This window comes from Cupriavidus sp. 01T418 (assembly GCF_056398885.1).
This window is the reverse complement of the sequence record NZ_JBFTQG010000044.1, coordinates 1-55,386: the sequence shown is the minus strand read 5'-3', so window position 1 is coordinate 55,386 and position 55,386 is coordinate 1. Positions and strand designations below refer to the sequence as shown.

Genomic DNA, 55,386 nt, shown 5'->3' with positions numbered 1-55,386 from the left:
CTTCGGTTCGCCGTTCTTGCTTTTCGGGCGGCCCCGCGCGGGCGCAGTGTCTGTCCCGGCGGGGAGTTCGTCAGGATAGGGCGGTAGCGCAGGCTGCTTCGGCACTTCGACGCAAACATCGCAAAACAACACCCGTGCCGCGCCCAGCCCTAACTTCCCAAACCGCGCTTGCACTTTCCAGACCGCTGAGATATAGTGTAAGGCTACCCGTTTGTCTATGGGTAGTGGGCTGGCCAATTTGGCCGCGCGCAGTCTTCTTCAGCGCAGGCCCCGCACTGCAAACACTGTTTTCGTGTATTTAATCAGCCCCGGCCAATCGCAGCTGGGAATGGAGCAAACCATGAGCCTTGGCCTTGTAGGTCGCAAGGTTGGCATGACCCGTATTTTCACGGACGACGGCGATTCAATTCCCGTTACCGTGGTCGAGGTCGGCGACAACCGCGTGACACAAATCAAGACGGACGAGACCGACGGTTATACCTCGGTTCAAGTCACTTTCGGCGCACGCCGCGCTAGCCGCATCACCAAGCCCCTGGCAGGTCACCTTGCCAAAGCTGGTGTTGAAGCTGGTGAAATCATCCGCGAATTCCGTATCGATGCCGCTAAGGCTGGCGAACTGCAAGCTGGCGGTACGCTGTCGGTCGACCTGTTCGAAGTCGGTCAGAAGATCGACGTCCAGGGCGTGACCATCGGTAAGGGCTACGCCGGTACCATCAAGCGTCACCATTTCGCATCGGGTCGTGCCACCCACGGTAACTCGCGTTCGCACAACGTGCCGGGTTCCATCGGTATGGCGCAAGATCCGGGCCGTGTGTTCCCCGGCAAGCGCATGACCGGCCATCTGGGTGACGTCACCCGCACCGTCCAGAACCTGGAAATCGCCAAGATCGACGCAGAGCGCAAGCTGCTGCTGGTCAAGGGCGCCATTCCCGGCTCCAAGGGCGGCAAGGTTATCGTTACCCCGGCCGTCAAGGCCAAAGCCAAAGCTTAAGGAGCGAATCAATGGAACTCAAGCTCCTCCAGGACAATGGCCAGATCGGCGCGGGCGTTGACGCTTCGCCCGAAGTCTTCGGCCGTGACTACAACGAAGCCCTCGTTCACCAGATCGTCGTCGCTTACCAGGCCAACGCTCGCAGCGGTAACCGTAAGCAGAAGGATCGTGAAGAGGTCAAGCACACGACCAAGAAGCCTTGGCGCCAGAAGGGTACGGGTCGCGCCCGTGCCGGTATGTCTTCCTCGCCGCTGTGGCGCGGGGGCGGCCGCATCTTCCCGAATTCGCCGGAAGAGAACTTCACCCAGAAGGTCAACAAGAAGATGTTCCGTGCCGGTATGCGCTCGATTTACTCGCAGCTCGCACGTGAAGGTCGTATCAACGTGGTGGACGGTTTCACCGTCGATGCGCCCAAGACCAAGCTCTTGGCCGACAAGTTCAAGGCCATGGGCCTGGATTCGGTGCTGATCATCACCGACAGCCTCGACGAAAACCTCTACCTGGCTTCGCGCAATCTGCCGCACGTGGCAGTTGTCGAGCCGCGCCAGGCTGACCCGCTGTCGCTCGTGCACTACAAGAAGGTGCTGGTGACCAAGGCAGCCGTCGCGCAGATCGAGGAGTTGCTGAAATGACGCAAGTAGCCAAGAACGATCATCGTTTGATGCAGGTGCTGCTCGCGCCGGTGGTTTCCGAAAAGGCAACCCTGGTCGCCGACAAGAACGAACAGGTCGTGTTCGAAGTCGCTCGCGATGCCAACAAGGCAGACGTGAAGGCGGCAGTCGAACTGCTGTTCAAGGTCGAGGTGCAGTCCGTTCAGATCCTGAACCAGAAGGGCAAGCAAAAGCGCTTTGGCCGTTTCATGGGGCGTCGCAACCACGTGAAGAAGGCTTACGTTTCGCTCAAGCCGGGTCAGGAAATCAATTTTGAAGCGGAGGCCAAGTAATCATGGCACTCGTCAAGACTAAGCCGACGTCGCCGGGCCGTCGCTCCATGGTGAAGGTGGTTAACGCCAACCTGCACAAGGGCGCGCCCCACGCTCCGCTGCTGGAAAAGCAATTCCAGAAGTCGGGCCGCAACAACAATGGTCATATCACCACCCGCCACAAGGGCGGTGGTCATAAGCACCACTACCGTATGGTCGACTTCAAGCGCAACGACAAGGACGGCATCCCCGCCAAGGTCGAGCGCCTGGAATACGATCCGAACCGCAGCGCCAATATCGCGCTGGTGCTGTTCGCCGACGGCGAGCGCCGCTACATCATCGCCACCAAGGGCATGGTAGTTGGCCAGTCGCTGATGAACGGCTCGGAAGCTGCGATCAAGTCGGGTAACAACCTGCCGATCCGCAACATTCCGGTTGGTACCACCATCCACTGCGTGGAAATGCTGCCGGGCAAGGGCGCTCAGATCGCGCGCGCTGCCGGCGGTTCCGCTGTGCTGCTGGCTCGTGAAGGCATCTACGCTCAGGTTCGCCTGCGCTCCGGTGAAGTGCGTCGCGTTCACATCGAATGCCGCGCCACCATCGGTGAAGTCGGTAACGAAGAGCATAGCCTGCGCGTCATCGGCAAGGCCGGTGCAAATCGTTGGCGCGGTATCCGCCCGACGGTTCGCGGCGTTGTGATGAACCCGGTGGACCACCCGCACGGTGGTGGTGAAGGCAAGACCGCTGCAGGTCGTGATCCCGTTTCGCCGTGGGGTACCCCGGCCAAGGGTTACCGTACCCGCAGCAACAAGCGCACTGCCAGCATGATCGTGCAGCGCCGCCACAAGCGTTAATCGGTAGGTAGGAGCCTAGACATGACACGTTCCGCAAAAAAGGGTCCGTTCTGTGACGCCCACCTGCTGAAAAAGGTGGAAGCGGCCACAGCCGGCAAGGACAAGAAGCCCATCAAGACTTGGTCGCGTCGCTCGACCATTCTGCCGGACTTCATCGGCCTGACGATCGCCGTACACAACGGCCGTCAACACGTGCCGGTGTATGTTTCGGAAAACATGGTTGGCCACAAGCTCGGTGAATTTGCGCTCACGCGTACGTTCAAGGGCCACGCGGCCGACAAGAAAGCGAAGAGGTAAGGTGCCATCATGGAAGTGAAAGCGATTCATCGCGGTGCCCGCATCTCCGCCCAGAAAACGCGCCTGGTCGCTGACCAGATCCGCGGTCTGCCGATCGAGCGCGCGCTGAACGTCCTGACGTTCAGCCCGAAAAAGGCGGCCGTCATCGTGAAGAAGGTGGTCGAATCGGCCATCGCCAACGCCGAGCACAACGAAGGCGCCGACATCGACGAACTGAAGGTCAAGACCATCTTCGTCGACAAGGCAACCTCGCTCAAGCGTTTCACGGCACGAGCAAAGGGCCGCGGCAACCGTATCGAGAAACAAACTTGTCACATCACTGTGACGCTGGGCAACTAAGGAGTCACGATGGGACAGAAGATTCATCCGACTGGCTTCCGTCTGGCCGTCAGCCGTAACTGGGCTTCGCGTTGGTACGCCAACAACACGAAGTTCGCCGGCATGCTGAAGGAAGACATCGAAGTTCGCGAGTTTCTGAAGAAGAGGCTCAAGAACGCTTCGGTAGGCCGCGTCGTGATCGAGCGCCCCGCCCGCAATGCACGTATCACCATTTATAGCTCGCGTCCGGGCGTGGTGATCGGCAAGAAGGGTGAGGATATCGAACTGCTCAAGGCCGAGCTGCAACGCCGCATGGGTGTGCCCGTGCACGTGAACATCGAGGAAATCCGCAAGCCGGAAACCGATGCGCAGCTGATCGCCGACTCGATCACCCAGCAGCTCGAGCGCCGTATCATGTTCCGCCGCGCCATGAAGCGCGCGATGCAGAACGCGATGCGCCTCGGTGCCCAGGGCATCAAGATCATGAGCGCCGGTCGCCTGAACGGCATCGAAATCGCTCGTACCGAGTGGTATCGCGAAGGCCGTGTGCCCCTGCACACCCTGCGCGCTGACATCGACTACGGCTTCTCCGAAGCAGAAACCACCTACGGCATCATTGGTGTCAAGGTGTGGGTCTACAAGGGTGATCACCTCGGCCGCAACGATGCGCCGGTGGTGGAAGAGCCGCAAGACGAGCGTCGTCGTCGCCCGGGTGGTCGTCCCGATGGTCGCCGCCGTGAAGGCGAAGGCGGCCGTCCGGGTGGCAACCGCCGCGGTGGCGCGGGTGCCGGTGCAGGTCGCCGCGCTCCTGGCGCAGATGCGAAGAGTGGAGAATAACGATGCTGCAACCTAAGCGCAGAAAATACCGCAAGGAGCAGAAAGGCCGCAACACGGGTAAGGCTACCCGTGGCAACGCCGTGTCTTTCGGCGAATTCGGCCTGAAGGCGATGGGCCGTGGTCGTCTGACGGCTCGTCAGATCGAGTCGGCACGTCGTGCGATGACCCGTCACATCAAGCGTGGCGGCCGCATCTGGATCCGGATTTTCCCGGACAAGCCGATCTCGAAGAAGCCCGCCGAAGTCCGTATGGGTAACGGCAAGGGTAATCCGGAATACTACGTGGCAGAAATCCAGCCGGGCAAGATGCTGTACGAAATGGATGGCGTGACGGAAGAGCTGGCTCGTGAGGCGTTCCGCCTCGCGGCCGCCAAGCTGCCGATCGCTACCAATTTCGTGGTGCGCCAGGTCGGGACGTAAGGAGAGCAGGGATGAAAGCATCCGAACTTCGCGGCAAAGATGCCGCCGGGCTGAACCAGGAGCTCTCCGAGCTGCTGAAGGCCCAATTTAGCCTGCGCATGCAAAAGGCCACCCAACAGCTGCAGAACACCAGCCAGCTGAAGAAGGTGCGCAAGGACATCGCGCGGGTGCAAACCGTGCTGAACGAGAAGGCGACCACGAAATGACTGAAACTGCACAAACGGAATCGTCGCTTCGCCGCACTCTGGTCGGCCGGGTAGTTAGCGACAAGATGGACAAGACCGTCACGGTCCTGATCGAAAACCGCGTCAAGCATCCTCTGTACGGCAAGTACGTGCTGCGTTCCAAGAAGTACCACGCACACGACGAAGCCAACCAGTACAAGGAAGGCGACAAGGTCGAGATCCAGGAATCGCGTCCGCTGTCGCGGACCAAGTCCTGGGTGGTTTCCCGTCTGGTCGAAGCTGCGCGCGTCATCTAAAAAACCACACGGTTTTAGGTTGGCTTGCGAGTCCAGGGTTATGTGCTATAATCCTGGACTTCCGCTTTGTTGCATTCGCCTTAGTTGTATCACCCGGGCGAGTCGATGAAGCGAACCTGGCCGAGCGGCTCCTGATTAACCATGTTCAGGCCGCCTGGTAACTACCGACTTCAAAGTTGATCAACCCAAACGGTTGCTGGCGCAAAGCCAGGGGCTGACGGGACCAAGACTGACCGGCGGGCGTTGCCCGGTGGATTAAGTTGGGAAGATAACACCATGATTCAGACAGAAAGCCGGCTCGAAGTAGCCGATAACACTGGTGCGCGCGAAGTGCTGTGCATCAAAGTGCTGGGTGGGTCCAAGCGCCGCTATGCGAGCGTAGGCGACATCATCAAGGTGACCGTCAAGGACGCAGCGCCGCGCGGTCGCGTGAAGAAGGGCGATATTTACAATGCCGTCGTCGTGCGTACCGCCAAGGGCGTGCGTCGCGCAGATGGTTCGCTCGTCAAGTTCGACAGCAATGCCGCTGTCCTGCTGAACACCAAGCTCGAGCCGATCGGCACCCGTATTTTCGGGCCGGTGACTCGTGAACTCCGTACCGAGCGCTTCATGAAGATCGTGTCGCTCGCGCCGGAAGTGCTGTAAGGAGCCGCCATGAACAAGATTCGTAAAGGCGACGAAGTCATCGTCCTGACCGGCAAAGACAAGGGCAAGCGCGGCACCGTGCAAGCCATGCTCGGCGACAAGGTCGTGGTGGAAGGCGTCAACGTTGCCAAGAAGCACGCACGTCCGAACCCGATGCTGGGCACCACCGGTGGCGTCATCGACAAGGTCATGCCGTTGCATATTTCTAACGTTGCGCTCGTGGATGCCAATGGCAAGCCGTCGCGCGTCGGTATCAAGGTGGAAGACGGCAAGCGCGTGCGCGTGCTGAAGACCACCGGTGCCGTCGTGGCAGCTTGATTCTGGGCACAGATAGGAGTTGAGCATGACTGCACGTCTGCAAGAGTTTTACAAAGAACAGGTAGTACCGAAGCTGATCGAACAGTTTGGCTTCAAGTCGGTCATGGAAGTGCCGCGTATCACCAAGATCACCCTGAACATGGGCCTTGGCGAAGCCATCAATGACAAGAAGGTCATTGAGCTGGCCGTGGGCGACCTGACCAAGATCGCCGGTCAAAAGCCGGTGGTGACCAAGGCCAAGAAGGCAATCGCCGGCTTCAAGATCCGCCAGGGCTATCCCATCGGCGCGATGGTGACGCTGCGCGGCGAACGCATGTTCGAATTCCTGGATCGTCTGGTGACCGTGGCCCTGCCGCGTGTTCGTGACTTCCGTGGCGTTTCGGGCCGCTCGTTCGATGGTCGTGGCAACTACAACATCGGTGTGAAAGAGCAGATCATTTTCCCCGAAATCGAGTACGACAAGATCGACGCACTGCGTGGTCTGAACATCAGCATCACGACGACGGCGAAGAATGACGAGGAAGCAAAGGCGCTCCTCGCAGCATTCAAGTTCCCGTTCCGTAATTAAGGGGTAACCGTGGCTAAATTGGCTCTGATTGAACGTGAGAAGAAGCGCGCTAGGCTCGTGGCAAAGTATGCCGACAAGCGTGCGTCCCTCAAGGCCATTATCGACGACCAGGAAAAGTCGGAAGAAGAGCGTTATACCGCGCGTCTCGAGCTGCAACAGCTCCCGCGTAACGCTAACCCGACTCGCCAGCGTAACCGCTGCGCGATCACCGGTCGTCCCCGCGGTACCTTCCGCAAGTTTGGCCTGGCGCGTAATAAGATCCGTGAAATCGCCTTCCGTGGCGAAATCCCGGGTCTGACGAAAGCCAGCTGGTAATTACGCACAGGCTACAGGAGAAACAGTATGAGCATGAGCGATCCTATCGCCGATATGCTGACGCGCATCCGCAACGCCCAAGGCGTGCAGAAAGCGTCGGTTGTCATGCCGTCGTCGAAGCTGAAAGTGGCAATCGCCAAAGTCCTGAAGGACGAAGGCTATATCGACGACTACGCCGTGAAGGAAGAAGGCGGCAAGGCACAACTGAGCATCGGTCTGAAGTACTACGCCGGCCGTCCGGTCATCGAGCGCATTGAGCGCGTCTCGAAGCCTGGCCTGCGCGTGTACAAGGGCCGCAGCGACATTCCCCAAGTGATGAACGGCCTCGGTGTCGCAATCATCTCGACCCCCCAGGGTCTGATGACCGATCGCAAGGCACGTGCCACTGGCGTGGGCGGCGAAGTTCTTTGCTACGTCGCGTAAGGAGTAACCATGTCCCGTGTAGGTAAGGCTCCCATCGCGCTGCCCAAAGGCGCTGAAGTGAATCTGGCAGCTGGCGTGCTCTCCATCAAGGGCCCGCTCGGCACGCTGACGCAGCCGATCCACAGCCTGGTCAAGGTCAATGTCGAAAACGACACGCTGACCTTCGTCCCCGCTGATGAATCGCGCGAAGCAAACGCACTGCAGGGCACCATGCGCGCCCTGGTGGCCAATATGGTCAAGGGTGTGACCACCGGTTTCGAGCGCAAGCTTAACCTGGTCGGCGTGGGCTATCGTGCCCAGCTGCAAGGTACTGCGCTGAAGCTCCAGCTTGGTTTCTCGCACGACGTGATCCATGCGATGCCGGAAGGCGTGACGGCGACAACGCCCACGCAGACCGAGATCATCATCAAGGGTGCGGACAAGCAGAAAGTCGGTCAGGTTGCTGCGGAAGTCCGCGCGTACCGTCCGCCTGAGCCCTATAAGGGCAAGGGTGTTCGTTACGCCGACGAGCGCGTCATCCTGAAGGAAACCAAGAAGAAGTAAGGGGTGCAATCATGAACAAGAAAGACGCTCGTTTGCGCCGTGCACGTCAGACCCGCGCCAAAATCGCGGAGTTGAAGATCAACCGTCTGACCGTGTTCCGTACGAATTCGCATATTTACGCCCAGGTCTACTCGCCGTGCGGCACGCAAGTGCTGGCATCGGCTTCGACCGCCGAGGCAGAAGTGCGCAAGGAACTGACTGGCAGCGGTGCTACCGCCGCCGCCGCGACCCTGATTGGCAAGCGCATCGCCGAAAAGGCGAAGGCTGCCGGCGTGGAAACCGTTGCGTTCGATCGCGGCGGCTTCCGCTTCCATGGTCGCGTGAAGGCACTGGCTGACGCAGCTCGCGAAGCCGGCCTTAAGTTCTAAGCGCACATAGAGAGATACGTCATGGCAAAAATGCAAGCAAAAGTCCAGCAGGACGAACGCGACGACGGCCTCCGCGAGAAGATGATCTCGGTCAACCGCGTCACCAAGGTGGTGAAGGGCGGCCGGATTCTCGGTTTCGCTGCGCTGACCGTGGTTGGTGACGGCGATGGCCGCATCGGCATGGGCAAGGGCAAGGCCAAGGAAGTGCCGGTCGCAGTTCAGAAGGCAATGGACGAAGCCCGTCGCAAGATGGTCAAGGTCTCGCTGAAGAACGGCACGCTGCAACACGAAGTCGTGGGCAAGCACGGCGCCGCCAAGGTGCTGATGATGCCGGCGAAGGAAGGTACCGGCGTGATCGCCGGCGGCCCGATGCGCGCGATTTTCGAGGTGATGGGCGTGACCAACGTCGTCACCAAGTCGCACGGCTCGACCAATCCGTACAACATGGTTCGCGCCACGCTGGACGGTCTTCAAAAGATGAGCACGCCCGGCGAGATCGCCGCCAAGCGCGGCAAGTCGGTTGAAGACATCCTCGGTTAAGGAGTCGGACGAAATGTCGCAACAAACCGTAAAAGTGCAACTCGTGCGCAGCCTGATCGGCACGCGTGAGGATCATCGCGCCACCGTCCGTGGCCTGGGCCTGCGCCGTATCAATTCGGTGTCGGAGCTGCAGGACACGCCCGCCGTGCGCGGCATGATCAACAAGGTCTCGTACCTGGTCAAGGTTCTGGCCTGAGTCCCGGGACACGGAGAGCAAGATGCAACTCAACAACCTGAAACCGGCCGACGGTTCGAAGCACGCCAAGCGTCGCGTCGGCCGCGGTATCGGCTCCGGCCTGGGCAAGACTGCCGGCCGTGGTCACAAGGGTCAGAAGTCGCGTTCGGGCGGCTTCCACAAGGTCGGCTTCGAAGGCGGTCAGATGCCGCTGTATCGTCGCCTGCCGAAGCGTGGCTTCACGTCGCTGACGAAAGTCTTCAACGCCGAAGTCAGCCTGCGTGATATCGAGCGCCTGGAAGCCACCGAGGTGGACCTGCTGGTTCTGAAGCAAGCTGGCCTGGTGGCCGAGCTGGTCAAGAGCGCCAAGGTCATCAAGGCTGGTGAGCTGACCCGCAAGGTTACGATCAAGGGTCTGGGCGCCACCGCTGGTGCCAAGGCTGCGATCGAAGCCGCCGGCGGTCAGATCGCGGCGTAATTTAGCAGCAGATTTCGCAGCATAGGCGAGTCACAGTCGGAGCATCGTTTGGCCACGGCGAAACCCAATGCAAGCACGCAAGCCAAGAACACGGCGAAGTACGGCGACCTGAAGCGCCGGCTGATGTTCCTGGTGCTGGCCTTGATCGTGTACCGCATCGGAGCGCATATTCCGGTGCCGGGAATCGATCCTGAACAGCTTGCGAAGCTTTTCCAGAGTCAGTCGGGTGGCATCCTCGGGATGTTCAACCTGTTCTCGGGCGGTGCGCTGTCGCGCTTTACCGTCTTCGCGCTCGGCATCATGCCGTACATCTCGGCGTCGATCATCATGCAATTGCTGACGATCGTGCTTCCGCAGCTGGAGTCGCTGAAGAAGGAAGGGCAGGCGGGTCAACGCAAGATCACGCAGTACACGCGCTACGGCACGGTGGTCCTGGCCACCTTCCAGGCGCTGTCGATTGCAGTCGCGCTGGAATCCCAGCCGGGTCTGGTGATCGATCCGGGCCTGATGTTCCGGGCTACGGCGGTGATCACGCTGGTGACCGGTACGATGTTCCTGATGTGGCTGGGTGAGCAGATCACCGAGCGGGGTCTGGGCAACGGTATCTCGATCATCATCTTCGGCGGTATCGCGGCGGGCTTGCCCAACGCGATCGGCGGGCTCTTCGAACTGGTTCGCACCGGTTCCATGAGCATCATTGCATCGATCCTGATCGTTGCAATCATCGCCGGTGTGACCTTCGCCGTGGTGTTTGTCGAGCGTGGCCAGCGCAAGATCCTGGTGAACTATGCCAAGCGTCAGGTCGGCAACAAGGTGTATGGCGGGCAATCGTCGCACCTGCCGCTGAAGCTGAACATGGCAGGGGTGATTCCGCCGATCTTCGCATCGTCGATCATCCTGTTCCCGGCGACCATCGCGGGTTGGTTCACCTCTGACTCGACGAGCGCCGCCGGCCGGTTCATCAAGGACCTGGCTGCGACACTGTCGCCGGGACAGCCGGTCTACATCCTGCTGTACGCTGCTGCGATTATATTTTTCTGCTTCTTCTATACGGCTCTTGTGTACAACAGCCGGGAAGTGGCGGACAACCTGAAGAAAAGCGGTGCCTTCATTCCGGGCATACGTCCGGGCGAGCAGACGACGCGCTACATCGACAAGATTCTTGTCCGTCTGACGCTGGCTGGTGCGATCTACATCACACTGGTCTGCCTGTTGCCGGAATTCCTGGTACTGCGCTGGAACGTTCCGTTCTATTTTGGCGGAACCTCGTTGCTGATCATCGTGGTCGTCACGATGGACTTCATGGCCCAGGTCCAGTCCTATGTCATGTCGCAGCAATATGAGTCCCTGCTGAAGAAGGCGAATTTCAAGGGTAATCTGACCTTGCGCTGAAGCCGGGTCGGTACAGGCTAGGTATGGCAAAAGACGACGTCATCCAGATGCAGGGGGAGGTCCTGGAAAACCTCCCCAACGCGACGTTCCGCGTCGAGCTGGACAACGGCCATGTAGTGCTGGGCCATATCTCCGGCAAGATGCGAATGAACTACATCCGGATTCTTCCGGGTGATCGGGTGACGGTTGAACTGACCCCATATGATCTGTCACGCGCGCGCATCGTCTTTCGGACGAAGTGAAGCGAACAGGAATTGAAGGAAGAGGAAAATCATGAAAGTGCTGGCTTCTGTTAAGCGCATTTGCCGCAACTGCAAAGTTATCAAGCGCAACGGTGTCGTGCGCGTGATCTGCTCGTCGGATCCCCGCCACAAGCAACGCCAAGGCTAATCGGAAAGAGGATTGACGAATGGCACGTATCGCAGGGGTTAACATCCCGAACCACAAGCATACCGAGATCGGCCTGACGGCTATTTACGGTATCGGCCGCTCGCGCGCCCGCAAGATTTGCGTGGCCACCGGCGTTCCCTTTGACAAGAAGGTCAAGGACCTGACCGACGGCGACCTGGAAAAGCTTCGTGACGAAGTAGCCAAGGCCACGGTTGAGGGTGACCTGCGTCGTGAAACCACGATGAACATCAAGCGTCTCATGGACCTTGGTTGCTATCGTGGCGTCCGTCACCGCAGGGGTCTCCCGATGCGCGGTCAGCGCACCCGCACCAACGCCCGTACTCGCAAGGGTCCGCGTAAGGCCGGCGTGGCTCTGAAGAAGTAAAGCCGAAGGCAGAGGAAGAAACTAATGGCAAAAGGTCCGAATAACGCCGCCCAGCGCGCGCGTAAGAAGGTCAAGAAGAACGTTGCCGACGGCATTGCGCACGTCCACGCTTCGTTCAACAACACCATCATCACGATCACCGACCGTCAGGGCAATGCCCTGGCATGGGCAACCTCGGGTGGCCAGGGCTTCAAGGGTTCGCGCAAGTCGACGCCCTTCGCAGCCCAGGTTGCTGCGGAGAACGCCGGCCGCGTGGCGCAAGACCAGGGTATCAAGAACCTGGACGTGCGCATCAAGGGCCCCGGCCCTGGCCGTGAATCGGCTGTGCGTGCCCTGAACGCGCTCGGCATCAAGATCTCGATCATCGAAGATGTGACGCCGGTGCCGCACAACGGCTGCCGTCCGCCGAAGCGCCGTCGGATCTAAGTGCTGGTGTCATACCCGGGATTCGAGCGGGGTCTTCCCCGCCCGTAGCCTGGTGTGGTAGCATCGCACGTTGACCTGCTGCATCTGTTTGCAGCAGGTTTTCGTTTTGCGTTTTTGCGATTGATTTACCCGTCGCCTGGCGCAGTAGTTAGCTTAGTCATGCTTTTGCGCGTGCCCGCAGGGGAACGCGCTGGATAAGCCCACCGTCCACCACTCGCGCCCACTCATGCGTCCCGCAACCAGGACCCAGACCAGGGCGGAGAAGGCGGACTCGCGGCGCGTCGAACAAGGCGCCGCGATCGATCAGGAAGGAAGATAAAGTGGCACGTTATATCGGCCCGAAGGCCAAACTCTCTCGCCGTGAAGGTACTGACCTGTTCCTGAAGAGCGCGCGCCGCTCGCTTGCAGACAAGTGCAAGCTGGACAGCAAGCCGGGCCAGCACGGCCGCACCTCGGGTGCACGCACCTCCGACTACGGCAACCAACTGCGTGAAAAGCAGAAGGTCAAGCGTATCTATGGCGTGCTCGAGCGCCAGTTCCGCCGCTACTTCGCTGAAGCCGACCGCCGCAAGGGCAACACCGGCGAGAAGCTGCTGCAGCTGCTGGAATCGCGCCTGGACAACGTCGTGTACCGCATGGGCTTCGGCTCGACGCGCGCTGAAGCGCGCCAGCTGGTATCGCACAAGGCGATCCTGCTGAACGGTCAAGCCCTGAACGTGCCGTCGGCTCAGGTCAAGGCTGGTGACGTCATCACCATCCGCGAGCAGTCCAAGAAGCAAGTCCGTATCGCCGAGGCGCTGTCGCTGGCTGAGCAATCGGGTTTCCCGGCTTGGGTTGCCGTGGACGCGAAGAAGTTCGAAGGCACGTTCAAGCAAGTGCCGGATCGCGCCGACATCTCGGGTGACATCAACGAAAGCCTGATCGTCGAATTGTATTCGCGTTAATCACACGAATTCTGACCGACACCATCGAACGGCCAGGGGCTTGCGCTTCCCGCCAAGCTTCACTTTCAGCCCGACGCGCTGCCGCGCGCCGGGCTTATTGCCCATCGTGCGATGGGATTTTCAGGTTCCATACGTCAGCCTTATCGGTGTAACGAGCCGAGGGTATTGAAAAGGACAACCTAATGCAAACAGCACTACTCAAGCCTAAAATTATTGCCGTGGAGCCGCTCGGCGACCATCACGCCAAGGTCGTGATGGAGCCGTTCGAGCGTGGCTATGGCCATACGCTCGGTAACGCCCTGCGTCGCGTGCTGCTGTCGTCGATGGTCGGTTATGCCCCGACCGAAGTCACGATCGCTGGGGTGGTCCATGAGTACTCCACCATCGATGGCGTGCAGGAAGATGTAGTCAACCTGCTGCTGAATCTGAAGGGTGTGGTCTTCAAGCTGCACAACCGCGACGAAGTCACGGTGTCGCTGCGCAAGGAAGGCGAAGGCGTTGTGACGGCGGCCGATATCGAGCTGCCGCACGATGTCGAGATCATCAACCCCGGCCACGTGATCGCTCACCTGTCGGCCGGCGGCAAGATGGACATGCAGATCAAGGTCGAACAGGGCCGTGGTTATGTTCCGGGCAACGTGCGCAAATTCGGCGACGAGGCGGGCAAGGTCATTGGCCGCATCGTGCTGGACGCTTCGTTCTCGCCGGTGCGTCGCGTTTCGTACGCAGTCGAATCGGCGCGTGTGGAACAGCGTACCGACCTCGACAAGCTGGTGATGAACATCGAAACCGACGGCGTGATTTCGCCCGAGGAAGCGATTCGTCAATCGGCGCGCATCCTGGTCGACCAGTTGTCGGTGTTCGCGGCGCTGGAAGGCACCGAGTCGTCGGCGGAAGCCGCTTCGAGCCGTACGCCGCAGATCGATCCGATCCTGCTGCGCCCGGTCGACGACCTGGAGCTGACGGTGCGTTCGGCCAACTGCCTGAAGGCCGAAAACATCTACTACATCGGCGACCTGATCCAGCGTACCGAGAACGAGCTGCTGAAGACCCCGAACCTGGGTCGCAAGTCGCTCAACGAAATCAAGGAAGTGCTGGCTTCGCGCGGCCTGACCCTCGGCATGAAGCTCGAGAACTGGCCGCCCGCAGGGCTGGAGAAGTAATTTGCCTGGCGCGGCGGCGGGTTGATCCCGTCACCGCGCCGGTAATCCTGGCAACCGGCATGTGCCGGCTGCTCAATAGACTACCGGCCCGCGCCGCACCGGGAAGCATCCCGGCCAAGCGATAGAAGAGCTGGTCAAACATTGCAATCAAGGAATCATCATGCGTCACCGTCATGGTTTGCGGAAACTGAACCGCACCTCGTCGCACCGTCTCGCGATGCTGCGCAACATGTCCAACTCGCTGTTCCAGCACGAGCTGATCAAGACCACCCTGCCCAAGGCCAAGGAATTGCGCAAGGTTGTCGAGCCGCTCATCACGCTGGCCAAGAAGGACACCGTTGCCAACCGCCGCCTGGCCTTCGCCCGCCTGCGCGACCGCGACATGGTCACCAAGCTGTTCAACGAACTCGGCCCGCGTTACAACGCGCGTCCGGGTGGCTACACCCGTATCCTGAAGTTCGGTTTCCGTCAGGGCGACAATGCGCCGATGGCGCTGGTCGAACTGGTTGACCGCCCGGAGATCACCGAAGCGCCGGCTGAAGAAGCAGGCGAATAAGGTCGATCCCGTCCCGGCCGCTTGCGACCATCGGTCGCGGCGAGCCGCGCGGACACCGCTTACAATCGAGCCAGGCTATATGCCTGGCTCTTTTGTTTTCCGGGGCCGGGGCGGCATTTGGTATCGGAGGAAGACACGATGAGCGAAGCAATACTGGTGATGACGTCGCTGCCCGACGCCGAATCCGCAGCGCGCGTGGCGCGTGCCGTTCTGGAGTCGCGGCTGGCGGCTTGCGTGAACCGGCTGGCGCCGTGCGAGTCGGAGTACTGGTGGCAAGGAGAGATCGAGCACGCACACGAGTGGCCGCTGGTGATCAAGTCCACCCAGGACCGCTATGCGGCGCTGGAGGCAGCGATACGCCTCGCGCACCCGTACGAGGTTCCGGAGATTGTCGCCGTGCCATTGGCCGCCGGCTTCGCGCCCTATCTGGCCTGGGTGGCGCAGGAGACGCGCTCGGCAACCGATGAGGGCGACAGCGCGTAAGGATCGGGTTCGCCGCGGCGACTTACACCCAGGCTGGCGATTGGCGCCACGACCGGGGCTCGGCGCCGCGACACAGGCGCAATGCGGATACGAAGAATGACATTTCAAAGGCAGGATATGGGTTTCGGTATGGGCGCGGACGCCCCCGTCAGCGGCGCAAAGGTCAGGGTAGCGGTGCGGCATGGTGCCGCAGTGCGGCTGATGCTGGCGCTGCTTGCCGTGCTATGGCTGGGCATGGCCGGCTTCGCCCAGGCCGCGGACGATGACTTTCTGCCCCCCGAGCAGGCCTTCCGATTCGCCGCCCGCCAGCTCGACCCGCACACCATCGAGGTGCGTTTCGATGTGGCCGATGGCTACTACCTGTACCGCGAACGCTTTGCCTTTGCGGCGCAGCCGGCCTCTGTCAAGCTCGGCGCGCCGGTATTCCCGCCGGGCAAGGTCAAGTTCGACGAAACCTTCGGCAAGAAGATGGAAACCTACCATGGCGGGCTGACCATCCGCGTACCGGTGGAGTCCGCTCCGGCCGACGGCAAATGGTCGCTGATGGTGACCTCGCAAGGCTGCGCCGACAAGGGGCTGTGCTATCCGCCGCAGGAGAGCGTGTTCAAGGTCGGTGGGGGTGTGCTCGATGGACTCTTCGGCAAGCGGGCTCCGGCGGATTCCGGCAGCATTGGCAACAGCCACGCCGCCGCAAGCGGTGACGCGCCCGGGGCAACGGCATCGGCCGGCCCTTCGTCGTCGGATGAAAACGACCGTATTGCCGGCGCGCTGGCCAGCCGCAATCTGGGCGTGATCGCCGCGCTGTTCTTCGGCCTCGGCTTGCTGCTGACCTTTACGCCCTGCGTGCTGCCCATGGTGCCGATCCTGTCGTCGATCGTGGTGGGCGAGCATGTCACGCGCGGCCGCGCCTTGCTGGTGTCACTGTCGTATGTGCTCGGCATGGCAGTGGTCTATACCGGCATCGGCGTGGCGGCCGGCCTGCTTGGCGAGGGCTTGTCCGCCGCGCTGCAGTCGCCATGGGTGCTGGTGGCCTTCGCGCTGCTGCTGGTGGCGCTGTCCCTCTCCATGTTCGGCCTCTATGAGCTGCAACTGCCGCAATACTGGCAAACGCGGCTGACCGCTTCATCCAACCGTCGCCAGGGCGGGCAACTCGCCGGCGCCGCGGCCATGGGCGCGATCTCGGCGCTGATCGTCGGGCCGTGCGTGACAGCACCGCTGGCTGGCGCGCTGGCCTATATCGCGCGCACCGGCGATGCCATAACCGGTGGTGGCGCGCTGTTTGCGATGGCGCTCGGCATGGGCGTGCCGCTGGTGCTGGTGGGGGTGGGTGCGGGCAACCTGCTGCCGCGCGCCGGGCGCTGGATGGAGCTGACCAAGCGCTTCTTCGGCTTCCTGCTGGTGGGCGTGGCGCTCTGGATGGTAAGCCCGGTACTGCCGGCGTGGGCGCTGATGGCTGGTTGGGCCACCCTGCTGCTGCTGGGCGCGGTGTTCCTGAGCGCCTTTGAGGCGCTTGGCCCCGACGCCCATGGCCTGGCCAGGGTGGGCAAGGGCCTGGGCTTGCTGGCCGCGCTGGCGGGAGCGATCCTGCTGGTGGGGCTCGCGTCCGGCGGACGGGATCCCCTGCAACCGCTGGCGCACTTGAGCGCCGGGCGCACGGCAGCGCCGCAAGTCGCGTCCGGTAGCGCCTCCGAAGTGCGCTTCGAGCGGGTCCGCTCGGTTGGCGAGCTCGATGCCCGCGTGGCGCAGGCCGCCGCCGCTGGCAAGCCCGTACTGCTCGATTTCTACGCGGACTGGTGCGTGAGTTGCAAGGAGATGGAGCGCTTCACCTTCAACGACGAGCGCGTGCGGGCGCGGCTGTCCGACGTGGTGATGCTGCAGGCGGATGTCACCCGGAACAACGCCGACGACAAGGCGTTGCTCAAGCGCTTCGGCCTGTTCGGCCCTCCCGGCATCATCCTGTATGGCCCTGACGGGCGCGAGCGGCCGGTCCGCGCGATCGGCTACCAACCCCCCGCGCGCTTCCTCGACACGCTCGCGCGCGCGCTCGACGCCAAGGCCAGCATCTGACCGCCAGCCTCGGCAGGGGCCGGCTAGCTTTGCTCCAGCCGGCGCCCCAGCGCCCATACCGCGGCCAGCACCACCACCACAGCACCCATCAGTCCGAGCGACCACCAGAAACCCTGAGGCTCGCGCAGCCACGGCATGCGGTCGAAGTTCATGCCGAAGATGCCGGTGATCAGCGTGAGCGGCATGAACAGTGCGGTGATCAGCGTCAGCGTGCGCATGGTGCGGTTGGTGCGATGCGCCACCGAGGAGAAGTGAATCTGCACCGCGGACTCGATCGAGTCCTCCAGCCGGCGCGCATGGGCAAGCACGCGTGAGATGTGTTCCGTCACGTCGTTGATGCGTACCAGCAAGGCATCGTCGCGGCCCGCCGCTCCTGCGGCCCCTTCGCTCTGCACGCTGTAGCTGTTGTCGAGCAGGCTGTCGCGGAATTCCTGCAGCGCATCGTGCTGTTCCTCGCACAGGTGCTCAAGGCGCCGCAGTTCGATACGGGCATCGAGCAAGCCCTCCCAACTGGAAAAGCTGCGCCGCGCGTTCAGGAGTGCGCGCTGCCACCGGTCGAGCTGGCGTGTCAGGGGCGCGCGCAACTCCAGGTAGCGGTCGACCATCGCATTGAGCAGGCGCAGCATCAGGTCTTCCGGGCGCGTCGGCGGGCGGATGCCGTGCACCAGCGCGGCGTGCCCATTCGGCCGTGTCTTCGATTCCGGCTGCGGGCGCGGCGACTGGCATAACTCAAGCAGGCGCTGGCGTACCTGGTCCAGCGTGCGGGACTGTGCGGGGCGGACCGTCAGCAGCACATTGTCGAAGACGAAAAAAGTGACTGGCTGCGTGTCGATCTTGGCCAGCGCGGGCAGGAAGCCCGGCGGGTGGCGCCGCGGCTTGGCCGGGGTGGGCGTCTTTGCCGCCGTCCTGGACGCCGCCGCTTCGCCGCCTGCCTCGGCGATCAGCCGGCTGGTTTCGAAGGTGAGCTTGCGGAAGATCACCATGTCGTAGGCATGCGTCGTATCGAAATACGAAGGATGCGACGGGTTGGTGGCATCGATCAGATGCAGGTCCAGCACCGGCGCGCCGGTCAGCGCCTGGACGCTGTCGCGCCAGGCTGTCGGCGCGGTGCTGAGTTCTTCGATCGGCGTATCGGCCCAGACGAAGCGGGCTGCCGCATTGCCCGCGAGAAAGTCGCGCGCCTCGTCGAGCGAGGCGAGCGGATGGACCTGGCTGGCGGAAAAACCTAACAGTTGCATCCGGGCCGGTTCAGCGCGTGAGCAGGCGAGCGGCGTCGCGCGCGAAGTAGGTCAGGATGCCATCGGCGCCGGCGCGGCGGAAGGCCAGCAGCGATTCCATCATGACCTTGTCGTGATCCAGCCAGCCGTTCTGGGCGGCCGCCTTGAGCATTGCGTACTCCCCGCTGACCTGGTAGACGTAGGTGGGGAATCGGAATTCGTCCTTCACCCGCCGCAGGATGTCCAGGTACGGCATGCCGGGCTTGACCATCACCATGTCGGCACCCTCCATGATGTCCTGCGCCACTTCCCGCAAGGCTTCGTCGGAGTTCGCCGGGTCCATCTGGTAGGTCATCTTGTTGCCCTTGCCCAGGTTGGCCGCCGAACCCACCGCATCGCGGAACGGGCCATAGAAGGCCGAAGCGTACTTGGCCGAGTAGGCCATGATGCGGGTATGGATATGGCCGCCATCCTCCAGCGCGGCGCGCACCGCGCCGATGCGCCCGTCCATCATGTCCGATGGCGCCACGATGTCCACGCCGGCCTCGGCCTGCGTCAGCGCCTGCTTGACCAGGATCTCCACGGTGACGTCGTTGATCACATAGCCGTCGGCATCCAGCACGCCGTCCTGGCCATGGCTGGTGTAAGGGTCCAGCGCCACGTCGGTCAGCACGCCGAGTTCGGGGAAGCGGTCCTTCAGCGCGCGCACGGCACGCGGGATCAGGCCTTCGGCATTGGTTGCCTCGATTCCGTCAGGTGTCTTCAGGGCTGGATCGATGACGGGAAACAGCGCAATGACCGGAATGCCCAGCCTGACGCAGTCCTCTGCGACGGGCAGCAACAGGTCGACCGAGAGCCGTTCCACGCCGGGCATGGACGCCACGCTCTCGCGCTGGTTGTGGCCGTCGACGATAAATACCGGGTAGATCAGGTTGTCCGGCGACAGGCGGTTTTCGCGCATCAGCCTGCGCGAGAAATCATCGCGGCGCATGCGGCGCGGACGGTACTCGGGGAAAGTGGACATGGCTTGGGGGAGAGAGTCTGAAGGAGTGCGGGAGCTTGCCCGCTTGCTGGGGCGCGATACAGCCGGCGAGTGCTTCAGCAGGCAGCTCCAAAAGAAAAACTAAACTTTTGATCGTGCCCGCTATCATACTCGCGGACACTCTGCGTTGCGCTTGCGCGATGCAGCGTCCCCCGCTACTCCTCCCTGAGCGGGTACCCGCCCTTAACCGGTGGGAAAGTTCGCCCCCGTTGCTTGCAACGGGGTTTTTTTTGGCCGGTTCGCCGCGGGATGCGCGGGCTTGATATCGCGCCGCTCCCGCAGGGACGGGTACGGATTCCCGGCTCGGAAGGTCAGTTCGCGGGCGCGTCGGGCGCGGTGACGTCCGCACCTGCCTTCGGGTCGGCGTTCGCTTCGCCTTGCGGCACGGCGGTGGACTTGCTGCCTGGTACCACGGGCGGCTGTGCCTCCGGCAGCGACAGCCAGCCCGCCACTACGCGCTGGGCCTCCTCGATGCCGCGGCGCTTCAGGCTGGAGAACAGTTGCGCGGTCAGGGCCACGGGCGTGTCGAGCTGTTCGGCGTAGCCCGCCAGGACCTTGCGGGTTTCGCGCAGGGCCAGGGCATTCTCGCTGTTGGTCAGCTTGTCGGCCTTGGTCAGCAGCACGTGGATGGGCCGGCCGGTGGGCAGGAACCACTCGACCATCTGGCAATCCAGGTCGGTAAAGGGCCGGCGCGCGTCCATCATCAGCACCAGGCCGGCCAGTTGCGAGCGGGTTTGCACATAGTCGCTGAGCAGCGCCTGCCAGTGGTACTTGGCCGATCCCGACACCTGCGCATAGCCATAGCCGGGCAGGTCGACCAGGAAGGCCAGTGGGTCCGGCGCCTTGACCGGGGCGACGCCGAAGAAGTTGATGTGCTGGGTGCGGCCCGGCGTGCGCGACGAGAACGCGAGCCGTTTCTGGTTGCACAGGATATTGATGGCGGTGGATTTGCCTGCGTTGGAACGCCCGGCGAAGGCCACTTCCGGCACCGCCGTGGCAGGCAGGTCGCGCAGGTGGTTGACGGTAACGAAGAAGCGGGCCTGGTGTAGGAGGGACATGCGCGTGGGCGATGGGGCGGGTGGGGGCGGGTCGCCGCCTTGCTTTTGGCGGGTTCGCCGGCGTCACCACGCCGATGTGAGTGAGGTGGGCGGCACATGCTGCCGCCTGGATGGCCGGGGCTGGCGTCTGGCCGCGTCGCGGCGCGCACATCCTCTATCCGGCACACGATTTATTGTACAATAATGCGGTTAACGGCCTCCCGATTAGGTGGCGCGTGGCATCCTTGGCCTCGCGTTCATCTGACAAGGAAGCTCTGCGTGTCCGTTCCATCGTGGTAGCAAGCCTGTCGGTCTTGTCGTTGTTGCAGCGCCAGAAGCCGGCGCCGCCGCAAGCGGGCCAACCGGGGGTCTGGGCCTGCTACCGGGATATTCGCACGGTCTGCCGCTCTCGTTCGCATGGGGGCGGTGCCATCCGGCTTTCGTCTGGGCATTCTGGCTACAGCGAGGCTGGCGGTCCGTCGTGGTGAATCTCCGATGTCAAAGTGCCAGCCCTGCGCGTCCTCACCGCGGGCAAGGTGCTGAACGGCGTGCCCCGTGGAATTCAAAACAATACAGACAAGGTGTGCGAATGAACCGCATTGCGAAATTTCTGGCTGTCGTGGCGCTGGCCCTGCCGGCCACTGCCATGACCGGTCTGGCATCTGCCGCAGAGCAGGCCGCCGCAAAGGCTGATCCGGCCAAGGGCGAAACCCTCTACACGCAGGGTGCCCCCGATCGCAATGTCCCGGCTTGCCTGAGCTGCCACGGGGCCAACGGCAACAGCGGTGGCGCGGCCAACCCGAAGCTGGCCGCCCAGCACCCGGAATACGTGCACAAGCAGCTGGACGACTTCAAGGCCAAGACCCGCAGCAACGCCATCATGTCGCCCTACGCGGCAGCCTTGTCCGAGGATGAAATGAAGGACGTCGGCGCCTACCTGGCCAAGCAGAGCCTCAAGCCTGCCACCGCCAAGAGCAAGGACACCATCGAAGCCGGCCAGAAGATCTACCGTGGCGGCATTGCCGCCAAGGGCGTGCCGGCTTGCGCGGCTTGCCACGGCCCGACCGGCGCCGGCATTCCGGCCCAGTATCCGCGCATCGGTGGACAGTGGTCCGAGTACACCGAAGCGCAACTGGTCGCGTTCCGCCAGGGCACCCGCAAGAACAATCCCGTGATGACCACCGTTGCCGCCAAGATGTCGGATGCCGAGATCAAGGCCGTGGCCGATTACGTCGCAGGGATTCGCTAAGTCGTTCCGCGCCGGGTAGCCGGAGCACCCAGGCGAGCCTCGCTGTTGCGAGGCGCTGCGCGGGGGTGCAACCAGGCAGCCCGGCAACTATCGAAGAGGGTGGCCTGCGCGAGCATGTCCACCCTTTTTCATTTCAAGGCCGAGGGCCCCACTGCACATGCCGACCGCTTCCACGTCAGGACTGCACCTGAAGACCTCTCACCGCTTGCTGCGCGACGCGGTGGAGCTGCTGTCCTCGATGCGTTTCGCCATCACGTTGCTGACGGTCATCGCGATCGCCAGCGTGATTGGCACGGTCCTCAAGCAGAACGAGCCCTATCCCAACTACGTCAACCAGTTCGGTCCGTTCTGGGCCGACCTGTTCCATGCGCTGTCGCTGCAAAAGGTCTACAGCTCCTGGTGGTTCCTGCTGATCCTGAGCTTCCTGGTGGTTTCCACCTCGCTTTGCCTGACCCGCAACGCGCCCAAGATGATCAAGGACATGCGCTCGTGGAAGGACCACGTGCGCGAGCGCAGCTTGCGCGCCTTTCATCACCGTGCCGCATTCGATTCGGGCCGGACGCGCGCCGAGGCGGTGACGCATCTCACCGCGCTGCTGGCCAATCGCGGCTATCGCATCAAATCCGTGCCCCATGAAGGCGCTACCCTGCTGGCCGCCAAGGCGGGCGCGGTCAACAAGCTGGGCTACATCCTGGCGCACACGGCCATCGTGGTGATCTGCATCGGTGGCCTGCTCGACGGCGACATGCTGATCCGCGCCCAGATGTGGTTCGGCGGCAAGAGCCCGATCACGGGCAACGCCGTGATCAACGACATCCCGCCGCAGCACCGCTTGTCGGTGAACAATCCGGGCTTTCGCGGCAACGCCTTCGTGCCGGAAGGCTCCACCGTCTCCACGGCCATCCTGAATATTTCGGACGGGGCGCTGGTGCAGGACCTGCCGTTCAATATCACGCTGAAGAAGTTCACCGTCGAGCATTACTCGACCGGCATGCCCAAGCTGTTCGCCTCCGACGTGGTAATTACGGACCGCGCTACCGGCCGCAAGACCGAGGCCACGGTCAAGGTCAACGAGCCGCTGGTGGTAGACGGCGTAGCCATCTATCAGTCGAGTTTCGAGGATGGCGGCTCCAAGCTGAAATTCGTCGGCTACCCGATGCAGGGCGGCAACGACAAGACCTTTGCCTTCGCCGGTACGGTCGGCGCCAACTCGCCGCTGACGGGCACGGGCAGCGACGCCGACGTCGAGGGGCTGACGGTGGAATTCAGCGATTTCCGCCTGATGAATATCGAAAACGTCACCGATGCGTCCGGCAAGCCCGATGCCCGCGGTGTCGCGCGCAAATCGCTCAACGAGAGGCTGGAATCCCACCTGGGCTCGGCGGTCAATCCCGATCGCGCGAAGGAACTGCGCAACGTGGGTCCGTCCGTGCAGTACAAGCTGCGCGACCGCAACGGCCAGGCGCGCGAGTTCAACAACTACATGGTGCCCGTGCAGCTTGATGGCCAGTCCGTCTTTCTTGCCGGCATGCGCGATTCGCCCAGCGAACCGTTCCGCTACCTGCGCATCCCGGCCGACGAGCAAAACAGCGTAGCCGACTGGATGCGCCTGCGTGCCGCGCTGCAGGACCGTGCACTCAGGGCGGAAGCCGCACGCCGCTTTGCCCTGGCATCGATGCCGGGGGAGGACCGCGAAGTGCTGCGCGGCCAGCTCGCCGAGAGCGCGCTGCGCGCGCTCGATCTCTTCGCCGGCGCAGCGCGCAGCAATCCGCAGGCGCCGCCGGGCGGCTTCACTGCGATTGCCGCCTTCCTGGAAAAGTCCGTGCCGCTGGCCGAGCAGCAGAAAGCCGCGGATGTCCTGCTGAAGATCCTCAATGGCGCGATGTGGGAACTCTGGCAGCTGGCGCGCGCGCAGGACAAGCTGCCGGTGGTGCCAAATAGCGCACAAAGTGGCGCTTTCCTGCAGCAAGCCATCAACGCGCTATCGGACAGTTTCTTCTACACCGCGCCGGTTTTCCTGCAACTCGACGACTTCACCGAGGTGAAGGCCAGCGTGTTCCAGATGACCCGTGCACCAGGGAAGAACATCGTGTATCTTGGCTGTCTGCTGCTGGTGCTGGGCGTGTTCTCGATGTTCTACATCCGCGAGCGCCGCGTCTGGCTCTGGGTCAAGGACCCCGCCGGCGCGCAAGCAGGAGGCGAGGGCGGCGCCGCCAGCCATGTGTTGATGGCCATGTCCACGCAGCGGCGTACACTGGATTTCGAGAAGGAATTCGTCGCCCTGCGCGATGACGTAGGCCGGGCCGCCGGCAGCATCGAAGCAGGTGGCAAGGGCGCGCCGGATCCGGCCGCGCATTGAACGCGGCCCGCAATTAAGCAGGAAACAATATGTCTTCGAATGTGAATCAGGCAAGGGCGCCCATGCAGGCAAGCCCGGCCGCGGTCGCCGCGAGCGGTACGGATCAGGCCTATCTGGAGCCATCGTTCCTTCGCCGGCTGGGCTGGGTCGACTGGCTCTTTGCCTTGTTGCTGGCAGCAGGCGCGGGCTTCGCGCTGGCGCGCTACGGCGAGTGGATGAACGTCTACGACAAGGGCGTGCTGATCGCGGCTGTGCCTACCTTTGCGCTGCTGGGATGGCACTGGAAGCCTGTGCGGCTGCTGATGGTGGTGTTGGCGGCGCTGTCGCTCTTTGCCATCCAGCTCTACCAGGGCCAGCTGCCGCGCGCCGAGCAGGCCTTCTTTCTCAAGTATTTCCTGTCGAGCCAGTCGGCCATCCTGTGGATGAGCGCGCTGGTGTTCCTGTCTACCCTGTTCTATTGGGGCGGCCTGCTGGCGCGCTCGGAGACGGGGCTGCAGATCGGCAGCAAGATGGTGTGGGCGGCCGTGGTGCTGGGCTTCACCGGCATGCTGGTGCGCTGGTACGAGTCCTACCTGATCGGCGCCGACATCGGCCATATCCCCATCTCGAACCTGTACGAAGTGTTCGTGCTGTTTACGCTGATCACCTCGCTGTTTTATCTCTACTACGAAGGCCGCTACAAGACCCGCGCCCTTGGGCCGTTTGTGATGCTGGTGGTGTCGGCGGCGGTCGGTTTCCTGCTTTGGTACACGGTCAGCCGTGATGCCAGCGAGATCCAGCCGCTGGTCCCCGCCCTGCAGAGCTGGTGGATGAAGATCCACGTGCCGGCCAATTTCATCGGCTACGGCACCTTCTCCTTGGCGGCGATGGTCTCGGTGGCTTACCTGCTCAAGGAGCGCGGCATCTTCGCCGAGCGCCTGCCCTCGCTGGAAGTGCTCGACGATGTGATGTACAAGGCGATCGCCGTGGGCTTTGCCTTCTTCACCATCGCCACCATCCTCGGCGCCCTGTGGGCGGCGGAAGCCTGGGGCGGCTACTGGAGCTKGGACCCGAAGGAAACCTGGGCGCTGATCGTCTGGCTCAACTATGCGGCCTGGCTGCACATGCGTCTGATGAAGGGCCTGCGCGGCGCCATGGCGGCCTGGTGGGCGCTGGTGGGCTTGCTGGTCACGACCTTCGCCTTCCTCGGCGTCAACATGTTCCTTTCCGGCCTGCATAGCTACGGCGAACTCTGATCCGGATGTTGCGCTGCAAGAAAAGACTGCCCCCTCTCGACTTTGCGACGGGGCAGTTTTTTTTTTCGTCCGAATGGAATAAAGCCGTCACATCCGGTGTTTACTGAGGGGACGGTGCCGGCTGGCGGCGCCGCATTGCATGGAGACCGACATCATGGCCCTTTCCCGTCCTATCGCAGTCGCTTCCCTCGCATCGCTGTCCCGTCCCGCCGTTCTCGCGCTCGCATCGGCCGCAGTCCTGCTGTCCGCCTGCTCGGGCATGGGTGGCATGGGCGGTAGCAGTGCCGGCAATATGCCGCCCACGGTAAAGGTTGCCAGTGGCGCGCTGACCGATCCCCAGGGCCTGACGCTCTACGTCTTCGACCGTGACGCGGGTGGCAAGAGCGCTTGCAACGGTGCCTGCGCGACCACCTGGCCGCCCCTGCTGGCGGCGCCCGGCACCAGCGCCACGGGTGACTACAGTGTCATCACGCGCGACGACGGCGCCAGGCAATGGGCCTATCGCGGCAGGCCGCTCTACCGTTTCGCCAAGGACGCCAAGCCGGGTGACCGCGTGGGGGACAACTTCAACAACGTCTGGCACGTGGCCACACCCTGATCCGCGCGAGCGCAGGCTGACGGCATGGACGGCTTCGACCGCCAACTGGTGGCGCTGGCGCCGCGCCTGCGGCGCCACGCCCGCGGCCTGACCGGCGACGCGGCATCGGCCGACGATCTGGTGCAGGAGACGCTGGAGCGCGCGCTGCGCTACCGCTGGCGCTTCCGGCTGCGCGCCGGAGCCTGGTGGGGCGACGGCGCGGACGGTCTGCTGTCCTGGCTGCTGACCATGATGCACCGGCTACGCATCAACGCCTACCGGCGTGGCGCTCCTGTGACGTTCACCGACACGCTTCCCGACGTACCCAGTACTGCGCCGGAGCCAGGCCTGCGCCTGGACCTGGTGCGGGCGCTGGCTTGCCTGCCCGAAGCCCAGCGCTCGGTCATGCTGCTGGTCGGCCTGGAGCAGCTCACCTATGCCGAGGCGGCGCAGGTGCTGGCGGTGCCGGTGGGCACGGTGATGTCGCGCCTGGCGCGGGCCCGTGAGCAAATGCGTGTGCTGATGGACGGGGAGCCCGAGGCGAACCGGCGGGCCACCGGCCGGACGGCCGGACTGCAGCGAGTCAAATGATGTCCCCAGTCAACGAAGCCGATCTCCACGCCTACGCCGATGGCCAGCTGGATCCCGGTCGCCGTGCCGAGGTCGAGGCCTATCTGGCCGCGCATCCCGATGCCGGCGAGAAGGTCGACAGCTGGCGGCGGCAGGCGAGCGAGCTGCACGCGGCGTTCGATGGCGTGCTCAATGAATCCGTGCCGCTGAAGGCACTTCCCCCCAGGTTGCGTGGCAGCGCCGCCGATCGGGCACGCGGCCCGGCGGGATGGGGCATGGCGCTGGCTGCCAGCATGGCCTCGCTGGCCCTGGGCGGCGCGGTCGGCTGGATCGCCCATGACCGCATGGACCCCCTGGCGGCCCGCGTGCCTTCGGTGGAGCGCTTCGCGCGCGAAGCGCTGGCCACCCACGTGGTCTATGCGCCCGAGGTGCGCCACCCGGTAGAGGTGGCTGCTACCGATGAAGCCCATCTGGTCGCCTGGCTATCCAAGCGGCTCGGCGCGCCGTTGCGGGTACCCGATCTGCGCGCCCAGGGATTTCACCTGATCGGCGGACGCCTCGGCGTGGCCGAGGGCGGGCCGTCCGCCATCCTGATGTACGAAGCCGACGACGGAACCAGGCTGTCGTTGCAACTGCGACACATGGAGCGGGATACGCCCGACACGGGCTTCCGGCTGGAGCGGATGGGCGCCGGTCCCGGCGATCGTCCCACCACCGCTGCCGGCACCATGGCTTTCTATTGGGTGGACCGGGATCTCGGCTTCGCGCTGGCCGGGCCGCTTGAGCGGGCGCCGCTACTGGCGCTGGCGCAGTCCGTCTACCGCCAATACCAGGGCGGCTGAAGCCGGCAGCCCTGGCGCCCGGCGCAAACGTGGCGCCAATGCAATAAAAGCTGTCAGGATTCGCCTGCCCATCCGACTCATGCCGGAGCCCAATCGTGCAGGCGGTCCCGGCAAGGGTGAGGCACGATTGGCGGATCGCTTACTACCCATGGCATGCAACGAGGAACAACGATGCTGATTCCCTCTCCCAAGTGGCTGCGCGGCGACGATATTGCCGCCAGCGAGATCACGCCGCGCGGTGTCTTCGAATCGCGCCGCCGGCTGATGGCCATGGCCGCCGTGGGCGCCGCCGGGAGCACGCTGGCCCCGTGGTTCGCGCGCGATGCGCTGGCCCAGGTCCCGCGCGGGCAGAAGCTGGCGGCCACGCCCAACAATGCCTATGTGGTGACGGAAAGGCGCACGCCCTACGAGGACGTCACCACGTACAACAACTACTACGAGTTCGGCACCGACAAGTCGGACCCCGCGCGCAACGCAGGTACGCTGCGCACGCGCCCATGGCAGGTTGCGGTCGAAGGCCTGGTGAAGAAGCCCAAGGTCTACGACATCGACGAACTCGTGCGCCTGATGCCGATGGAGGAGCGGGTCTATCGGCTGCGCTGCGTCGAAGGATGGTCGATGGTGATTCCCTGGAGCGGCTATTCCCTGGCGGAACTGATCCGCCGCGTCGAGCCGCAGCCCGGCGCCAGGTATGTGGAATTCGTCACGCTCAACGACAAGAAGCAGATGCCCGGCGTCAGCGCCCGCGTGCTGGACTGGCCCTACACCGAGGGCCTGCGCATGGACGAGGCTATGCATCCGCTGACCCTGCTGGCCTTCGGCCTCTACGGCGAGGTGCTGCCGAACCAGAATGGCGCGCCGGTGCGCCTGGTGGTGCCCTGGAAGTATGGCTTCAAGAGCGCCAAGTCCATCGTCAGGATCCGCTTTGTCGACAAGCAGCCCAGCACCAGCTGGAACCTGGCCGCCGCGCAGGAGTACGGGTTCTATTCCAACGTCAATCCGGGCGTGGACCATCCGCGCTGGAGCCAGGCCACGGAGCGCCGCATCGGCGAAGACAAGGGCAGTGGCTTCAGCGCGCTGTTCGCGCCCAAGCGCAAGACGCTGCCGTTCAACGGTTATGGCCAGCAGGTGGCGTCGTTGTACCAGGGCATGGACCTGAGGAAGTTCTTCTGATGTCGCCCCCGGATCTCAGCGCGCCGCGCGCGCCCGCCTCGCGCATGGCACGGCCGAGCGGGCAGCCAGGTCTTGCGACGCTCGCCCCGGAGCGCGTACGTGCGGTCAAGCTGGCCGTATGGCTGCTTGCCATGCTGCCGTTCCTGCGCTTGCTGTACCTTGGTTTTACGGACCAGTTCGGCGCCAATCCGCTGGAATTCGTGACACGCTCGACCGGCACCTGGACCCTGGTGATGCTGTGCGTCACGCTGGCAATCACGCCGCTGCGCCGTCTCACCGGCTGGAACTGGCTGATCCGCCTGCGGCGCATGCTGGGCCTGTTCGCCTTTTTCTACGGGCTGCAGCACTTCCTGCTGTGGCTTGGCGTGGACCGGGGTTTCGATGTTGCTTACATGGTCAAGGACATTGCCAAGCGGCCTTTCATCACGGTGGGCTTTGCTGCCTTCGTGCTGATGATTCCGCTGGCGGCAACCTCCGCCAATGCCATGGTCAAGCGCCTGGGCGGCAAGCGTTGGCAATGGCTGCACCGCTGCGTGTATGCCATCGCCGTGCTGGCCATCCTGCACTACTGGTGGCACAAGGCCGGCAAGCATGATTTCGGCACGGTCTCGATCTACGCCGCGGTGGTGTTCGGGCTGCTGGCGATGCGTGCCTGGTGGTGGTGGCGCAAGCCCGCGGTGCAGCCGGCGCGGTCCTGAAAAGGCGTCAAAGGCGGCGGGTGAGTTCGCTCACCCGAACAGGCCCGGAACGTGGCCGGGCCTGGCGGGAGTGGCTTAGCCTTGCAGCAGGCGCTCGTCGCGGAACAGGTCTTCCACGCGCTCGCGCCCGCGCACCAGGTGCACCCCGTCGCCGTCGACCATCACTTCGGCCGCGCGCGGGCGGGTGTTGTAGTTGGAGCTCATGACAAAGCCATAGGCGCCGGCCGACATCACGGCCAGCAGGTCGCCCGGCTCCACCGCCAGTGCGCGGTCGCGGCCGAGCCAGTCGCCGGATTCGCACACAGGACCGACCACATCGTAGGTCAGGGCGACCGCCTGCGCGGTGTCGCGCAACTGGACGGGCTCGATGCGGTGATAGGCCTCGTACATGGCAGGACGGGCCAGGTCGTTCATGGCCGCATCGACGATGCAGAAGTTCTTGGCGGCGCCCGGCTTGAGGAACTCGACCTGGGTCAGCAGTACGCCGGCGTTGCCCACCAGCGAGCGGCCCGGCTCGAACAGCACCTCGCGATGCCCATGGCCGCGCTCCGCCACGCGGTCCAGCAGCGTGCGGGCAAAGCCAGTGATGTCCGGCGGGGTTTCGTCGTCGTAGGTGATGCCAAGGCCACCGCCCACATCGATATGCTCAAGCTTGATGCCTTCGCGCTCCAGCGCCTCCACCACGTCGAGCACCTTGTCCAGCGCTTCCAGGTAGGGTGCGACCTCGGTGATCTGCGAACCGATATGGCAGTCGATGCCCGCCACTTCCAGATGGGGCAGCGCGGCGGCGGCACGGTAGGTGGGCAGCACGTCCTCGAACGCCACGCCGAACTTGTTGCCCTTCAGGCCGGTGGAGATATAGGGGTGCGTCTTGGCATCCACATCCGGGTTGATGCGCAGCGAGACGCGCGCGCGCTTGCCCAGCCGGCCGGCCACGGCGTTGAGGCGGTCCAGTTCGGGGATCGACTCGACATTGAATGACAGCACATCGTGCGTCAGCGCCAGTTCCATCTCGGCGGCGGTCTTGCCCACGCCGGAGAACACCACCTTGCGCGGATCGCCGCCCACTGCCAGCACGCGCTGCAGTTCGCCGCCGGAAACGATGTCGAAGCCGGCACCGAGCTGGGCGAATACCTGCAGCACGGCCAGGTTCGAGTTGGCCTTCATGGCGTACTGCACGCGCGCGCGGCGGCCCTGGCACGCCGCGGCGTAGGCCTGGTAGGCGGCAGTCAGCGCGGCGCGCGAATAGACATAGGTCGGGGTGCCGTATTCGGCGGCGATGCGGGCAAGCGGCACGTGCTCGACGGCGAGCGCGCCGTCGTGGCGATGGAAGAAGGCAGTCATGGTTATTTGGCGTTGGGGGTAGCGGCCGGCGTGGCGGACGCCGCTGCGGGCGCGGAGCCCGGGGTAGCCGCCGGAAGCGGGACGGACGGATTGGCAAGGCCGGGGTCCGGTACGTCCGGCTGTGCCGGTGCGGGAGGTTGCTTGGGCATCGTCAGCGGGCCGCGGATGCCGCATCCCGACAACAGGGGCATCGCAAGGCTGGCGGCAATCGCCGATACAATCGCAACACGACGCAACATCGGGTCGTCCTTAAAGAGTGTCCAGAGTCGTCCCGGACCGTTTCGGGTCGTTTTGGGTCGTTTTGGGTCGTTTCCCAAGCGGGGCGGCGGGATCAACGGAAATACGAAATATTTGTTCAATTCGCCACCGGCCGAATGCTGCGGAATGCCGCAAATCGCGCTGGCCGGCGGCCTTGGAGTTTAGCATGCCCCCCATGAGTGAAAGTGAGTTCCTGGCGCTGGCCCAGCAAGAGCTGGACCGGCTGGAAAGCGCGGTGGAAACCGCTGCCGACGCAGCCGATGCCGATATCGAGATCAACCGTGCCGGCAACCTCATCGAGCTCGAGTTCGAGGACGGTTCCAAGATCATCGTCAACAGCCAGGCGCCAATGCAGGAGCTGTGGGTGGCCGCGCGCTCTGGAGGATTCCATTTCCGCCACGATGGCCAGCGCTGGATCGATACGCGCGGCGGCGGCGAGCTGTACGCGGCACTGTCCAGCTATGTGAGCCAGCAGGCCGGCGTGTCCCTGACGCTGGCCTGAGCGCCGCGCCCAGGCACGAAAAAGCCGGCACGAAGGCCGGCTATTCATGGGCGGGAAATCTGGCCGGAGGGGTCTCAGCCGCCGCCGCCGAACATCTCCAGGATGCGCTTCTTCTCGGCCTCGGCATCGGCCTGCGACGGCGCGCTCTCGTCCGGCTTGCCCGGCCACGGATCGCCCAGGCCGACCGAAGCCACGCCCGCGCCGCCGGCGTTCTCCTCGAAGGCCCAGTCGCCGCCCACCATGATCACGCCTTCGGGGGGCTGGCGCTCTGGAATTTCCGGCACGCCCTTGAGCATCTTGCCCATGTAGCCCACCCAGATCGGCAGCGCGAGGCCACCGCCGGTCTCGCGTACGCCCAGGCTCTTGGGCTGGTCGTAGCCCATCCAGGCGATCGCCACCAGCTTCGGCGTATAGCCGGCGAACCAGGCGTCGACAGCGTCGTTGGTAGTGCCGGTCTTGCCGGCCAGGTCGTTGCGGCCCAGGCGCTGCTTGGCGCTGTTCGCGGTGCCGCTGCGTACCACCTCACGCAGCATCGAGTCGGCGATAAAGGCGGTGCGGGTATCGAGCACGCGCACCGCATCCTCGCCGGCGCGCTGTGGCCTGGTTTCGGAGATCACGTTGCCGCGCGCGTCGACCACCTTCTGGATCAGGTAGGGGTTGACGCGGAAGCCGCCGTTGGCGAACACCGAGTAGGCGCCGGCCATCTGCAGCGGGGTGACGCTGCCTGCGCCCAGCGCCATCGGCAGGTAAGCCGGGTGCTTGTCGGCGTCGAAGCCAAAGCGCGTGATGTAGTCCTGGGCGTACTGGGTGCCGATGGCGCGCAGGATGCGCACCGACACCAGGTTCTTGGACTTGGCCAGCGCGCGGCGCATGGACATCGGGCCTTCGAACTTGCCGTCGTAGTTCTTCGGCTCCCACACCTGGCCGCCGTTGTCGCTGATCGAGATCGGCGCGTCATTGATCACGGTGGCGGGCGAGAAGCCTTTTTCCAGTGCCGCCGAGTAGATGAACGGCTTGAAGCTCGAACCCGGCTGGCGCCAGGCTTGCGTCACATGGTTGAACTTGTTGCGGTTGAAGTCGAAGCCGCCGACCATCGAGCGGATCTCGCCGTCTTCCGGGTTGAGCGAGATAAAGGCCGCGGATACCTCGGGCAACTGCGTGACCGTCCACGCGCCTTTCTCGTCCTGCGTTACGCGGATGATCGCGCCCGGCCGGATCCTGGCCTTGGGTTGCGCGTTGGCCGCCAGCGACGGCGCGATAAAGCGCAGCGCCTGGCCTTCGATGGTGGCGACTTCGCCCGACAGCAGCGTGGCCTGCACCTGCCTGGCGGACACGCTGGTGACCACGGCCGAACGCAGGTCGTCGCTGCCGGGGTGTTCCAGCAGCGCGTCGTCGATGGCCTGCTCGCGCTCGTCCGCGTTGGCGGGCAGGTCGATAAACGCTTCGGGGCCGCGGTAGCCGTGGCGGCGTTCGTAATTCATGATGCCCGAGCGCACCGCCTCATAGGCGGCGTCCTGGTCGGTCTTGTTGAGCGTGGTGTAGACCGTCAGGCCGCGGGTGTAGGTCTCTTCGCGATATTGCGCATACATCAGCTGGCGCACGATCTCGGCAACGTACTCGGCGTGGGTGGAGAATTCATTGCCTTCGCCGCGCACCTTCAGTTCTTCGTGCAGGGCCTGGTCGTATTGCTCGGGGGTCAGGTAGCGCAGGTCGCGCATGCGCTGCAGGATGTATTCCTGGCGCACCTTGGCGCGCTTGGGGTTGACCACCGGGTTATAAGCCGAGGGCGCCTTGGGCAGGCCGGCCAGCATGGCAGCCTCGGCCGGCGTCACGTCCTTGATCGACTTGCCGAAATACACCCGCGCCGCGCTGGCGAAGCCATAGGCGCGCTGGCCCAGGTAGATCTGGTTCATATACAGCTCGAGGATCTGGTCCTTCGAGAGATTGGCCTCGATCTTGTAGGCCAGCAGCATTTCATACAGCTTGCGGGTGTAGGTCTTCTCGCTCGAGAGGAAGAAGTTGCGCGCAACCTGCATGGTGATGGTGGATGCACCCTGCGACAGGCCGCCGCGCAGGTTGGCCAGCCCCGCGCGCAGCACGCCGACGAAGTCGACGCCGCCGTGTTCATAGAAGCGGTCGTCCTCGATGGCCAGCACCGCCTTCTTCATCACGTCCGGGATCTGGGTGATCGGCACGAAATTGCGCCGTTCCTCGCCGAACTCCCCAATCAGCACGCTATCGGCGGTGTAGATCCGCAATGGAATCTTTGGCCGGTAGTCGGTGATGGTGTCCAGCGATGGCAGGTTGGGCGCGGCCACCAGCAGCGCGTATCCCACCAGCAGCGCCACCGCCACGATGCCGGCCACCAGCAAGCCCAGGGCCCAAAAGGTCAGCCGCATCCAGATCGGACGTCGGGCAGGCAGGGCAGGCTTCTGTTGTGCTGTGACCATAAGGGGAATACCTAGTAAGCGGTGCCGGGATTATATCTCCCGGGATCCGCTGTTCCCGGCGCGTTGTGGCGCGCACGTCGCTATCGCGCTGTTACAAGATGTAATGAGATTGAGATCTGCATGAAACGAAAAGATGGGCGGGGCGCGGGGATGAGGGTCACCGTGGGATTTTGGCAACGCTTTGTGAGGGGCTTGCATTAAAAGCAATCGTGGTCAGACCGGCACATTGCCAGCGCCCGAATTTTTGGTGAGAATCCACCAACCAAAAGAGCAAAACGTTTCATCCAAGAAACAATAGAGACTCGCCAATTTAGAGCAATCAAGCCAAGGCGAGTTCAACGGGTTCAACGGTCAGGGGGTCACCTTGCGGCGAGCGTTCTTGTCGGGGTTGTTGCGCCGTACGACAGTCGGCGTTGACATCGGGTCGTCCAGCGTCAAGGTAGTCGAGCTGTCCGTGGGCAGCGGCAAGAACGACTATCGGCTGGAAAAATGCGCCAGCGAACTGCTGGACCGCAATGCCGTTGCCGATGGCAACGTGGTCAATATCGAAGCGGTGGGCATCGCCCTCAAGCGTGCGCTCGGCAAGGCCGGGATTCGCGCCAAGGAGGTCGTGCTGGGGGTGCCGTCGATGCTGACCGAATCGCAGACCGTCAGCCTGCCGGACAACCTGTCCGAGGACGAGTTGTACATCCAGGTGGAATCCGAGGCGCATCGCCTCTATCCGCCATCGCAGGCCGTCAATTTCGACTTTTCCGTGATCGGCCCCAGCGAAACCGAGGGCGGTATCGGCGTGCGCGTTACCGCCGCCAACAGCGATCGTGTGCAGGAGCGGGTCACCGCCGCCGAAATGGCAGGGCTGAAGCCGCACGTGATGGACGTCGAGGAATACGCGGTACAGCGCTCCGTGGTGCAGATGCTGGGCGTATCGGCCGATATCAGTGCCACCGACGCGAAAGAGTTGCCCGTGGTGGCCGTGATCCATCTCGGCGGCAGCCGCTCCAAGGCCATCTTCTACCAAGGCTGGAAAGAACTCTACGAGCAGCCGCTCAACAGCTACGGCGACCAGCTGACCCAGAGCGCCGCGCGCATGTTCACGCTGGACGCGCTCAAGGCGGAGATCAAGAAGCGCAAGAACACCTTGCCGGAAGCCTGGCGCGCCCAGTTGCTCGGCCCCTCCCTGGAGGCGCTGGCGGTGGAGGTGCAGGGGGCGGTGCGCAACTTCCTGTCTGCGTCGAGTATCGGCCGGGTCGACGAGCTCCTGCTCTCGGGCGGCCATGCCTCGCTGGTCGGCGTGCAAGCCGCGATCGAGCAGCAGACCGAGATCACTACCACGCTGGCCAACCCGTTCGCAAACATGATGACAGCCGGCAAGGTCAACGAGCGCTATCTGCAGCGTGACCTGCCGGCCTACATCGTGAGCGCCGGGCTTGCGCTGCGCGGCCTGCAGTAAGCCAGCGAGGGAAGCCGAATGTCCATCAACACGATCCCGACAGTCAATCTGCTGCCTTACCACGAAGCCCGCAAGGCATCGCGGCGCAAAAAGGTCTACACGATATTGGGCGGGGCGGCAGGCGCCGGCGCGCTGGTGGTGCTGCTGGGTGGCATGTACATCGATCACCGCATCGATGCCGTTGCCGGCCTGAACCAGGTGCTCACCGCCGAGAACAACCGCCTGGACCTGCAGATCCGCGAGGTCAATACGCTGCGCAAGGACATCGAAGGCCTGCTGCAGCGGCAAAAGGCCATCGAAGGCTTGCAGAACGAGCGCAACCGTCCAGTGCAATTGCTGGAGGAACTGGTGCGGCAGGTGCCCGAGGGGGTCTACCTGACCACCCTGAAGCAAACCGGCGACTCCTTCAGCGTGAGCGGTATCGCGCAGTCGAATGAGCGCGTGTCCGAGCTGCTGCGCAACCTCGGCGCGGTGCAGTGGCTGGACAAGGCCGAGCTGGTCGAATCCAAGGCGGTGATGATGACGAACAACCTGCGCGAGCAGCGGCGCCTGTTCGATTTCTCGATGCGTTTCGCCTACCGCGCCCCCGAGTTGCCGGAGGACGGCAAGAAGGGCAGGGGCCCCGCGGCCGCGAGCGCCGCAGTTGGCGGGAAGGGCTGACCATGGCACGCGATATCGAAATCTCGATGGCCACGCTGCATGACCTCGGCGCGCAGTTCCGTGGCCTCAACCTGAATGAGCCCGAAACCTGGCCAACCGCCCCGCGCGTGCTGTTCTCCGTGCTGGCGGCAGTGCTGGTGCTGCTGCTGGGCTGGCAGTTTTACTGGGGCGGAAAGCTCGATGAGCTCGATCGCAAGCATGCCGAGCAGGAGAGCCTGAAGCAGTCCTACCAGAGCAAGGTAGCGCAGGTCGCCAACCTGGACGCGCTGCGCAAGCAGAAGGCGGAAGTAGGGCAGCGCGTGGCGCTGGTCGAGCGCCAGCTGCCCAACAAGACCGAGATGGATGCACTGCTGGCCGACGTCAATCACGCCGGCGTGGCGCGCGGCCTGCAGTTCGAATTGTTCAAGCCGCAGGCCGCCGTGATCAAGCCCTACTTCGCCGAGATCCCGATTAACCTGAAAGTCACCGGGCGCTACCACGACGTGGCGCAGTTCAACTCCGACGTGGCGTCGCTGTCCCGCATCGTGTCGATGCAGGGAATGCAGTTCGCCAATGGCAAGGACGGCGGACTGACGATGGAGGCCGTGGCGATGGCCTATCGCACGCTCGATCCCGAAGAGCAGGCGGCACAGCGCAAGGCGGAAGCCGCGGCGACCAAAACGGCTGCGGGAGCGAAGACATGATGCCGGCGATCCAGCCCTCGACCCTGCGCGCATGCGCTTGCGCACTGATTGGCGCCGCGTTGCTGGCGGCCTGCGGGGCCAGCGAGGAAGACGGCCTGCGCCAGTGGATGGCGCAAGCCCAGGCCGCCAAGGTGCCGCCGCCCGCCCCGTTGCCCGAGCCCAAGCCCTATGCGCCGCGCGAGTATGCGGCGCGCAACGGGCCCGAGCCGTTTGCCCAGAACAAGATCGGCGACCTCAACCGGGTCCTGTCGGAATCGCCGGAGTCGGGCCGGCAGCGCGAGCCGCTGGAAGATTACCCGCTGGAAAACTTCAAGATGCTGGGCTCGATGAACAAGCGTGGCGAGACCTACGGCGTTGTGCAGGTTGATAACAAGATCCACCACGTCAGGGTGGGTCAGCATCTCGGCCAGAACTACGGCCGGGTGGTCCGCATCAGCGATCAGGAGATCGTGTTGCGCGAATTGGTCCGGGAAGGGGTAGCCGAGTGGAAAGAAAAAATCACCAGCCTGAAGCTGGAGGGGGCCGCATGATCATGGGTCGCTGGTACCGCGCGCTTGCTGGCGCCGCGGTGATGATGCTGGTTTTGGGCGCGCCGGCTGCGCAGGCGCAATCGACAACGGGCAACACGGTCAAGCGCGTGGATGCCACCACGGTGGGCGAGCAGACCGTCTTCACGGTCGAGTTGCAGGGGCCGCCAACGCAGAAGCCGGCCGACTTCACCACGCAGAACCCGCCCAAGCTCGCCATCGATTTCCTCGATACCGGCTTTGCGGCCGGGCGGGCCCAATACGACTTCGGCGGCAAGCTGCTCAAGGGCGCCAATGTGATGCAGATCGGCGACCGCACCCGCGTGGTCCTCGACCTGACCCGCGTGGCCAGCTATCGCACCGAAGTGCGCGGCAACCTGTTCGTGGCGACGCTCGACAACGTCGCCCAGACTCCACGGGCGGCGGTGCCGACGTTCGCCCCAGGCCCGGCGCAAGCGCAGCTGGCGTCGGCGCGCCAGGCGACCGTGCGCAATATCGACTTCCGCCGCGGCCAGGATGGCGCGGGCCGGATTGTGGTGGACCTGTCCTCGCGTGAGTCCGCCATCAATATCGCGCAGCAGGGCCAGAACGTGGTGGTCGATTTCCTCAATACGTCATTGCCCGACGGCCTGCGCCGACGCTATGACGTCACCGACTTCGGCACCCCGGTACAGGGCATGCGGGCCAGCGAGAACAACGGCACCACCCGCCTCTCCATCGAGCCGCGCGGCAACTGGGAGTACAGCTCCTACCAGACCGATACGCAGTTCGTGGTGGAGGTGCGCCCGGTGAAGGAAGATCCGGCCAAGCTGATCAGCGGCACGGGCTACCGTGGCGACCGGCTTTCGCTGAACTTCCAGAACATCGATATCCGCTCGCTGCTGCAGGTGTTTGCCGACTTCACCAACCTCAACATCATCACCAGCGAATCCGTGCAGGGCAACCTGACGCTGCGCCTGAAGGATGTGCCGTGGGACCAGGCGCTGCAGATCGTGCTCGACGCCAAGGGCCTGGCCTCGCGCCGCAACGGCAATGTGCTGCTGGTTGCGCCCAAGGCCGAGCTGGCCACCAAGGAAAAACTCGAACTCGAATCGCAGCAGCAGATCAATGACCTCGAACCGATCCGCAGCCAGGTGTTCCAGCTCAACTACCAGCGCGCCGAGGATGTGCGGCGCATGCTGCTCGGCCTCGCGGCAACCGGTGGCGTTGGCGGTGCCGGCGGCGCGGGTGCGATGGGCAGCGTGGGTGCGTCGCTCGGCGGTGTGGGTGGCGCGGGCGGCCTGGCTGGCAGCAATACGCGCATGCTGTCCAAGCGCGGCTCGCTGACTGCCGATCCGCGTACCAACCAGCTGTTCGTCTCCGATATCGCGACCAAGCTGGAGGAGGTGCAGAACTTCCTTGGCAAGATCGACATCGCGGTGCGCCAGGTCATCATCGAGGCACGCATCGTCGAGGCCAATGACACCTTCAGTCGCAACCTGGGCGTCAGGCTGGGCTTTGCCTCCAAGACGGCCGGCGCCGGCTACGGCAACAACTACGGCAATGTCACCAGCCCGATCACGAATCCCATCTCGCAGGCCGGTACCTGGGACAACAGCCCGGCACTGAGCCTGCCGGCCGCGGCGATCAACGGCGTCAACCCGGGCTCGGTCGCGGTCAGCCTGTTCAGCAACACTGCCGGGCGTTTCCTGGCGCTGGAGCTGTCGGCGCTGGAAGCGGACGGGCGCGGCAAGATCATCTCCAGCCCGCGTGTGGTCACCGCCAACAATATCAAGGCGCTGATCGAGCAAGGCACGGAACTGCCTTACCAGGCCGCCACTTCCAGTGGCGCCACCTCGGTGCAGTTCCGCAAGGCCAACCTGAAGCTGGAAGTGACGCCTCAGATTACGCCGGAGGGCAATGTGCTGCTGGACGTCGACGTCAACAAGGACAGCGTCGGCATCCAGACCACTTCGGGCTTTGCCATCGATACCAAGCATGTGCAGACGCAAGTACTGGTCGAGAATGGCGGCACCGTGGTGATCGGCGGCATTTACAGCCAGACCGAGTCCACTAATGTGAACAAGGTGCCCCTGCTGGGCGATATCCCGATACTCGGCAATTTCTTCAAGGATAACGCCAAGATCAATAACCGGACCGAGTTGCTGGTGTTCCTGACGCCACGCGTGCTCAACGATAACGTGTCGCTGAAATAGCCCCGGCCGCGCCGAATGCAGTAGACTGACAGGCCGCATCGATCCGATGCGGCTTTTTTATTGCCCAGGCGGGCGAGTTGGGCGAGGGCGCATGGCAGGCATGCAGGGCGGGTCGCGAGGCGGGTTGCCTTGTGCCGATTGCGCCGCGCCACTTGCCCGGAACGTCCCAACATAAGAAGATGACGCAGTTTTCTACCGCGAGGGCCGGCCAGAGACCCGGCTTCCGCCCGACACGCCAGTGACATTCACCCGCCCGAACCTTTTCTTTGTTGGCCTGATGGGTGCCGGCAAGACCACCGTCGGTCGCACTGTGGCCCGGCGCCTGAATTACCTGTTCTTCGATTCGGACCACGAACTCGAGGCACGTTGCGGCGTGCGTATCCCGATCATCTTCGAGCATGAGGGGGAAGCCGGTTTCCGGGACCGCGAGGCACTGATGATCGACGAGCTGACCCAGCGGCACGGCATTGTGCTGGCAACCGGCGGCGGCGCGGTGCTGCGGCCCGAGAATCGCGCCCACCTGAAGGCCCGCGGCACCGTGGTCTATCTGCGTGCCAGCCCGCACGACCTGTGGCTGCGCACCAGGCACGACCGCAATCGCCCGCTGCTGCAGACCGAAGACCCCAAGGGACGGCTGGAGGCGCTCTATGGCGAGCGCGACCCGCTCTACCGCGAGGTGGCGGACTTCATCATTGAAACCGGCAAGCCTTCGGTGGCGCAGCTTGCTAATATGGTGTTGATGCAACTTGAGATGGCCGGTTTCACCGTTGCCGCCGAAGAGCCTGAAGAACCCCAAGAGGAAGATGGCGAGTGCGCGGAGAATCTCCCGGCGCAGGACCTGAATCACAATGATCACCCTTGAAGTCAGCCTTGGGGAGCGCAGCTACCCCATTCATATCGGTACCGGCCTGCTCGACCAGGTCGAATTGTTCCGCCCCCATGTACGCGGTCAGCATGCCGTCATCGTCACCAATGAGACCGTTGGGCCGCTTTACTCCGCCCGGGTCCAGGCCACGCTGGCAGCCCTTGGCAAGACCGTGCGCACCGTTACCCTGCCCGACGGCGAAGCCTTCAAGCAGTGGGAGACGCTCAACCTGATCTTCGACGCGCTGCTGAGCGCGGGCGCCGATCGCAAGACCACGCTGATCGCCCTGGGCGGCGGTGTGGTGGGCGATATGACCGGGTTTGCCGCGGCCTGCTATATGCGTGGCGTGCCATTCGTGCAGGTGCCCACCACCTTGCTGGCCCAGGTGGATTCCTCGGTGGGCGGCAAGACCGGCATCAACCACCCGCTGGGCAAGAACATGATCGGCGCCTTCCACCAGCCCAATGCGGTGATCGCCGACATCGACACGTTGCGCACGCTGCCGCCGCGGGAACTGGCGGCCGGCATGGCCGAGGTGATCAAGCACGGCGCGATTGCCGATGCCGAGTATTTCGGCTGGATCGAGCGCAACATCCGTGCGCTTAACGCTTGCGACCCCGACACCATGACGCTGGCGGTGCAGCGTTCCTGCGAGATCAAGGCCGCCGTGGTGGCCCAGGACGAGCGCGAGGGCGGCCTGCGCGCCATTCTCAATTTCGGCCACACGTTCGGGCATGCCATCGAGGCCGGCATGGGCTACGGCGAGTGGCTGCACGGCGAGGCCGTGGGCTGCGGCATGGTGATGGCGGCGGACCTGTCGCATCGCCTGGGTTTCATCGATACCGAAACGCGCGCGCGCGTGGTGCAGCTCACGCGCGCCGCCATGCTGCCAGTGGTGGCTCCCGAACTCGGCACCGACCGCTACATCGAACTGATGAAAGTGGACAAGAAAGCCGAGGCCGGCAGCGTCAAGTTCATCCTGCTCAGGAAGCTGGGCGAAGCCTTCATCACCACCGTGCCGGATCCTGACCTGCGCGCGACCTTGCAGCACGCGGTGGTCAGGCCGCCTACCGAGGCGCCGGTCGCCTGACGCGATCGGTTACGCCTTGCAACCCCGGCCAGGCGGCGCGCAGCCACCCGGCCGGATGCCCGACCGGATTGCCGCATGACCGACCTCGAAAGCCACCTTGCTCCCTACGCCGCCCGCTCTGCGCAGACCCTCGGACGGGTGCATGCGGAACCGGTCTCTTCATCGCGCACGGAGTTTCAGCGCGACCGCGACCGCGTTATCCACAGCACGGCGTTCCGGCGGCTGGAGTACAAGACCCAGGTTTTCGTCAACCACGAAGGTGACCTGTTCCGCACCCGGCTCACCCATAGCCTGGAAGTTGCCCAGATCGCCCGCTCGATCGCGCGCAACCTGCGCCTGAACGAGGATCTGGTCGAAGCCGTCTCGCTTGCGCACGACCTGGGCCACACGCCCTTCGGTCATGCCGGGCAGGATGCGCTGAACAACTGCATGAAGAACCATGGCGGCTTTGAGCACAACCTGCAGAGCTTGCTGGTGGTGGATGAGCTGGAAGAGCGCTACGGGGGCTTCAACGGGCTCAACCTGACTTTCGAGACGCGCGAAGGCGTGCTCAAGCATTGCTCGCGCGTCAATGCCTCCGCGCTGGGCGAACTGGGCCGGCGTTTCCTGGAAGGCACCCAGCCTTCGCTGGAGGCACAGCTGGCCAACCTGGCCGACGAAATCGCCTATAACAACCACGATATCGACGACGGCCTGCGTTCCGGCCTGCTCACCCTGGAGCAGATGGACGAAGTGCCGATGTGGCGGCGCCACCGGGCCGAGGCGATGGCGGTTTTCCCCGGCATCAATGGCAGGCGCGCCATCAATGAAACCGTCCGGCGCATGATCAACACCCTGATCGTCGACCTGATCCAGACCACCGGCCGGAATATTGCCGCCGCCAACCCGCGCAGCATCGACGCGGTGCGGGCCGCCGGACCGCTGGTGGCCTTCAGTCCGGCAGTGAGCGAGGAAGCCGCGTCGCTCAAGCGCTTCCTGTTCCGCCATCTCTACCGGCACTACCTGGTGATGCGCATGTCGTCCAAGGCCCAGCGCATCATCACCGACCTGTTCGATGCCTTCATGGCCGACCCGCGCTTGTTGCCGCCGCAGTACCAGGCCGGGCAGGGGCGCGACCAGTCCCGACTGATATCGCATTACATCGCCGGCATGACCGATCGCTATGCGATTCGGGAGCACCGGCGCATCTTCGCCGTCGACGAGGGACATTAAGCGGTAACAGGCTCGTGGGGAAATTGGGGACGGATGAGCCGGCGGGTGGGCTATCATTGGGCATGGCATCTGCCTGATGCCATTCACCCGGCGATCGCTGGACGCCGATATTCCTCGCTTACTATGGCCCGCCTTCCTCGTTTTTCCCCCGCGTCGCTGCCGGCGCTTGTGTTGCAACGCGGCAACAATCGTCAGCCGGTCTTCCTCGGCCCCGACGACCGCCTGCATTACCTCGACTGCCTGCGGATGGCGGCGCGCGAGCACGACCTGGCAATTCATGCCTATGCCTTGCGGCCGAATCATGTGCATCTCCTGGCAACCCCCCGCCATGCCGACTCGCTCAGCCTGACCATGCAGGCGGTCGGGCGGCGCTATGCGCGCCATTTCAACCGGGTTGCCGGTCGCACGGGCACGTTGTGGGATGGTCGCTTCCGTTCGGCGGTGTTCGATCCGGCGGCCTGGATGTTGCCCGCGATGTTGTATGTGGAGGCCAACGCTGTGCGTGCGGGCGAAGTGAGTTCGCCGGAAGGCGATCGCTGGAGCAGCTACCGCCACCACGCCGGCATCGAAGCCAGCCCCTTTGTGAGCGATCACTCCGCATATTGGGCGCTGGGCAATACACCGTTCGAGCGCCAATCCAATTACCGCGCCGTGACCGCGGAGGGCTTGTCCGCGATGACGCTGGCCACGCTGCGCAGCCATGCGCATAGCGGCTGGCCGCTGGGGGACGCCGCATTCCTGGTACAGCTGGAGCGCCAGGGTGGACGGCGCGTGCATCCGTTGCCGAAGGGGCGGCCCGTTGGCCGCACGGCGGCGGCAAGGGAGTCGGACTCGGTCTGAGATCGGCGCTGCCCTGCGCGGCTGGGCCATCTCCGGTATCTGGCGAACGTCACAAAAGCGCCGCCGCAATGCACCAAATATAATCTGTCCCCAAATAAAGACCACTCCTGAAGTGGTGCGAGACAAATTATGATCTGACCCCATTTAAAAATTTTGCGGGACGGGAACGATTCTTTTATAGTTCCTCCACCCACATTCATTGTGCGGCGCGTCACGCCTGTGTACGCCGCTGCGGCCCCGCTGTCTCGCTCGTTACCCCGTTCCCGGTTTTCGACCGGCCCCGGTGGAAGAGTGCGGTTCCCGTTCCGGTCTGCCTTGCTGGCTGCGCAGCCCTCACCGGAATCAAGCCCGTGGACCAATCGCAATCCCAATCGAAGCCAACGATGGCCCAAGCGCAGGCCGCAGAGTCTGCCGCCGCCGCGTACGCGCCTGCCTCGCGTCCGCAAGCCCAGGGCATGTACGACCCCGCCAATGAAAAAGACGCCTGCGGCGTCGGCATGGTTGCCCATATCAAGGGCAAGAAGAGTCATGAAATCGTGCAGCAGGGCCTGAGGATCCTGGAAAACCTGGACCACCGCGGCGCGGTCGGCGCCGATGCGCTGATGGGCGACGGTGCCGGCATCCTGATCCAGGTCCCCGACCAGTTCTACCGCGAGGAAATGGCCAGGCAGGGCGTGACCCTGCCGCCGTCCGGCGAGTACGGCGTGGGCATGATCTTCCTGCCGAAGGAACACGCTTCCCGCCTGGCCTGCGAGCAGGAACTCGAGCGCACCGTGCGCCTGGAAGGCCAGGTCGTGCTGGGCTGGCGCGATGTGCCGGTGGACGCCGCCATGCCGATGTCGCCGACCGTGCGCACCACCGAGCCCGTGATTCGCCAGATCTTCATCGGCCGCGGCCGCGACATCATGACCACGGACGCGCTGGAACGTAAGCTCTATGTGATCCGCAAGACCGCCAGTCACGCCATCCAGGCGCTCAAGCTCAAGCACGGCAAGGAATACTTCGTGCCGTCGATGTCGGCGCGCACGGTGGTGTACAAGGGCCTGCTGCTGGCCAACCAGGTTGGCGAGTACTACCTCGACCTGCAGGACCCGCGCGCCGTCTCGGCGCTGGCCCTGGTGCACCAGCGCTTCTCCACCAATACCTTCCCGGCCTGGGAACTGGCCCACCCGTACCGCATGGTTGCCCACAACGGCGAAATCAACACGGTCAAGGGCAATGTGAACTGGGTCAACGCACGGACCGGCGCGATCTCCTCGCCGGTGCTGGGCGACGACCTGCCCAAGCTGTGGCCGCTGATCTATCCCGGCCAGTCGGACACCGCCTCGTTCGACAACTGCCTCGAACTGCTGACGATGGCGGGCTACCCCCTCGTCCACGCGATGATGATGATGATCCCGGAAGCCTGGGAGCAGCACACGCTGATGGACGACAACCGCCGCGCCTTCTACGAATACCACGCCGCCATGATGGAGCCTTGGGACGGCCCCGCCGCGATCTGCTTCACCGATGGCCGCCAGATCGGCGCCACGCTGGACCGTAACGGCCTGCGCCCGGCACGTTTCTATGTGACCGAGGACGATATCGTGGTGCTGGCTTCGGAAGCCGGCGTGCTGCCTTTCCCCGAGTCGCGCATCGTGCAGAAATGGCGCCTGCAGCCGGGCAAGATGTTCCTGATCGACATGGAGCAAGGCCGCATCATCGACGACAAGGAACTCAAGGACAACCTGGCCAACGCCAAGCCCTACAAGAGCTGGATCGACGCCGTGCGCATCAAGCTCGACGAGCTGGACGCCAAGCCCGAGGACGTGGCCGCCGAGAAGAAACCCGACGCGCGCCTGCTGGATCGCCAGCAAGCCTTCGGCTATACCCAGGAAGACGTCAAGTTCCTGATGGCGCCGATGGCGCTGGCCGGCGAGGAAGCCACCGGCTCGATGGGCAATGACAGCCCGCTGGCCGTGCTGTCGTCCAAGAACAAGACGCTGTACCACTACTTCAAGCAGCTGTTCGCCCAGGTCACCAACCCGCCGATCGACCCGATCCGCGAGAACATGGTGATGTCGCTGGTGTCCTTTATCGGACCCAAGCCCAACCTGCTCGAGCTGAACAACATCAACCCGCCGATGCGTCTCGAAGTGTCCCAGCCCGTGCTGGACTTCAAGGACATCGCCAAGATCCGCAACATCGAGCACTACACCGGCGGCAAGTTCCGTTCCTACGAACTGAACATCTGCTATCCGAAGGCATGGGGCAAGGAAGGCATCGAAGCCCGCCTGGCCTCGCTGTGCGCGGAAGCCGTGGACGCCGTGCGTTCGGGCTACAACATCCTGATCGTGTCGGACCGCCGCGTCGATGCCGACCACGTGGCCATCCCCGCGCTGCTGGCGACCTCGGCCATCCACCACCACCTGGTGGACAAGGGCCTGCGGACCTCGACCGGCCTGGTGGTGGAAACCGGCACCGCGCGTGAAGTGCATCACTTCGCCCTGCTGGCCGGCTACGGCGCGGAAGCCGTGCACCCGTACCTGGCAATGGAAACGCTGGCCGACATGGCGCAAGGCCTGTCCGGCGACCTGTCGCCCGAGAAGGCGGTCAAAAACTTCGTCAAGGCCGTCGGCAAGGGCCTGCAGAAGGTGATGTCCAAGATGGGCATCTCCACCTATATGTCGTACACCGGCGCGCAGATCTTCGAAGCCATCGGCCTGTCGCGCGAACTGGTGCAGAAGTATTTCCACGGCACCGCATCGAATGTCGAAGGCATCGGCATCTTCGAGGTGGCCGAGGAAGCGCTGCGCCAGCACCAGGACGCCTTCGGCAACAATCCTGTGCTGGACACCATGCTCGACACCGGCGGCGAGTACGCCTACCGTGTCCGTGGCGAAGAGCATATGTGGACCCCGGATTCGGTGGCCAAGCTCCAGCACGCGGTGCGCGCGGACGATGGCAAGGGCGCGTACCAGACGTACAAGGAATACGCCAACATCATCAACGACCAGAGCCGCCGGCACATGACGCTGCGCGGCCTGTTCGAGTTCAAGGTCGATCCCGCGCGCGCCATTCCGCTGGAAGAAGTGGAATCGGCCAAGGACATCGTCAAGCGCTTTGCTACCGGCGCCATGTCGCTGGGCTCGATCTCCACCGAAGCCCACACCACGCTGGCCGTGGCGATGAACCGCATCGGCGGCAAGTCCAACACCGGTGAAGGCGGCGAGGACGAGAAGCGCTATCGCAATGAACTGCGCGGCATCCCCATCAAGCAGGGCGACACGCTGCAGGGCCTGCTGGGCCCGGAAGCCGTCGTGCGCGACCTGGACCTGCAGGCCGGCGATTCGCTGCGCTCGAAGATCAAGCAGGTGGCGTCGGGCCGTTTCGGCGTGACCGCCGAGTACCTGGCTTCGGCAGACCAGATCCAGATCAAGATGGCGCAGGGCGCCAAGCCCGGCGAAGGCGGCCAGCTGCCCGGCCACAAGGTCTCGGACTACATCGGCAAGCTGCGTTACTCGGTGCCTGGTGTTGGCCTGATCTCGCCGCCGCCGCACCATGACATCTACTCGATCGAGGATCTCGCACAGCTGATCCACGACCTGAAGAACGTCAACCCGAGCTCCGACATCTCCGTCAAGCTGGTGTCCGAAGTGGGCGTGGGCACCGTGGCCGCTGGCGTGGCCAAGGCCAAGGCCGATCACGTAGTGATCGCCGGCCATGACGGCGGCACCGGCGCCTCGCCGTGGTCGTCGATCAAGCACGCCGGCACGCCGTGGGAGCTCGGCTTGTCCGAGACGCAGCAGACGCTGATGCTGAACGGGCTGCGCAACCGTATCCGGGTGCAGGCTGACGGCCAGATGAAGACCGGCCGCGACGTGGTCATCGGCGCGCTGCTGGGCGCCGACGAGTTCGGCTTCGCCACCGCGCCGCTGGTGGCCGAAGGCTGCATCATGATGCGCAAGTGCCACCTGAACACCTGCCCGGTGGGCGTGGCCACGCAGGATCCGGTGCTGCGCAAGAAATTCCAGGGCAAGCCCGAGCACGTGGTGAACTTCTTCTTCTTCGTTGCCGAAGAGGCCCGCGAGATCATGGCACAACTGGGTATCCGCTCGTTCGACGAACTGATCGGCCGTGCCGACCTGCTCGACACCAAGCCGGCCATCGAACACTGGAAGGCGCGCGGCCTCGATTTCACCCGCGTGTTCTACCAGGCACCGTTCCCGGCCGAGGTGCCGCGTTTCCATACCGATGTGCAGGACCACGGCCTGTCGGTCGAAGCCGGCAAGGCGCTCGACCACGTGCTGATCGCCAAGGCCCGCCCGGCCATCGACAAGGGTGAGCGCGTGTCGTTCATCCAGCCGGTGAAGAACGTCAACCGCACCGTCGGCGCGATGCTTTCGGGCGTGGTGGCCAAGCAGTACGGCCATGAAGGCCTGCCTGAAGACACCATCCACATCCAGCTGCAAGGCACCGCGGGCCAGTCCTTCGGCGCTTTCCTGGCACACGGCATCACGCTGGACCTGGTGGGCGACGGCAACGATTACGTGGGCAAGGGCCTGTCGGGCGGCCGTGTGATCGTGCGCGCTCCGCACGAGTTCCGTGGCGATCCGACCCGCAATATCATCGTGGGCAACACCGTGCTGTACGGCGCGATTGCCGGCGAAGCGTTCTTCAATGGCGTGGCCGGCGAGCGCTTCGCGGTGCGCAACTCGGGCGCGGCCGCGGTAGTGGAAGGCACGGGCGACCATGGCTGCGAGTACATGACCGGCGGCACCGTGGTGGTGCTGGGCGGCACCGGGCGCAACTTCGCGGCCGGCATGTCGGGCGGCATGGCCTACGTCTATGACGAGGACGGCCTGTTCGACAAGCGCTGCAACACCTCGATGGTGGCACTGGATACGGTGCTGGCCGCGGCGGACCAGGAAAAGGGCCAGTCCCAGGCGTCCTGGCACAAGGTGAACGGCCAGCGCCAGCTGGACGAAGTCATCCTCAAGGGCCTGATCGAGCAGCATTTCCGCTTCACCGGCTCCGAGCGCGCCAAGGCGCTGCTGGCGGACTGGGCCACGGCACGCCGCAAGTTCATCAAGGTTTTCCCGACCGAGTACAAGCGTGCGCTGGGCGAGATGTACGCCAAGGAGCAGGAAGCGAAGGACAGCGATCGTATCGCGGCCTGAGCCTCGTAGCCCGACCAAGCAGAGCGGCGGCGCGCACCCGCGCCGCCGGCCTCACAAGATACTGACCCCACGGCGGGGCCGGCGCATGCGCCGGACCTGCCCAGCAAGACCAAGGACGCAACATGGGTAAGGCGACTGGCTTTCTCGAATTTCCGCGCCAGAACGAAGGTTACGAACCCGTAGCCAAGCGCGTGAAGCACTACAAGGAATTCGTTTTCGCGCTGTCCGACAGCGAAGCGAAGATCCAGGGCGCGCGTTGCATGGACTGCGGCATTCCGTTCTGCAACAACGGCTGCCCGGTCAACAACATCATCCCCGACTTCAACGACCTGGTGTACCGCCAGGACTGGAAGTCGGCGATCGAGGTGCTGCACCAGACCAACAACTTCCCCGAGTTCACGGGCCGCATCTGCCCGGCACCATGCGAATCCGCCTGCACGCTGGGCATCAATGAGGCACCGGTCGGCATCAAGTCGATCGAGCACGCCATCATCGACAAGGCCTGGGACGAAGGCTGGGTCGCCCCGCAGCCGCCCAGGCACAAGACCGGCAAGACCGTTGCCGTGGTCGGCTCCGGCCCCGCCGGCATGGCCGTCGCCCAGCAGCTGGCGCGCGCCGGCCACGACGTGACGGTGTTCGAGAAGAACGACCGCATCGGCGGCCTGCTGCGCTACGGCATCCCCGACTTCAAGCTGGAAAAGTGGCTGATCGACCGCCGCATGGACCAGATGCAGGCCGAAGGCGTGACCTTCCGCGCCGGCGTGATGGTGACCGACGGCGAACTGCCGGCCGGCATCAAGAACTATGCGCGTGAAACCATCTCGGCCCAGGCCCTGCAGGATCAGTTCGACGCCGTCGTGCTGGCCGGTGGCTCGGAAGTGCCGCGCGACCTGCCGGTCCCCGGCCGCGATCTGTCCGGCATCCACTACGCGCTGGAATTCCTGATCCCGCAGAACAAGGAAGTCGCTGGCGACGCGCCGAACGACATCCGTGCCGACGGCAAGCACGTCATCGTGATCGGCGGCGGCGATACTGGCTCGGACTGCGTGGGCACCTCCAACCGCCACGGCGCCGAATCGATCGTCCAGTTCGAGCTGCTGCCGCAGCCGCCGGAAGAAGAGTACAAGCCGCTGGTATGGCCGTACTGGCCGATCAAGCTGCGCACCTCGTCCTCGCACGACGAAGGCTGCGATCGCGACTGGTCGGTTGCCACCAAGGAATTCATCGGCGAGAACGGCAAGATCACCGCGCTCAAGGCCTGCCGCGTCGAGTGGAAGGAGGGCAAGATGCAGGAAGTGCCGGACAGCGAGTTCATCCTCAAGGCCGACCTCGTGCTGCTGGCGATGGGCTTCACCAATCCGGTCGGCTCGTTGCTGAGCGCCTTTGGCGTGGACACCGACGCCCGCAAGAACGCACGCGCCAGCACCGAAGGCGAGCGCGCCTATCACACCAACGTGCCCAAGGTGTTCGCCGCAGGCGATGTGCGCCGCGGTCAGTCGCTCGTGGTGTGGGCCATCCGCGAAGGCCGCCAGGCTGCGCGTTCGGTCGATGCCTTCCTGATGGGGCACTCCGAGCTGCCGCGCTAAGACACTGCACGCTTCGAAAAGCCCGCCCCGCGCAAGCCGGGCGGGTTTTTTTACAGGCGCGCGGTCAGGCCGGGGGCAGCGCGCGGCCCATCAGCACGGCGCCGGTGCCGTAGGCCGCCAGCTTGGCGGCCAATCTGTCATTGGGCGGGACCATTTTTTCGTACCCGAGTCYGCGCCACCACGGTGCGGCCGACTGCACGGCGACCAGCCGCGACGAGCGCAGCCCGGCGTCCAGCGCCGCCGCGCGGGTGGCTTTGTAGAGTCCTTGCGCCAGGCCCTTACCCTGGCCGGCGGGTGCCACCGCCATATCGTGGACAAACCAGGTCAGCGTCATCGCGCAGCCGGGCTCGCCACCTCGGTCCCAGTGCCGCTCCAGCACGCCATCGAGCGGCGGCAGGCTGTCCTGCGGCCACATATGGGTAAACAAATAGGCTGCCAGGGTCTCGTCCCGTCCGGCATGCGCGGCCACCCAGCAGGTGGCGGGCGACAGCGTCAGCCGGCTGGCCAGGGCCACACCGGATTCAAGCAGCATGCCGCGATAGCACCGGGCCTGGATTTCGAGCACGGCGGGCAGGTCGGTGGGCCGCATGGGCCGGAGAATGCATTCGCTCATGGCAGGCGATTATCGCATCCGGTTTCACGAGCCGGCAGGCTGCAAGCGCGTCGGTGCGGGCCGGCAAGCCTTCCGTGTGATGCATCGTGTCCGCTCCCACAGGGTTGTCCCGGCTATGGTTAACGTGGTCTGTGCGGCTCTGGGCATTCTTCGTAGAATGACCTGACAATTAGAACAAAAACTAGAACAAAGACTGCCTCGCTAATCCCTTTCAGCCGATCGAGATGCCACCGGCAATGCCTGTGGCACGGAGGAACTGATGTCCGAAGTGCGCATTTTTTCGCGGCTTTGGCGAGGTAAGGCGACGTTGCTTCACCCCGCTGCAAAGCCGGCTCGTCAGCAGTCTCCCTTGCGTGCCAGGCATCCGCTGTTCAAATCGCCTGTTTTCCGCCTCCCCCGGCAGGGTACGGGCATGGCAGCGTGCCTTGCATCCGTAGTCCGGCCCATGGCGCTGCTCTGCCTCGCCAGCCTGCTGGCCGGCATCGTCAGCCCTGTCCTGGCGCGGCAGCCGGCTCCGCAGGCAACCGCGACCCCGGCTGCGTTCACCCGCCCCGTCCCGTTTCCCGTCCGGCCTATCCGTTTGGTCGTGCCCTTTCCCGCCGGCGGCGTGCCGGATGCCGTGGCACGCCTGCTGGCGGAGCGCCTGGCGGTACGTCTTGGCGTGCCGGTGGATGTCGACAACCGTCCCGGCGCGGGCGGCACCACCGCGGGGGAGGTGGTGGCCAAGGCGAGTTCCGATGGGTATACCTTGCTGTTCCATCAAGCCACCATGCTGATCCAGCCGGGCCTGGAGCCCATGTCTTATGACGTGGTGCGCGACTTCACGCCGGTGGCGCGGGTAGCCACCATGCCGCTGTTCCTGGTGATCGATGCGCGCCTGCCGATGCGCACGCCGCAACAATGGCTTGCGGAGGTCAATGCCAACCCCGGCTCCTACAGTTATGGTAGCGGCCAGGCCGGCAGCCCTTCGCACCTCTACGCCCAGTACGCCGTACATGGCGTCCTCAACGGGGTGCCCCTGGTCACGGCCAAGGGCGAGGGCGCCGTGGTGCAAGAGATGCTTGCCGGGCGCATCAGCKCCTGCTTTTGTGCCTTTGCCTCCGTGCAGGCGCAGGTCAGGAACGGCAATTTGCGTTTGCTGGGCGTGACCGGTGTGGCGCGCTCGCAACTCGCGCCCACCGTGCCAACCCTGCAGGAATCCGGGCTGGACGGCTACGGGGCTGGCGCCTGGTATGGCGTCATTGCGCCGGCCAGGACGCCGCATGCCATCGTGGCTCGGATCGCCAGCGAACTGGACGCGGTGATGGGCGAGCGCGAGGTCCGGGATCGCTTGCTGGCGGCGGGCCTGACACCGTTGCGGGACTCGCCCGAAGCGTTTGCCATGGCGATACGCTCGGAGTCGATCCAGTGGCAGGTAATCCTGCGGCAGACAGAGGGACCGGCCGAGCCCTAGGCCGCGCGCGCTCCGGCGCCGGTCGGGGTCAAATGTGACGAAACAATTATTTGCGATTCGTGGATGTGGATTGCGGCACACTGGCGTGGGCGCCGCTAGGTAGTAGCCCTTATAATGGCGGACTGCCTAACACGGTGCCAACGTGACCGATTCCGCCTCAAACCTAGTCGAGCTCCAGTCTGTCGATTTCGCCTATACGGCGGGCGGCAAGCCTGTCCTGTCGGGCCTTAGCATGCGCTTCCCGCGCGGCAAGGTGGTTGCAGTCATGGGCGGCTCGGGCTGCGGCAAGACCACCGTGATGCGCCTGATCGGCGGCCAGGTCCGGCCGCAGCAGGGCAAAGTGCTCTTCAACGGTGCCAATATTCCCGCCCTGGATCGCGATGGCCTCTACGCCGTGCGGCGCCAGATGGGCATGCTGTTCCAGTTTGGCGCCTTGTTCACCGATCTGTCGGTATTCGACAACGTTGCCTTCCCGTTGCGCGAACATACCGATTTGCCCGAGTCGATGATTCGCGACCTGGTGCTGATGAAACTCAATGCCGTCGGCCTGCGCGGGGCCCGCGAGCTGATGCCGTCGGAGATCTCCGGCGGCATGGCGCGCCGGATCGCGCTGGCCCGCGCGATCGCGCTCGATCCCGCCCTGCTGATGTATGACGAGCCCTTCGCGGGGCTCGACCCCATCTCGCTGGGCCTGACCGCGCGGCTGATCCGCAGCCTGAACGACGCGCTGGGCGCCACCTCCATCATCGTGTCGCACGACGTCAACGAGACCTTCCTGATCGCCGACTACGTCTATTTCATCGCCAACGGCCGCATTGTCGCGCAAGGCGAGCCCGAGGCCCTGCGCGCCTCGAGGGATCCCTTCGTGCACCAGTTCATCCATGCCGAACCCGATGGCCCGGTGCCCTTCCACTATCCAGGGCCATCGCTGGCCGAGGACTTCGTGAGCGGGGCGGGGCAATGATCGAGTTCTTCACAAGCATCGGCTCCGCCGTGCGGCAGTCGGTCATCGGGCTTGGCCATGCCACCCGCATGTTCTTCACGGTGCTGGCGATGTCGCCGGCACTGCTGCGCCGGTTCCGGCTGGTCAGCGACCAGATCTTCTTTGTCGGCAACCTGTCGCTGGTGATTATTGCGGTATCTGGCCTATTTGTCGGCTTCGTGCTTGGTTTGCAGGGCTATTACACGCTAAATCGCTACGGCTCCGAGCAGGCACTCGGCTTGCTGGTGGCCCTGTCGCTGGTGCGCGAACTGGGTCCGGTGGTGACGGCACTCTTGTTCGCCGGACGCGCCGGTACTTCGCTCACGGCCGAGATCGGCCTGATGAAGGCCGGCGAGCAGCTCACGGCCATGGAGATGATGGCGGTCAATCCGCTGCAACGCGTGATCGCGCCGCGCTTCTGGGCTGGCGTGGTGGCCATGCCGGTGCTGGCGGCGATTTTCAGCGCCGTCGGCATCCTCGGCGGCTATCTGGTCGGCGTGCAGATGATCGGCGTGGACGCGGGCGCGTTCTGGTCGCAGATGCAGAATGGGGTGGACGTTCGGAATGATGTGCTGAACGGTGTCATAAAAAGCTTCATTTTTGGCATCGCGGTGACGTTTATTGCGCTGTACCAGGGTTATCAGGCCAAGCCCACGCCGGAAGGCGTGTCGCGCGCCACCACGCGTACCGTGGTGATTGCCTCGCTGGCCGTGCTGGCGCTGGATTTCCTGCTGACTGCGCTGATGTTCAGCTGACCTGCCGGTGCGGTCGCCGGAGTACTTGAAGAAGAGACGCAGGTCAACTACCCCGGCCTAAAGAGGCTGTCGCAAAAGGTGCAAGTCGAAACAATTCAGCTTTGTAAGTGCTTGAATTGTCGGGGGAAAAAAGCCGGCATGCTCGGCTGTGTACCCTTTTGCGACAGCCTCTTTAGGCCGGAGCTTGTAGAGGCAACTCAACAGGCTCGGGTTGACCAGGCAAAGCGGTACCCAACCCGCTACGTTGCGAACAGGTGCAAGACCAACGTTGGGATGCTTCCTCAGTTCCAACCTCTTGAAGCCCCGGTTGCAGACAAGCGACAGGGTAAGCACGAAACGGATCGGGGCAGATCGCCGGTTCGCAACATTGCCGAGGGGAGACCTCCTGCAAGGGAGGCGTCACCAGGCCCGTAAGGGCAACTTTTGGGGAGAGATTGCCTTGGCAGTCTTTGTGTTGGACAAGAGCGGCAAACCGCTCATGCCGTGCAGTGAGAAGCGCGCCAGGCTGTTGCTGGCGTGCGGCCGCGCGCGCGCGCACCGCGTGATGCCCTTCGCCATCCGCCTGGTGGATCGGCGGCAGGCGGACAGCGTCCTGCAACCGATCCGCCTCAAACTCGATCCAGGTAGCAAGGGCACTGGGGTGGCCATCGTGCGCGAAGTTGAGTCCGGCGGTGTCGAGCCGGCTCGGCATGCTGCCGTGCTGTCTCTCGCAGAACTGATCCACCGCGGCGCGCAGATCAGTCTGAACCTGACTGCACGTCGCGCTATGCGTCGGGCGCGACGCGGTCGCAATACCCGCTATCGGGCCGCTCGTTTCGATAACCGGTGCAAGCCCGTTGGCTGGCTGGCGCCGAGCCTGCAACACCGTGTGCAGACCACGATGGCTTGGGTGCGCCGTTTCCGGGCGCTCGCGCCGATTACAGCCGTCAGCACCGAACTCGTCCGCTTCGACATGCAGACGCTGCAAAACCCGGAGATCTCCGGCGTCGAGTATCAGCAAGGCGAACTGGCCGGCTACGAGGTCCGGGAGTACCTGCTGGAGAAATGGGGCCGGCAGTGCGCGTACTGCGATGCCCGCGATACGCCGCTGGAAATGGAGCATATCGAKGCCCGGGCAAACGGTGGCTCCAACCGGGTCGCCAACCTGACGCTGGCGTGCGTGCCTTGCAATCGGAAGAAGGCCGCGCGYCCGCTCKCYGATTTCCTGCGCAAGGACCCGGAGCGTCTCAGGCGCATTCAGGCCAAGGCAAAGTCACCGCTTCGCGACGCCGCTGCGGTCAATTCGACCCGGTGGGCCTTGTACAACGCGCTGAAGACCACGGGGCTTTCCGTGGAGACTGGGTCGGGTGCACGGACGAAGTACAATCGCCGACGATTCGATCTGCCAAAGACGCACGCGCTGGACGCCGCGTGCGTTGGGGTGATCGACTCGGTTTCGGGATGGCAAAAGCCCACGTTGGCGATC

Annotated in this window: 60 protein-coding genes and 1 pseudogene; 54 read left to right on the top strand and 7 right to left on the bottom strand. The window is 64.2% G+C overall.

The genetic code is table 11. The features are described from left to right. The first annotated feature begins 340 nt into the window (after positions 1–340). From rplC to dsbD, 30 genes are all read left to right on the top strand, one after another. Positions 341–991 carry a 50S ribosomal protein L3 gene (rplC, locus tag AC1DQ3_RS29390; RefSeq protein WP_477123644.1) on the top strand — a complete coding sequence of 217 codons (651 nt, stop codon included), beginning with the start codon at positions 341–343 and terminating at the stop codon, positions 989–991. Positions 992–1,002: 11 nt separating this feature from the next. Beyond that, a complete protein-coding gene (gene rplD, locus AC1DQ3_RS29385) occupies positions 1,003–1,623 on the top strand; it encodes a 50S ribosomal protein L4 (protein WP_010812396.1) in 621 nt (206 codons plus the stop codon). Next, positions 1,620–1,934 (top strand): 50S ribosomal protein L23, encoded by a 315-nt coding sequence (rplW, locus tag AC1DQ3_RS29380; protein WP_006160473.1) that lies wholly within the window; start codon positions 1,620–1,622, stop codon positions 1,932–1,934. The genes rplD and rplW overlap by 4 nt, the downstream gene beginning before the upstream one ends. A gap of 2 nt (positions 1,935–1,936) precedes the next feature. Continuing rightward, positions 1,937–2,767, top strand: a complete 831-nt coding sequence (gene rplB / locus AC1DQ3_RS29375; protein ID WP_477123643.1) for a 50S ribosomal protein L2 — start codon at positions 1,937–1,939, stop codon at positions 2,765–2,767. Positions 2,768–2,788: 21 nt separating this feature from the next. Continuing rightward, complete coding sequence (gene rpsS, locus AC1DQ3_RS29370; protein WP_477123642.1) at positions 2,789–3,064, top strand: 30S ribosomal protein S19; 276 nt, start codon at positions 2,789–2,791, stop codon at positions 3,062–3,064. 9 nt (positions 3,065–3,073) lie between these two features. Continuing rightward, positions 3,074–3,403: a 50S ribosomal protein L22 gene (gene rplV, locus AC1DQ3_RS29365; RefSeq protein ID WP_006160469.1), complete on the top strand. Its 330-nt coding sequence runs from the start codon at positions 3,074–3,076 to the stop codon at positions 3,401–3,403. A 9-nt stretch (positions 3,404–3,412) separates the two neighbouring features. Beyond that, a complete protein-coding gene (gene rpsC / locus AC1DQ3_RS29360; protein ID WP_477123641.1) occupies positions 3,413–4,219 on the top strand; it encodes a 30S ribosomal protein S3 in 807 nt (268 codons plus the stop codon). A 2-nt stretch (positions 4,220–4,221) separates the two neighbouring features. Continuing rightward, positions 4,222–4,638, top strand: a complete 417-nt coding sequence (gene rplP / locus AC1DQ3_RS29355; protein WP_006160465.1) for a 50S ribosomal protein L16 — start codon at positions 4,222–4,224, stop codon at positions 4,636–4,638. An 11-nt stretch (positions 4,639–4,649) separates the two neighbouring features. Beyond that, positions 4,650–4,844 (top strand): 50S ribosomal protein L29, encoded by a 195-nt coding sequence (gene rpmC, locus AC1DQ3_RS29350; RefSeq protein ID WP_020203850.1) that lies wholly within the window; start codon positions 4,650–4,652, stop codon positions 4,842–4,844. After that, positions 4,841–5,119, top strand: coding sequence for a 30S ribosomal protein S17 (gene rpsQ / locus AC1DQ3_RS29345; protein WP_020203849.1), 279 nt, complete (start codon positions 4,841–4,843; stop codon positions 5,117–5,119). Before rpmC ends, rpsQ begins: the two co-directional genes overlap by 4 nt. A 276-nt stretch (positions 5,120–5,395) precedes the next feature. Beyond that, the gene (gene rplN / locus AC1DQ3_RS29340; RefSeq protein WP_017225233.1) at positions 5,396–5,764 is read left to right on the top strand and encodes a 50S ribosomal protein L14; all 369 of its coding nucleotides are present in this window, start codon (positions 5,396–5,398) and stop codon (positions 5,762–5,764) included. A gap of 9 nt (positions 5,765–5,773) precedes the next feature. Beyond that, positions 5,774–6,082 (top strand): 50S ribosomal protein L24, encoded by a 309-nt coding sequence (gene rplX, locus AC1DQ3_RS29335; protein WP_035870755.1) that lies wholly within the window; start codon positions 5,774–5,776, stop codon positions 6,080–6,082. A 25-nt stretch (positions 6,083–6,107) separates the two neighbouring features. After that, positions 6,108–6,650, top strand: a complete 543-nt coding sequence (gene rplE / locus AC1DQ3_RS29330) for a 50S ribosomal protein L5 (protein WP_006160458.1) — start codon at positions 6,108–6,110, stop codon at positions 6,648–6,650. A gap of 9 nt (positions 6,651–6,659) precedes the next feature. After that, positions 6,660–6,965, top strand: coding sequence for a 30S ribosomal protein S14 (gene rpsN, locus AC1DQ3_RS29325; RefSeq protein ID WP_477123640.1), 306 nt, complete (start codon positions 6,660–6,662; stop codon positions 6,963–6,965). 27 nt (positions 6,966–6,992) lie between these two features. Beyond that, positions 6,993–7,388, top strand: coding sequence for a 30S ribosomal protein S8 (gene rpsH / locus AC1DQ3_RS29320; protein ID WP_017225229.1), 396 nt, complete (start codon positions 6,993–6,995; stop codon positions 7,386–7,388). A 9-nt stretch (positions 7,389–7,397) separates the two neighbouring features. After that, positions 7,398–7,931, top strand: a complete 534-nt coding sequence (gene rplF / locus AC1DQ3_RS29315) for a 50S ribosomal protein L6 (RefSeq protein ID WP_477123639.1) — start codon at positions 7,398–7,400, stop codon at positions 7,929–7,931. A gap of 11 nt (positions 7,932–7,942) precedes the next feature. After that, positions 7,943–8,299 (top strand): 50S ribosomal protein L18, encoded by a 357-nt coding sequence (gene rplR / locus AC1DQ3_RS29310; RefSeq protein WP_043350338.1) that lies wholly within the window; start codon positions 7,943–7,945, stop codon positions 8,297–8,299. A 21-nt stretch (positions 8,300–8,320) separates the two neighbouring features. Then, positions 8,321–8,839 (top strand): 30S ribosomal protein S5, encoded by a 519-nt coding sequence (gene rpsE, locus AC1DQ3_RS29305; RefSeq protein WP_006160449.1) that lies wholly within the window; start codon positions 8,321–8,323, stop codon positions 8,837–8,839. Positions 8,840–8,852: 13 nt separating this feature from the next. Further along, on the top strand, positions 8,853–9,035 hold the full coding sequence (gene rpmD / locus AC1DQ3_RS29300; protein ID WP_006160440.1) for a 50S ribosomal protein L30: 183 nt from the start codon (positions 8,853–8,855) through the stop codon (positions 9,033–9,035). A 22-nt stretch (positions 9,036–9,057) separates the two neighbouring features. Further along, positions 9,058–9,492 (top strand): 50S ribosomal protein L15, encoded by a 435-nt coding sequence (rplO, locus tag AC1DQ3_RS29295; RefSeq protein WP_477123638.1) that lies wholly within the window; start codon positions 9,058–9,060, stop codon positions 9,490–9,492. 48 nt (positions 9,493–9,540) lie between these two features. Next, the gene (gene secY / locus AC1DQ3_RS29290) at positions 9,541–10,884 is read left to right on the top strand and encodes a preprotein translocase subunit SecY (protein WP_006160437.1); all 1,344 of its coding nucleotides are present in this window, start codon (positions 9,541–9,543) and stop codon (positions 10,882–10,884) included. Between the two features lie 23 nt (positions 10,885–10,907). After that, positions 10,908–11,126 (top strand): translation initiation factor IF-1, encoded by a 219-nt coding sequence (infA, locus tag AC1DQ3_RS29285; RefSeq protein WP_477123637.1) that lies wholly within the window; start codon positions 10,908–10,910, stop codon positions 11,124–11,126. A gap of 31 nt (positions 11,127–11,157) precedes the next feature. After that, positions 11,158–11,274 (top strand): 50S ribosomal protein L36, encoded by a 117-nt coding sequence (rpmJ, locus tag AC1DQ3_RS29280; protein WP_006160433.1) that lies wholly within the window; start codon positions 11,158–11,160, stop codon positions 11,272–11,274. 19 nt (positions 11,275–11,293) lie between these two features. Further along, positions 11,294–11,659 (top strand): 30S ribosomal protein S13, encoded by a 366-nt coding sequence (gene rpsM / locus AC1DQ3_RS29275; protein ID WP_006160431.1) that lies wholly within the window; start codon positions 11,294–11,296, stop codon positions 11,657–11,659. 24 nt (positions 11,660–11,683) lie between these two features. Beyond that, positions 11,684–12,085, top strand: coding sequence for a 30S ribosomal protein S11 (rpsK, locus tag AC1DQ3_RS29270; RefSeq protein WP_006160430.1), 402 nt, complete (start codon positions 11,684–11,686; stop codon positions 12,083–12,085). Positions 12,086–12,405: 320 nt separating this feature from the next. Continuing rightward, positions 12,406–13,029, top strand: a complete 624-nt coding sequence (gene rpsD, locus AC1DQ3_RS29265) for a 30S ribosomal protein S4 (RefSeq protein ID WP_006160429.1) — start codon at positions 12,406–12,408, stop codon at positions 13,027–13,029. 182 nt (positions 13,030–13,211) lie between these two features. After that, a complete protein-coding gene (locus AC1DQ3_RS29260) occupies positions 13,212–14,192 on the top strand; it encodes a DNA-directed RNA polymerase subunit alpha (protein WP_477123636.1) in 981 nt (326 codons plus the stop codon). A gap of 160 nt (positions 14,193–14,352) precedes the next feature. After that, positions 14,353–14,748: a 50S ribosomal protein L17 gene (gene rplQ, locus AC1DQ3_RS29255; protein ID WP_006160427.1), complete on the top strand. Its 396-nt coding sequence runs from the start codon at positions 14,353–14,355 to the stop codon at positions 14,746–14,748. 138 nt (positions 14,749–14,886) lie between these two features. Further along, entirely contained in the window at positions 14,887–15,231 is a 345-nt protein-coding gene (gene cutA / locus AC1DQ3_RS29250; protein ID WP_477123635.1) for a divalent-cation tolerance protein CutA, read from the top strand. Positions 15,232–15,348: 117 nt separating this feature from the next. Next, positions 15,349–17,298, top strand: coding sequence for a protein-disulfide reductase DsbD (gene dsbD / locus AC1DQ3_RS29245; RefSeq protein WP_477123650.1), 1,950 nt, complete (start codon positions 15,349–15,351; stop codon positions 17,296–17,298). A gap of 23 nt (positions 17,299–17,321) precedes the next feature. Here the strand turns inward: dsbD and AC1DQ3_RS29240 are convergent, their stop codons facing one another. The 3 genes from AC1DQ3_RS29240 to yihA all read right to left on the bottom strand — a co-directional run bounded on the left by AC1DQ3_RS29240 (position 17,322) and on the right by yihA (position 20,615). Further along, positions 17,322–18,536 carry a magnesium transporter CorA family protein gene (locus AC1DQ3_RS29240; RefSeq protein ID WP_477123634.1) on the bottom strand — a complete coding sequence of 405 codons (1,215 nt, stop codon included), beginning with the start codon at positions 18,534–18,536 and terminating at the stop codon, positions 17,322–17,324. A 10-nt stretch (positions 18,537–18,546) separates the two neighbouring features. After that, a complete protein-coding gene (gene hemB / locus AC1DQ3_RS29235; protein WP_477123633.1) occupies positions 18,547–19,539 on the bottom strand; it encodes a porphobilinogen synthase in 993 nt (330 codons plus the stop codon). A gap of 329 nt (positions 19,540–19,868) precedes the next feature. Further along, on the bottom strand, positions 19,869–20,615 hold the full coding sequence (gene yihA, locus AC1DQ3_RS29230) for a ribosome biogenesis GTP-binding protein YihA/YsxC (RefSeq protein WP_477123632.1): 747 nt from the start codon (positions 20,613–20,615) through the stop codon (positions 19,869–19,871). A 568-nt stretch (positions 20,616–21,183) separates the two neighbouring features. Here yihA and AC1DQ3_RS29225 point away from each other — a divergent pair. The 8 genes from AC1DQ3_RS29225 (at position 21,184) to msrQ (ending at position 29,297) form a co-directional block, all read left to right on the top strand. Then, positions 21,184–21,843, top strand: a complete 660-nt coding sequence (locus AC1DQ3_RS29225; protein ID WP_477123631.1) for a c-type cytochrome — start codon at positions 21,184–21,186, stop codon at positions 21,841–21,843. Between the two features lie 157 nt (positions 21,844–22,000). Continuing rightward, positions 22,001–24,202, top strand: coding sequence for a cytochrome c biogenesis protein ResB (locus tag AC1DQ3_RS29220; protein WP_477123630.1), 2,202 nt, complete (start codon positions 22,001–22,003; stop codon positions 24,200–24,202). Between the two features lie 62 nt (positions 24,203–24,264). Next, complete coding sequence (gene ccsB, locus AC1DQ3_RS29215; protein ID WP_477123649.1) at positions 24,265–25,437, top strand: c-type cytochrome biogenesis protein CcsB; 1,173 nt, start codon at positions 24,265–24,267, stop codon at positions 25,435–25,437. A gap of 154 nt (positions 25,438–25,591) precedes the next feature. After that, complete coding sequence (locus AC1DQ3_RS29210) at positions 25,592–26,035, top strand: COG4315 family predicted lipoprotein (RefSeq protein WP_477123629.1); 444 nt, start codon at positions 25,592–25,594, stop codon at positions 26,033–26,035. A 24-nt stretch (positions 26,036–26,059) separates the two neighbouring features. Beyond that, positions 26,060–26,605, top strand: a complete 546-nt coding sequence (locus tag AC1DQ3_RS29205; RefSeq protein ID WP_477123628.1) for an RNA polymerase sigma factor — start codon at positions 26,060–26,062, stop codon at positions 26,603–26,605. Then, entirely contained in the window at positions 26,602–27,426 is an 825-nt protein-coding gene (locus AC1DQ3_RS29200) for an anti-sigma factor family protein (protein ID WP_477123627.1), read from the top strand. Before AC1DQ3_RS29205 ends, AC1DQ3_RS29200 begins: the two co-directional genes overlap by 4 nt. 171 nt (positions 27,427–27,597) lie before the next feature. Continuing rightward, on the top strand, positions 27,598–28,599 hold the full coding sequence (gene msrP / locus AC1DQ3_RS29195; RefSeq protein WP_477123626.1) for a protein-methionine-sulfoxide reductase catalytic subunit MsrP: 1,002 nt from the start codon (positions 27,598–27,600) through the stop codon (positions 28,597–28,599). 44 nt (positions 28,600–28,643) lie between these two features. Next, positions 28,644–29,297: a protein-methionine-sulfoxide reductase heme-binding subunit MsrQ gene (gene msrQ / locus AC1DQ3_RS29190; protein WP_477123648.1), complete on the top strand. Its 654-nt coding sequence runs from the start codon at positions 28,644–28,646 to the stop codon at positions 29,295–29,297. Between the two features lie 75 nt (positions 29,298–29,372). On the opposite strand, the gene lysA is transcribed toward msrQ, so the two are convergent. Together lysA and AC1DQ3_RS29180 are read right to left on the bottom strand one after the other, a co-directional pair. Then, positions 29,373–30,815, bottom strand: a complete 1,443-nt coding sequence (gene lysA / locus AC1DQ3_RS29185; RefSeq protein WP_477123625.1) for a diaminopimelate decarboxylase — start codon at positions 30,813–30,815, stop codon at positions 29,373–29,375. A 5-nt stretch (positions 30,816–30,820) separates the two neighbouring features. Continuing rightward, positions 30,821–30,880: pseudogene (locus tag AC1DQ3_RS29180) on the bottom strand (hypothetical protein); the annotation flags it as partial. A gap of 185 nt (positions 30,881–31,065) precedes the next feature. Between AC1DQ3_RS29180 and cyaY the strand changes: the two are divergent. After that, complete coding sequence (cyaY, locus tag AC1DQ3_RS29175; RefSeq protein WP_477123624.1) at positions 31,066–31,401, top strand: iron donor protein CyaY; 336 nt, start codon at positions 31,066–31,068, stop codon at positions 31,399–31,401. 74 nt (positions 31,402–31,475) lie between these two features. Here the strand turns inward: cyaY and AC1DQ3_RS29170 are convergent, their stop codons facing one another. Further along, positions 31,476–33,851 (bottom strand): penicillin-binding protein 1A, encoded by a 2,376-nt coding sequence (locus AC1DQ3_RS29170; protein WP_477123623.1) that lies wholly within the window; start codon positions 33,849–33,851, stop codon positions 31,476–31,478. Positions 33,852–34,230: 379 nt separating this feature from the next. Between AC1DQ3_RS29170 and pilM the strand changes: the two genes are divergently transcribed. The 11 genes from pilM (at position 34,231) to AC1DQ3_RS29115 (ending at position 50,118) form a co-directional block, all read left to right on the top strand. Then, positions 34,231–35,301 carry a type IV pilus assembly protein PilM gene (gene pilM, locus AC1DQ3_RS29165; protein WP_477123622.1) on the top strand — a complete coding sequence of 357 codons (1,071 nt, stop codon included), beginning with the start codon at positions 34,231–34,233 and terminating at the stop codon, positions 35,299–35,301. An 18-nt stretch (positions 35,302–35,319) separates the two neighbouring features. Further along, positions 35,320–35,961 carry a PilN domain-containing protein gene (locus AC1DQ3_RS29160; protein ID WP_477123621.1) on the top strand — a complete coding sequence of 214 codons (642 nt, stop codon included), beginning with the start codon at positions 35,320–35,322 and terminating at the stop codon, positions 35,959–35,961. A gap of 2 nt (positions 35,962–35,963) precedes the next feature. Next, positions 35,964–36,644, top strand: coding sequence for a type IV pilus inner membrane component PilO (locus AC1DQ3_RS29155; protein ID WP_477123620.1), 681 nt, complete (start codon positions 35,964–35,966; stop codon positions 36,642–36,644). After that, positions 36,644–37,174 (top strand): pilus assembly protein PilP, encoded by a 531-nt coding sequence (locus tag AC1DQ3_RS29150; protein ID WP_477123647.1) that lies wholly within the window; start codon positions 36,644–36,646, stop codon positions 37,172–37,174. Before AC1DQ3_RS29155 ends, AC1DQ3_RS29150 begins: the two co-directional genes overlap by 1 nt. Further along, positions 37,171–39,366: a type IV pilus secretin PilQ gene (locus AC1DQ3_RS29145; protein ID WP_477123619.1), complete on the top strand. Its 2,196-nt coding sequence runs from the start codon at positions 37,171–37,173 to the stop codon at positions 39,364–39,366. Before AC1DQ3_RS29150 ends, AC1DQ3_RS29145 begins: the two co-directional genes overlap by 4 nt. Before the next feature lie 277 nt (positions 39,367–39,643). Beyond that, positions 39,644–40,228 carry a shikimate kinase gene (locus AC1DQ3_RS29140; protein ID WP_477123646.1) on the top strand — a complete coding sequence of 195 codons (585 nt, stop codon included), beginning with the start codon at positions 39,644–39,646 and terminating at the stop codon, positions 40,226–40,228. After that, positions 40,215–41,321 carry a 3-dehydroquinate synthase gene (gene aroB / locus AC1DQ3_RS29135; RefSeq protein WP_477123618.1) on the top strand — a complete coding sequence of 369 codons (1,107 nt, stop codon included), beginning with the start codon at positions 40,215–40,217 and terminating at the stop codon, positions 41,319–41,321. Before AC1DQ3_RS29140 ends, aroB begins: the two co-directional genes overlap by 14 nt. A 75-nt stretch (positions 41,322–41,396) precedes the next feature. Next, complete coding sequence (locus AC1DQ3_RS29130) at positions 41,397–42,533, top strand: deoxyguanosinetriphosphate triphosphohydrolase (RefSeq protein ID WP_477123617.1); 1,137 nt, start codon at positions 41,397–41,399, stop codon at positions 42,531–42,533. Positions 42,534–42,656: 123 nt separating this feature from the next. Beyond that, entirely contained in the window at positions 42,657–43,373 is a 717-nt protein-coding gene (locus tag AC1DQ3_RS29125) for a transposase (protein ID WP_477123616.1), read from the top strand. Positions 43,374–43,756: 383 nt separating this feature from the next. Then, the gene (locus AC1DQ3_RS29120) at positions 43,757–48,532 is read left to right on the top strand and encodes a glutamate synthase-related protein (protein ID WP_477123615.1); all 4,776 of its coding nucleotides are present in this window, start codon (positions 43,757–43,759) and stop codon (positions 48,530–48,532) included. A 122-nt stretch (positions 48,533–48,654) separates the two neighbouring features. Further along, the gene (locus tag AC1DQ3_RS29115; RefSeq protein WP_477123614.1) at positions 48,655–50,118 is read left to right on the top strand and encodes a glutamate synthase subunit beta; all 1,464 of its coding nucleotides are present in this window, start codon (positions 48,655–48,657) and stop codon (positions 50,116–50,118) included. Between the two features lie 64 nt (positions 50,119–50,182). On the opposite strand, the gene AC1DQ3_RS29110 is transcribed toward AC1DQ3_RS29115, so the two are convergent. After that, positions 50,183–50,731, bottom strand: a complete 549-nt coding sequence (locus AC1DQ3_RS29110; RefSeq protein WP_477123613.1) for a GNAT family N-acetyltransferase — start codon at positions 50,729–50,731, stop codon at positions 50,183–50,185. Positions 50,732–51,176: 445 nt separating this feature from the next. Between AC1DQ3_RS29110 and AC1DQ3_RS29105 the strand changes: the two genes are divergently transcribed. From AC1DQ3_RS29105 to iscB, 4 genes are all read left to right on the top strand, one after another. Beyond that, positions 51,177–52,184 carry a tripartite tricarboxylate transporter substrate-binding protein gene (locus tag AC1DQ3_RS29105; protein ID WP_477123612.1) on the top strand — a complete coding sequence of 336 codons (1,008 nt, stop codon included), beginning with the start codon at positions 51,177–51,179 and terminating at the stop codon, positions 52,182–52,184. Positions 52,185–52,326: 142 nt separating this feature from the next. Then, positions 52,327–53,148 (top strand): ABC transporter ATP-binding protein, encoded by an 822-nt coding sequence (locus tag AC1DQ3_RS29100; RefSeq protein WP_477123611.1) that lies wholly within the window; start codon positions 52,327–52,329, stop codon positions 53,146–53,148. Next, complete coding sequence (mlaE, locus tag AC1DQ3_RS29095) at positions 53,145–53,921, top strand: lipid asymmetry maintenance ABC transporter permease subunit MlaE (protein WP_477123610.1); 777 nt, start codon at positions 53,145–53,147, stop codon at positions 53,919–53,921. Before AC1DQ3_RS29100 ends, mlaE begins: the two co-directional genes overlap by 4 nt. Before the next feature lie 439 nt (positions 53,922–54,360). Further along, the coding region (gene iscB, locus AC1DQ3_RS29090) for an RNA-guided endonuclease IscB (RefSeq protein ID WP_477123645.1) at positions 54,361–55,386 on the top strand (1,026 nt) is incomplete at its 3' end.

Bases quoted from the DNA above. Each gene is read 5' to 3' on its own strand.
- msrQ (WP_477123648.1), top strand. From the start codon at position 28,644: ATGGCACGGCCGAGCGGGCAGCCAGGTCTTGCGACGCTCGCCCCGGAG.
- msrP (WP_477123626.1), top strand. From the start codon at position 27,598: ATGCTGATTCCCTCTCCCAAGTGGCTGCGCGGCGACGATATTGCCGCC.
- rplW (WP_006160473.1), top strand. From the start codon at position 1,620: ATGACGCAAGTAGCCAAGAACGATCATCGTTTGATGCAGGTGCTGCTC.
- infA (WP_477123637.1), top strand. From the start codon at position 10,908: ATGGCAAAAGACGACGTCATCCAGATGCAGGGGGAGGTCCTGGAAAAC.
- rpsM (WP_006160431.1), top strand. From the start codon at position 11,294: ATGGCACGTATCGCAGGGGTTAACATCCCGAACCACAAGCATACCGAG.
- dsbD (WP_477123650.1), top strand. From the start codon at position 15,349: ATGGGTTTCGGTATGGGCGCGGACGCCCCCGTCAGCGGCGCAAAGGTC.
- AC1DQ3_RS29155 (WP_477123620.1), top strand. From the start codon at position 35,964: ATGGCACGCGATATCGAAATCTCGATGGCCACGCTGCATGACCTCGGC.
- AC1DQ3_RS29210 (WP_477123629.1), top strand. From the start codon at position 25,592: ATGGCCCTTTCCCGTCCTATCGCAGTCGCTTCCCTCGCATCGCTGTCC.
- rplP (WP_006160465.1), top strand. From the start codon at position 4,222: ATGCTGCAACCTAAGCGCAGAAAATACCGCAAGGAGCAGAAAGGCCGC.
- rpmC (WP_020203850.1), top strand. From the start codon at position 4,650: ATGAAAGCATCCGAACTTCGCGGCAAAGATGCCGCCGGGCTGAACCAG.
- AC1DQ3_RS29125 (WP_477123616.1), top strand. From the start codon at position 42,657: ATGGCCCGCCTTCCTCGTTTTTCCCCCGCGTCGCTGCCGGCGCTTGTG.
- AC1DQ3_RS29200 (WP_477123627.1), top strand. From the start codon at position 26,602: ATGATGTCCCCAGTCAACGAAGCCGATCTCCACGCCTACGCCGATGGC.
- AC1DQ3_RS29115 (WP_477123614.1), top strand. From the start codon at position 48,655: ATGGGTAAGGCGACTGGCTTTCTCGAATTTCCGCGCCAGAACGAAGGT.
- mlaE (WP_477123610.1), top strand. From the start codon at position 53,145: ATGATCGAGTTCTTCACAAGCATCGGCTCCGCCGTGCGGCAGTCGGTC.
- rplR (WP_043350338.1), top strand. From the start codon at position 7,943: ATGAACAAGAAAGACGCTCGTTTGCGCCGTGCACGTCAGACCCGCGCC.
- rplE (WP_006160458.1), top strand. From the start codon at position 6,108: ATGACTGCACGTCTGCAAGAGTTTTACAAAGAACAGGTAGTACCGAAG.
- AC1DQ3_RS29225 (WP_477123631.1), top strand. From the start codon at position 21,184: ATGAACCGCATTGCGAAATTTCTGGCTGTCGTGGCGCTGGCCCTGCCG.
- rplD (WP_010812396.1), top strand. From the start codon at position 1,003: ATGGAACTCAAGCTCCTCCAGGACAATGGCCAGATCGGCGCGGGCGTT.
- AC1DQ3_RS29240 (WP_477123634.1), bottom strand. From the start codon at position 18,536: ATGCAACTGTTAGGTTTTTCCGCCAGCCAGGTCCATCCGCTCGCCTCG.
- AC1DQ3_RS29150 (WP_477123647.1), top strand. From the start codon at position 36,644: ATGCCGGCGATCCAGCCCTCGACCCTGCGCGCATGCGCTTGCGCACTG.
- rplN (WP_017225233.1), top strand. From the start codon at position 5,396: ATGATTCAGACAGAAAGCCGGCTCGAAGTAGCCGATAACACTGGTGCG.
- rpsK (WP_006160430.1), top strand. From the start codon at position 11,684: ATGGCAAAAGGTCCGAATAACGCCGCCCAGCGCGCGCGTAAGAAGGTC.
- rplO (WP_477123638.1), top strand. From the start codon at position 9,058: ATGCAACTCAACAACCTGAAACCGGCCGACGGTTCGAAGCACGCCAAG.
- AC1DQ3_RS29160 (WP_477123621.1), top strand. From the start codon at position 35,320: ATGTCCATCAACACGATCCCGACAGTCAATCTGCTGCCTTACCACGAA.
- AC1DQ3_RS29140 (WP_477123646.1), top strand. From the start codon at position 39,644: ATGGGTGCCGGCAAGACCACCGTCGGTCGCACTGTGGCCCGGCGCCTG.
- rpsE (WP_006160449.1), top strand. From the start codon at position 8,321: ATGGCAAAAATGCAAGCAAAAGTCCAGCAGGACGAACGCGACGACGGC.
- rpmD (WP_006160440.1), top strand. From the start codon at position 8,853: ATGTCGCAACAAACCGTAAAAGTGCAACTCGTGCGCAGCCTGATCGGC.
- aroB (WP_477123618.1), top strand. From the start codon at position 40,215: ATGATCACCCTTGAAGTCAGCCTTGGGGAGCGCAGCTACCCCATTCAT.
- hemB (WP_477123633.1), bottom strand. From the start codon at position 19,539: ATGTCCACTTTCCCCGAGTACCGTCCGCGCCGCATGCGCCGCGATGAT.
- AC1DQ3_RS29205 (WP_477123628.1), top strand. From the start codon at position 26,060: ATGGACGGCTTCGACCGCCAACTGGTGGCGCTGGCGCCGCGCCTGCGG.
- rpsH (WP_017225229.1), top strand. From the start codon at position 6,993: ATGAGCATGAGCGATCCTATCGCCGATATGCTGACGCGCATCCGCAAC.
- rpsC (WP_477123641.1), top strand. From the start codon at position 3,413: ATGGGACAGAAGATTCATCCGACTGGCTTCCGTCTGGCCGTCAGCCGT.
- rpsQ (WP_020203849.1), top strand. From the start codon at position 4,841: ATGACTGAAACTGCACAAACGGAATCGTCGCTTCGCCGCACTCTGGTC.
- AC1DQ3_RS29145 (WP_477123619.1), top strand. From the start codon at position 37,171: ATGATCATGGGTCGCTGGTACCGCGCGCTTGCTGGCGCCGCGGTGATG.
- AC1DQ3_RS29120 (WP_477123615.1), top strand. From the start codon at position 43,757: ATGGCCCAAGCGCAGGCCGCAGAGTCTGCCGCCGCCGCGTACGCGCCT.
- AC1DQ3_RS29170 (WP_477123623.1), bottom strand. From the start codon at position 33,851: ATGGTCACAGCACAACAGAAGCCTGCCCTGCCTGCCCGACGTCCGATC.
- rplF (WP_477123639.1), top strand. From the start codon at position 7,398: ATGTCCCGTGTAGGTAAGGCTCCCATCGCGCTGCCCAAAGGCGCTGAA.
- rplB (WP_477123643.1), top strand. From the start codon at position 1,937: ATGGCACTCGTCAAGACTAAGCCGACGTCGCCGGGCCGTCGCTCCATG.
- yihA (WP_477123632.1), bottom strand. From the start codon at position 20,615: ATGTCCCTCCTACACCAGGCCCGCTTCTTCGTTACCGTCAACCACCTG.
- rpmJ (WP_006160433.1), top strand. From the start codon at position 11,158: ATGAAAGTGCTGGCTTCTGTTAAGCGCATTTGCCGCAACTGCAAAGTT.
- rplX (WP_035870755.1), top strand. From the start codon at position 5,774: ATGAACAAGATTCGTAAAGGCGACGAAGTCATCGTCCTGACCGGCAAA.
- AC1DQ3_RS29130 (WP_477123617.1), top strand. From the start codon at position 41,397: ATGACCGACCTCGAAAGCCACCTTGCTCCCTACGCCGCCCGCTCTGCG.
- rplQ (WP_006160427.1), top strand. From the start codon at position 14,353: ATGCGTCACCGTCATGGTTTGCGGAAACTGAACCGCACCTCGTCGCAC.
- rplC (WP_477123644.1), top strand. From the start codon at position 341: ATGAGCCTTGGCCTTGTAGGTCGCAAGGTTGGCATGACCCGTATTTTC.
- rpsS (WP_477123642.1), top strand. From the start codon at position 2,789: ATGACACGTTCCGCAAAAAAGGGTCCGTTCTGTGACGCCCACCTGCTG.
- AC1DQ3_RS29260 (WP_477123636.1), top strand. From the start codon at position 13,212: ATGCAAACAGCACTACTCAAGCCTAAAATTATTGCCGTGGAGCCGCTC.
- AC1DQ3_RS29220 (WP_477123630.1), top strand. From the start codon at position 22,001: ATGCCGACCGCTTCCACGTCAGGACTGCACCTGAAGACCTCTCACCGC.
- cutA (WP_477123635.1), top strand. From the start codon at position 14,887: ATGAGCGAAGCAATACTGGTGATGACGTCGCTGCCCGACGCCGAATCC.
- lysA (WP_477123625.1), bottom strand. From the start codon at position 30,815: ATGCGGCATCCGCGGCCCGCTGACGATGCCCAAGCAACCTCCCGCACC.
- rplV (WP_006160469.1), top strand. From the start codon at position 3,074: ATGGAAGTGAAAGCGATTCATCGCGGTGCCCGCATCTCCGCCCAGAAA.
- cyaY (WP_477123624.1), top strand. From the start codon at position 31,066: ATGCCCCCCATGAGTGAAAGTGAGTTCCTGGCGCTGGCCCAGCAAGAG.